This window comes from Pseudomonas aphyarum (assembly GCF_028657055.1).
Lineage (GTDB): Bacteria > Pseudomonadota > Gammaproteobacteria > Pseudomonadales > Pseudomonadaceae > Aquipseudomonas > Aquipseudomonas aphyarum.
Map to the genome: position 1 here is coordinate 169374 of NZ_JAMDGS010000002.1, position 57671 is coordinate 227044.

General features: G+C 58.0%; 45 protein-coding genes (2 of these 45 cut by a window edge). 9 read left to right on the forward strand and 36 right to left on the reverse strand.

Translation table 11 applies throughout. The features are described 5' to 3' along the window. From M5G18_RS02465 to mtnA, 25 genes are all read right to left on the reverse strand, one after another. A protein-coding gene (locus M5G18_RS02465; protein ID WP_273898490.1) for a glycosyltransferase family 4 protein crosses the window boundary here: on the reverse strand, positions 1-1102 show its 5' portion. Its footprint begins 8 nt before the window's first position; the window shows 1102 of its 1110 coding nt (coding positions 1-1102); its start codon is at positions 1100-1102; its stop codon lies off the left edge, out of view. Then, the gene (locus M5G18_RS02470; RefSeq protein ID WP_273898491.1) at positions 1102-2244 is read right to left on the reverse strand and encodes a glycosyltransferase family 4 protein; all 1143 of its coding nucleotides are present in this window, start codon (positions 2242-2244) and stop codon (positions 1102-1104) included. The genes M5G18_RS02465 and M5G18_RS02470 overlap by 1 nt, the downstream gene beginning before the upstream one ends. Then, on the reverse strand, positions 2245-3141 hold the full coding sequence (locus M5G18_RS02475) for a GDP-mannose 4,6-dehydratase (protein ID WP_273898492.1): 897 nt from the start codon (positions 3139-3141) through the stop codon (positions 2245-2247). Beyond that, on the reverse strand, positions 3141-4172 hold the full coding sequence (gene gmd / locus M5G18_RS02480; RefSeq protein ID WP_150704698.1) for a GDP-mannose 4,6-dehydratase: 1032 nt from the start codon (positions 4170-4172) through the stop codon (positions 3141-3143). Before gmd ends, M5G18_RS02475 begins: the two co-directional genes overlap by 1 nt. A 232-nt stretch (positions 4173-4404) precedes the next feature. Then, positions 4405-7395, reverse strand: a complete 2991-nt coding sequence (locus M5G18_RS02485; protein WP_273898494.1) for a glycosyltransferase — start codon at positions 7393-7395, stop codon at positions 4405-4407. Continuing rightward, complete coding sequence (locus tag M5G18_RS02490) at positions 7395-8615, reverse strand: FkbM family methyltransferase (RefSeq protein WP_273898495.1); 1221 nt, start codon at positions 8613-8615, stop codon at positions 7395-7397. Before M5G18_RS02490 ends, M5G18_RS02485 begins: the two co-directional genes overlap by 1 nt. After that, complete coding sequence (locus M5G18_RS02495) at positions 8615-9565, reverse strand: class I SAM-dependent methyltransferase (protein ID WP_273898496.1); 951 nt, start codon at positions 9563-9565, stop codon at positions 8615-8617. The genes M5G18_RS02490 and M5G18_RS02495 overlap by 1 nt, the downstream gene beginning before the upstream one ends. Beyond that, positions 9562-10791, reverse strand: a complete 1230-nt coding sequence (locus M5G18_RS02500) for an ABC transporter ATP-binding protein (protein WP_273898497.1) — start codon at positions 10789-10791, stop codon at positions 9562-9564. The genes M5G18_RS02495 and M5G18_RS02500 overlap by 4 nt, the downstream gene beginning before the upstream one ends. Then, positions 10791-11588: an ABC transporter permease gene (locus M5G18_RS02505; RefSeq protein ID WP_273898498.1), complete on the reverse strand. Its 798-nt coding sequence runs from the start codon at positions 11586-11588 to the stop codon at positions 10791-10793. The genes M5G18_RS02500 and M5G18_RS02505 overlap by 1 nt, the downstream gene beginning before the upstream one ends. Further along, positions 11585-12952 carry a phosphohexomutase domain-containing protein gene (locus M5G18_RS02510; protein ID WP_273898588.1) on the reverse strand — a complete coding sequence of 456 codons (1368 nt, stop codon included), beginning with the start codon at positions 12950-12952 and terminating at the stop codon, positions 11585-11587. Before M5G18_RS02510 ends, M5G18_RS02505 begins: the two co-directional genes overlap by 4 nt. 126 nt (positions 12953-13078) lie before the next feature. Continuing rightward, positions 13079-14521 (reverse strand): mannose-1-phosphate guanylyltransferase/mannose-6-phosphate isomerase, encoded by a 1443-nt coding sequence (locus M5G18_RS02515; RefSeq protein ID WP_273898499.1) that lies wholly within the window; start codon positions 14519-14521, stop codon positions 13079-13081. 438 nt (positions 14522-14959) lie between these two features. Then, positions 14960-15850, reverse strand: coding sequence for a glucose-1-phosphate thymidylyltransferase RfbA (gene rfbA, locus M5G18_RS02520; RefSeq protein WP_273898500.1), 891 nt, complete (start codon positions 15848-15850; stop codon positions 14960-14962). After that, positions 15847-16740 (reverse strand): dTDP-4-dehydrorhamnose reductase, encoded by an 894-nt coding sequence (rfbD, locus tag M5G18_RS02525; protein ID WP_273898501.1) that lies wholly within the window; start codon positions 16738-16740, stop codon positions 15847-15849. The genes rfbA and rfbD overlap by 4 nt, the downstream gene beginning before the upstream one ends. Further along, positions 16737-17813: a dTDP-glucose 4,6-dehydratase gene (rfbB, locus tag M5G18_RS02530; protein ID WP_273898502.1), complete on the reverse strand. Its 1077-nt coding sequence runs from the start codon at positions 17811-17813 to the stop codon at positions 16737-16739. Before rfbB ends, rfbD begins: the two co-directional genes overlap by 4 nt. A 222-nt stretch (positions 17814-18035) precedes the next feature. Beyond that, positions 18036-18275 (reverse strand): lipopolysaccharide assembly protein LapA domain-containing protein, encoded by a 240-nt coding sequence (locus tag M5G18_RS02535; protein ID WP_273898503.1) that lies wholly within the window; start codon positions 18273-18275, stop codon positions 18036-18038. Between the two features lie 33 nt (positions 18276-18308). Further along, on the reverse strand, positions 18309-18602 hold the full coding sequence (ihfB, locus tag M5G18_RS02540) for an integration host factor subunit beta (RefSeq protein ID WP_100939092.1): 294 nt from the start codon (positions 18600-18602) through the stop codon (positions 18309-18311). A gap of 151 nt (positions 18603-18753) precedes the next feature. Then, positions 18754-19032 carry a hypothetical protein gene (locus M5G18_RS02545; protein ID WP_273898504.1) on the reverse strand — a complete coding sequence of 93 codons (279 nt, stop codon included), beginning with the start codon at positions 19030-19032 and terminating at the stop codon, positions 18754-18756. 206 nt (positions 19033-19238) lie between these two features. Next, complete coding sequence (gene rpsA, locus M5G18_RS02550; RefSeq protein ID WP_007950918.1) at positions 19239-20924, reverse strand: 30S ribosomal protein S1; 1686 nt, start codon at positions 20922-20924, stop codon at positions 19239-19241. Between the two features lie 120 nt (positions 20925-21044). Then, positions 21045-21734, reverse strand: coding sequence for a (d)CMP kinase (gene cmk, locus M5G18_RS02555; protein ID WP_007950916.1), 690 nt, complete (start codon positions 21732-21734; stop codon positions 21045-21047). Beyond that, entirely contained in the window at positions 21731-23938 is a 2208-nt protein-coding gene (locus M5G18_RS02560) for a bifunctional prephenate dehydrogenase/3-phosphoshikimate 1-carboxyvinyltransferase (RefSeq protein WP_230737736.1), read from the reverse strand. The genes cmk and M5G18_RS02560 overlap by 4 nt, the downstream gene beginning before the upstream one ends. Before the next feature lie 28 nt (positions 23939-23966). Continuing rightward, positions 23967-25079: a histidinol-phosphate transaminase gene (hisC, locus tag M5G18_RS02565; protein WP_007950914.1), complete on the reverse strand. Its 1113-nt coding sequence runs from the start codon at positions 25077-25079 to the stop codon at positions 23967-23969. 12 nt (positions 25080-25091) lie between these two features. After that, positions 25092-26186, reverse strand: coding sequence for a prephenate dehydratase (pheA, locus tag M5G18_RS02570; RefSeq protein WP_007950913.1), 1095 nt, complete (start codon positions 26184-26186; stop codon positions 25092-25094). Then, positions 26186-27271, reverse strand: a complete 1086-nt coding sequence (serC, locus tag M5G18_RS02575) for a 3-phosphoserine/phosphohydroxythreonine transaminase (protein ID WP_007950912.1) — start codon at positions 27269-27271, stop codon at positions 26186-26188. The genes pheA and serC overlap by 1 nt, the downstream gene beginning before the upstream one ends. 64 nt (positions 27272-27335) lie before the next feature. After that, positions 27336-29999 (reverse strand): DNA gyrase subunit A, encoded by a 2664-nt coding sequence (gyrA, locus tag M5G18_RS02580; protein WP_273898505.1) that lies wholly within the window; start codon positions 29997-29999, stop codon positions 27336-27338. Between the two features lie 439 nt (positions 30000-30438). Continuing rightward, a complete protein-coding gene (gene mtnA, locus M5G18_RS02585; RefSeq protein ID WP_007950910.1) occupies positions 30439-31515 on the reverse strand; it encodes an S-methyl-5-thioribose-1-phosphate isomerase in 1077 nt (358 codons plus the stop codon). A 108-nt stretch (positions 31516-31623) separates the two neighbouring features. Between mtnA and M5G18_RS02590 the strand changes: the two genes are divergently transcribed. The 5 genes from M5G18_RS02590 (at position 31624) to M5G18_RS02610 (ending at position 36500) form a co-directional block, all read left to right on the forward strand. Then, entirely contained in the window at positions 31624-32958 is a 1335-nt protein-coding gene (locus tag M5G18_RS02590; protein ID WP_007950908.1) for a TRZ/ATZ family hydrolase, read from the forward strand. A gap of 57 nt (positions 32959-33015) precedes the next feature. Next, complete coding sequence (gene ubiG, locus M5G18_RS02595) at positions 33016-33714, forward strand: bifunctional 2-polyprenyl-6-hydroxyphenol methylase/3-demethylubiquinol 3-O-methyltransferase UbiG (protein ID WP_007950906.1); 699 nt, start codon at positions 33016-33018, stop codon at positions 33712-33714. 4 nt (positions 33715-33718) lie between these two features. Then, positions 33719-34390: an N-acetylmuramic acid 6-phosphate phosphatase MupP gene (mupP, locus tag M5G18_RS02600; RefSeq protein ID WP_273898506.1), complete on the forward strand. Its 672-nt coding sequence runs from the start codon at positions 33719-33721 to the stop codon at positions 34388-34390. 80 nt (positions 34391-34470) lie between these two features. Beyond that, positions 34471-35211: a YciK family oxidoreductase gene (locus tag M5G18_RS02605; RefSeq protein WP_007950904.1), complete on the forward strand. Its 741-nt coding sequence runs from the start codon at positions 34471-34473 to the stop codon at positions 35209-35211. Positions 35212-35573: 362 nt separating this feature from the next. Then, the gene (locus tag M5G18_RS02610; RefSeq protein ID WP_007950903.1) at positions 35574-36500 is read left to right on the forward strand and encodes a GGDEF domain-containing protein; all 927 of its coding nucleotides are present in this window, start codon (positions 35574-35576) and stop codon (positions 36498-36500) included. Positions 36501-36563: 63 nt separating this feature from the next. On the opposite strand, the gene M5G18_RS02615 is transcribed toward M5G18_RS02610, so the two are convergent. Beyond that, complete coding sequence (locus tag M5G18_RS02615; RefSeq protein ID WP_007950902.1) at positions 36564-37358, reverse strand: iron-containing redox enzyme family protein; 795 nt, start codon at positions 37356-37358, stop codon at positions 36564-36566. Positions 37359-37404: 46 nt separating this feature from the next. Further along, a complete protein-coding gene (locus M5G18_RS02620; protein WP_273898508.1) occupies positions 37405-39867 on the reverse strand; it encodes an EAL domain-containing protein in 2463 nt (820 codons plus the stop codon). A gap of 191 nt (positions 39868-40058) precedes the next feature. On the opposite strand from M5G18_RS02620, the gene M5G18_RS02625 reads away from it, so the two are divergent. Next, positions 40059-44627 (forward strand): hypothetical protein, encoded by a 4569-nt coding sequence (locus tag M5G18_RS02625; RefSeq protein WP_273898511.1) that lies wholly within the window; start codon positions 40059-40061, stop codon positions 44625-44627. A 12-nt stretch (positions 44628-44639) separates the two neighbouring features. Here the strand turns inward: M5G18_RS02625 and M5G18_RS02630 are convergent, their stop codons facing one another. From M5G18_RS02630 to M5G18_RS02650, 5 genes are all read right to left on the reverse strand, one after another. After that, complete coding sequence (locus tag M5G18_RS02630; protein ID WP_273898513.1) at positions 44640-46457, reverse strand: ABC transporter ATP-binding protein; 1818 nt, start codon at positions 46455-46457, stop codon at positions 44640-44642. Then, the gene (locus M5G18_RS02635) at positions 46450-47052 is read right to left on the reverse strand and encodes a DsbA family protein (protein WP_170929396.1); all 603 of its coding nucleotides are present in this window, start codon (positions 47050-47052) and stop codon (positions 46450-46452) included. Before M5G18_RS02635 ends, M5G18_RS02630 begins: the two co-directional genes overlap by 8 nt. A 35-nt stretch (positions 47053-47087) precedes the next feature. Then, positions 47088-48029 carry an oxygen-dependent tRNA uridine(34) hydroxylase TrhO gene (trhO, locus tag M5G18_RS02640; protein WP_096821010.1) on the reverse strand — a complete coding sequence of 314 codons (942 nt, stop codon included), beginning with the start codon at positions 48027-48029 and terminating at the stop codon, positions 47088-47090. Positions 48030-48146: 117 nt separating this feature from the next. Further along, positions 48147-48446 (reverse strand): BolA family protein, encoded by a 300-nt coding sequence (locus M5G18_RS02645; protein WP_007950896.1) that lies wholly within the window; start codon positions 48444-48446, stop codon positions 48147-48149. A gap of 12 nt (positions 48447-48458) precedes the next feature. Then, the gene (locus M5G18_RS02650) at positions 48459-48977 is read right to left on the reverse strand and encodes a DUF2059 domain-containing protein (RefSeq protein WP_007950895.1); all 519 of its coding nucleotides are present in this window, start codon (positions 48975-48977) and stop codon (positions 48459-48461) included. Between the two features lie 193 nt (positions 48978-49170). Here M5G18_RS02650 and M5G18_RS02655 point away from each other — a divergent pair, with 193 nt between their 5' ends. Further along, positions 49171-50565 carry a class II fumarate hydratase gene (locus M5G18_RS02655; protein WP_085607253.1) on the forward strand — a complete coding sequence of 465 codons (1395 nt, stop codon included), beginning with the start codon at positions 49171-49173 and terminating at the stop codon, positions 50563-50565. A 36-nt stretch (positions 50566-50601) separates the two neighbouring features. Here M5G18_RS02655 and M5G18_RS02660 read toward each other — a convergent pair whose 3' ends face one another. After that, positions 50602-51561 (reverse strand): DMT family transporter, encoded by a 960-nt coding sequence (locus tag M5G18_RS02660; protein WP_273898515.1) that lies wholly within the window; start codon positions 51559-51561, stop codon positions 50602-50604. A 215-nt stretch (positions 51562-51776) separates the two neighbouring features. Between M5G18_RS02660 and M5G18_RS02665 the strand changes: the two genes are divergently transcribed. Continuing rightward, positions 51777-51977, forward strand: a complete 201-nt coding sequence (locus M5G18_RS02665; RefSeq protein WP_273898516.1) for a DUF6316 family protein — start codon at positions 51777-51779, stop codon at positions 51975-51977. Here M5G18_RS02665 and M5G18_RS02670 read toward each other — a convergent pair. Both M5G18_RS02670 and pap read right to left on the reverse strand, forming a co-directional pair. Continuing rightward, complete coding sequence (locus M5G18_RS02670; protein ID WP_273898517.1) at positions 51974-53158, reverse strand: thiolase family protein; 1185 nt, start codon at positions 53156-53158, stop codon at positions 51974-51976. The two genes, M5G18_RS02665 and M5G18_RS02670, sit on opposite strands and share 4 nt — an antisense overlap. Positions 53159-53260: 102 nt before the next feature. Further along, on the reverse strand, positions 53261-54775 hold the full coding sequence (pap, locus tag M5G18_RS02675; RefSeq protein ID WP_262159924.1) for a polyphosphate:AMP phosphotransferase: 1515 nt from the start codon (positions 54773-54775) through the stop codon (positions 53261-53263). 173 nt (positions 54776-54948) lie between these two features. On the opposite strand from pap, the gene mnmC reads away from it, so the two are divergent. Then, on the forward strand, positions 54949-56928 hold the full coding sequence (mnmC, locus tag M5G18_RS02680) for a bifunctional tRNA (5-methylaminomethyl-2-thiouridine)(34)-methyltransferase MnmC2/FAD-dependent 5-carboxymethylaminomethyl-2-thiouridine(34) oxidoreductase MnmC1 (RefSeq protein ID WP_273898518.1): 1980 nt from the start codon (positions 54949-54951) through the stop codon (positions 56926-56928). 34 nt (positions 56929-56962) lie between these two features. Here the strand turns inward: mnmC and M5G18_RS02685 are convergent, their stop codons facing one another. After that, positions 56963-57671, reverse strand: partial view of an NEL-type E3 ubiquitin ligase domain-containing protein gene (locus M5G18_RS02685; RefSeq protein ID WP_273898520.1) — the 3' portion only. It continues 4124 nt past the right edge of the window; only the last 709 of its 4833 coding nucleotides appear in the window; its start codon lies off the right edge, out of view; it ends in the stop codon at positions 56963-56965.

The following is a 57671-nucleotide window of genomic DNA, read 5'->3' on the forward strand; positions in this document are numbered from 1 at the left end:
GGCTACGGTAGATCTCGGCGTACGCCTCTACCATCGTGTCCGCCGTGAACACCGTTTCGTAGCGTTGAGCCGCCCGCATTCCCATCCTGGCCGCCATCTCGGGTTGATCCCACAGAGTTTGCATAGCCTGAGCCAGCGCCCCGGCGTCGGCTGGCGGAACGACCAGCCCGGTCTCGTCGGCGATGTTGATATAAGACATGCCAGAGCCAATTTCGCAGGAAATCATCGGTTTTGCGTACATCGCCCCTTCCAGCAGGGAAATGCCAAACGATTCGGAACGCAAGTGCGAAGGGAATACCAGCGCATAACAGAGCATGAGCAACGCGGCTTTATCGCTATCTGGCAACTTGCCCACAAAATGCACGTTATCCAGGCCTGCCGCCTGAGCCTTTGCCTTCAATTCGTCTTCCAGCATGCCGCCACCTACGATGACGATCGGAAGACGAGTCTTCTCCGCAGCCTCCAACAGAAAGTGGATGCCCTTGTAATAACGCAACGCCCCGACAAACAGGAAAAACTTCTCGCCAACCCGCGCTTTCCACTGCGCGAGATTATCAGCGGAAGGTTGCGGATAGGTGTCCCGGTCCAGCCCGTAGGGAACAATGCTGACCTTGTTCTTGAAATCGGTCAGCACCGTGCTGCTTTGCGCATAGTTCGGCGAAGAGGCGACGATACGATCGACACTGGAGAGAAAGCGGTACATCAATGGCTTGTAGAGTTTGAGCAGGGTTTTCTGCTTGACGATATCCGAGTGGTAGCTCACTACGGTTGGCTTGCGCAGGCGCGTGACGAAGTGGACCAGGTCCATATACGGCCAGGGAAAATGGAAATGAACAATGTCAGCCTGTTTGGCCAACTCGGCAAAATCCTTTATCGCCGAGAGAGAGAACCCTGTAGAGGCCAACTGCAAGTCCAGCTTCGACCGGTGGCTTACATGGTTCCCCACTGTTTCGTTGCGAGCAGATCCGCGAGGGCTCAGATAGAGCACCTGCGCCTGAATACCATGCTTGGCCGACCCTTCAGCCAACTGGAAGATAACCTGCTCGATGCCTCCCATTGTTTCCGGGTAATAAGTTTTGAAAAAATGCAGGACCTTGATCATCAGCTGCCCATAACCTTTTGGTAAACCTGCAAGGTTTCATCTGCACAACGCTGCCAGGAGAAGCCCGAAGCATGTACCAGGCCTGCGGTAATCGCTTGCAGGCGCCACGCTTCATCCTCCAGCCCTTGCTGCAAAAGCTCCGTGAGCTTTACAACATCCATTGCTTCGCACATGAGCGCCGCGTTGCCGGCCACCTCAGGCAGCGACGAACTGTTGGAGCAGACCACCGGCACGCCTGAACTCATGGCTTCCAGCACAGGCAAGCCAAATCCTTCGTACAGCGAAGGGAAAGCAAACAAACGAGCGCCCGCAAACAATAGTGGCAGGTCTTCGCTGGGTACAAATCCGAGATAGCGCGCCCAGCCTTCACGTTTCGCCGTGTCGAGGCGCTTGTGAATGTCGTCGTTTTTCCAACCGTGGTATCCCGTCAGGATCAACGGACAACGGGTTCTCAATTGAAGTGGAAGCCGGGAATAGGCATCGAGCAATGTTTCAATGTTTTTGCGAGGCTCGATCGTACCGACAAACAGGCTGTATTCCCCGGGCAACAGGCCATGCCTGGACAGAGGTTCAGTGAGAGTCTCGTAGTCTCGCGGATAAAACTCTTCTGAACTGGCCAATGGAACGGTGTGGATACGCTCCAGTGGCCAGGAAAAGTACGCAGCCAGTTCCTGGCGGGTGTATTCAGAGTCAGTGATCAGTGCATCTGCGCGATCAAGCGTCTTTCTCAGCTCTTTTTGCAGATAGCGAACCAACTGTGGAGCGTGACAATGCGCCCAGGTAAAGGGAGAAAGATCATGAAACGTGGCAACACTCTTCCCCGCAAAAGGAGGGAGATAATAGTTGGGGCTGTGGTAAAGAAAATCCGAGTGATTCTTCAATGCTCTCGCCCGAAGCACAGGCATCAGCAAGCGATAGGCTTCGACTGCGAAAAAGTTCTTCTGAACGGCGCGCTTCAATCCATACCCGCTGCCTGAAGCATCGGATGCAGTTGGCAGACCCGGCAAGAAACGCCGACCAGCGAAAAATTGAAGATCGGTAATTTCCTGACTGTTCTGCAGCCTCAAGGCCAATTCGTAGGTATAACGACCTATGCCGGTCAGTGGAAAACGGACCGGCTCAACGGATAACACTAGCTTCATTTATTGGCCTTTCAGCATCCAGCCCAAAGTCTCTTCAAGCGAAGGTGTCTTCCATCCTGCGACCAGCGACGTCAGACGGCTATTGTCACCGCACAATGTCTTGACCTCGTTTGCTCGCACAAACGCCGGATTGACCTTGACTTCGATTTTGTGTCCGGTCAGCACTTCACACATTGCGATGACTTCACGCAACGAGTGGGCCTTTCCTGAACTGACGTTGACCGTCTGGCCAACCGGTCTGGCTTCCAGCAATCCTCGATAGGCCCGGACCAGTGCGCGAACGTCACTGAAGTCTCTCCACACATCAAGGTTACCCAGCTCGATTTCCTCGGCTTTGCGCTGAAAGTGAGAAACGATCTTGGGTAGAAGAAAATTGTCTGCCTGTCCGACACCGGTGTAATTGAACGGACGAGCGATGACCAAAGGCAACCGCTCGTGCCACAAACTGGCCATGTACTCCATCGCCAGTTTGCTGACCGCGTAATCATTGGCCGGGGCCGGGGCAGTGGATTCGTCCAGCAAGCCGGACGAGGTATTGCCGTACACATTTGCGCTACTGGCAAGCAGTACGCAATCAGGTTTCTTGCCGCAGTTGGCGATCGCTTCGAGGAGGTTGCGGGTTCCTATCAGGTTGACCTGATAGAACGCCGCAGGCTCACCATGCCCGACAAACGCCAATGCAGCGAGATGCACAACAAAATCCGGTTCAAGGGTTGCCAGCAAAGCACGCAGACCCGGCCCATCGGCCAAATCAATCTGGTGGTAGCCAGGTTCATCCGAAGGTTGACTGCCCAACCCGATGACCTCGTAACCGTGAGCTTTGAGCTCAGCTGCCATGTAGCGGCCGGTGAACCCATTGATACCCGTAATCAGCGCACGTTTGCCAGCAATCGCCATTAGAACGAAAATCCTTTTTCATTGCGACGAAGGTCAGCCTCGACCATCATGCGGCAGAGCTCTTCCAGATTGGTCTTGGGTTCCCAACCCAGTACTTCCTTGGCCTTTGCAGGATTGCCGATCAGCAGTTCCACTTCGGTAGGACGGTAGAACTTAGGATTGATGGTCACCAGCACCTTGCCGGTAGCGGCATCAGTGCCTTGCTCTGCCTCAGCCGAACCGCTCCAGTTGATAGCGATACCCGCAGCCTTGAAAGCCATCGACACGAAATCGCGAACGGTTTCGGTACGATTGGTAGCCAGAACGAAGGTGTCCGGCTCTTTGGCCTGCAGCATGCGCCACATGCCTTCGACGTACTCCTTGGCAAAACCCCAGTCACGCTTGGCGTCCAGGTTGCCCAGTTCCATCTTGTCCAGCAGGCCCAGTTTGATCTTGGCTACAGAGTCAGTGATTTTACGGGTCACGAATTCGCGGCCACGCAGTGGCGACTCATGGTTGAACAAGATGCCGCTGGTCGCAAAAATACCGTAGGACTCGCGATAGTTGATCGTCATCCAGTGGGCGTACAACTTGGCGACGCCGTAAGGGCTACGCGGGTAGAAAGGCGTGCTTTCAACCTGTGGAATCGCCTGCACCTGACCGAACATCTCGGAGGTGGAAGCCTGATAGAAACGAACCTTCGGATTAACGATGCGGATCGCTTCCAGCAGATTGACGGCGCCCAGACCGGTGATTTCAGCGGTGGTCAATGGCTGCTCAAAGGAAACGCCGACGAAGCTCTGTGCAGCGAGGTTGTATACCTCGGTGGCTTCAGTTGTCTGAAGCAGACGGATACTGGCAGACAGGTCGGTCAAGTCATACTCGACCAAGTGGAGATTGGGATTGTTTTGAATACCCAACTCCTCGATACGCCAGAAATTGACAGAGCTGGTACGGCGGTAGGTGCCATACACGGTGTAGCCTTTTTCAAGCAACAGCTCTGCCAGGTAGGCGCCGTCCTGACCAGTAATGCCGGTAACGATAGCTTTCATTCGAATCCTTTGAACCCCATACAAATGTTTTCAATACGAGGGACTCATGCCTGAGCCCCCAGATGCATGCCTAAGCATTTCAGCGTAGTGCAGATCATACAGACTGCCGTCAAAGATGACGACATCACGCAAGCCAGCTCCCGATGGGCAGAGGCTTGCGGAATTTGATCAATCCCGTTTTGAATGCCGGGTTTGCCGACATCTGTCGGCATCTCCCGGCAAAGCATTAGGATTAATTAGAGCCACACGGTGCCAGCACCTCGGCAAAAATCCTGTCCAGTTCAAAATTATCGTCAATTGCGCTGACATATAGAGATTTGACACCCTGACGAACCAGCGCCTGCAAACCCTCTTCCATAGACTGAGAATGCTCCGCCCCGTCATTCAGCATGACAAGCGTGTCACCTTTGCGATAGGAAATTTTCTCATCATGCAGTGCGTGAACCGGGCATCCGAGAATAGAAAGCATGAACTCACGAGCATAGCGATAAACCTGCCCTTCACTGTCTGCATAGACCGGCTCGATTCGCACATCGACAGCCGCGCGTTCAAGCCAGGCCATTATCCAGGAGCGGGCAAGGTCTCGAGTTTTCTGACCATCGATGAATGGCGTGACATCGAGCAGGATTTGCGGCCGGCTGAATGATTCGGACAGTGAGCTGTCGATCGCTTCGGCAACAGCCATGTAGTCTTGATCCGTTACAGGAAACCCGGACTTCGTTTCGAGCAATGCAATGGACTGGATCAAGTCTGCAACGCCGCCTCTACTTCTCTCGTGGAAGTGTTCAATGGCATCTTTATATTGAGCAGCGCATATCCCAGGAGCATGGCTCGAATGAACAATATTCCGGGCTCGCGCACCGAGTGCCTGCCGAGCCGGGACGTCCGTCCAGAGTTTGCTCAGAGCATCAATCAGCTCGCCGTCGGCAAACGCGTCAGACAGCTTGATGACGCCCTCATCTTCCAGGTCCGCCATACTGCCATTGGCATTGACGATCGTTGCCAGACCATAGTTCATGCAATCAAGCACGGCTGCGGAAGTTTCGCCCCTGGATTGGGTACGCAACTGAACACCTACATCCGCGGCACTGAGATAATCGCGGAACATCTCGGATGACGCCCAGCCTGTAATCACTACTTTTGAGCGAACACCCGACTGATTAATGCGCTGCTGAAGTTCATCACCATATCTGCCCGGATCATTTTGCCCAACGAATACAAGAACACAGGACGCATCGTCAGCCATCGGACTGTTCAGCCAGGCATCAAGAAGCCTGTCGTTCAACTTGCTCGGCCCCAGCAAACCGAAGCTGCAGACCACAAAGTCTTCGGGTTCAAGACCTAACTTGCGGCGAATACCTGCACGCTCATCGGCTACAGACTCCGCAGGAATTCTCAACAGTGGAATATTGACCCAGTCGCTACCCGCTTTGGGCCCATACCATTGCCGGGCAAGTTTTCGAGAACTTTCAGAGTGGATAATCACACCCTGTGCAGACTTCAGCACTGGAAGATTGGCGGGATATTTCCATATCGTGTCGACCAGCTCTTTCGAGTGGAAACGATAAGACACCGCCGGATAACCATGACTTTCGTACAACGCGTCCGTCAGTTCCGCTTGTGCAGGCGTATTCACTTCCATATGGGCAAGAATGCCGGAAAGGAAAAAGTCATGCAGAACGATAACACCCGGAATGGATTCAACGAGCTTGAACATATGCTCATGGAACGTAGAGTTGCCGAAGTGGTAGAGAACGCGATCATAAGAAGCCGCATTGTCCACGAACCATTCTACTGAGCGAATCGGCAATGTTTCCTTGAGCCAGGAAGGCTCGACATCACTCTGGGCTACGATGAGCTCGATGTTGAAATACTTCATCAACTCGGGAATCAGTTCGGCGCTGTAGTCACTGATACCGCTTCTCTGAGGCGGCAAGGGAGAGACATAAGCCAAACGTGGGAGGCCAGTTTCAGGCTCGGCGGCCGGCGCGCTCTTCGACTGCTGCTCATGGAAAGCTTCCATCGCGGCAATGGCTCGCTGAGCTGTTTTGTCCCAGGAAAACTCTTTGGCCTGTTTCAGGCCATGCTGCTCGAGCCGCGACCTGTATGAATCGTCCATCAGAACCTGACGCAGCTTTTCCGTGATCGATGCATCTTCCCGTGGGTTGAACAGCGCATCGACATTGTTGACCACTTCCGGAAGGCTCGAGGTATTCGCAGCCACAACCGCGCGACCGCAGGACATCGCCTCCAGGGCCGGAAGGCCGAAACCTTCGTGCCAGGATGGAAAAATAAATGCCTGACACAGATTGTAGAGAGCAACAAGATCCTCTTCGGAGACGAATCCGGTCATGACAAACTGGTCACGCTCCAGACCATGCTCTTTGGCCAGAGCCTCCAATCGCGCCCGATCATCAGGTCTGACCGAACACACCACCGCCAATTGATGCTGCTCAAGGATGCTGGCCGGGAGCCGGGCATAAGAACGAATCAGCCCCTCGATGTTCTTTCGGTAGTCAATCCCGCCGGTATACATCACATAGTCACGATTCAACCCGAAACGCGACAACACCTCAGCCTTCTTCGTGTCGCTATACGACCTTACCTTGAAGTGCGGATCCGCGGCTGTTGAGATATTGACGACGCTTTGAGCCTCGGAGCCCAGATACTGGATTGCCTCCTGACGAGAGGACTCGGAAATGGATAAGAGAAGATCCGCCGACTGGAGATAGTCTATTTTACTGTCGTACCACTTCGCGATCAGCGGATTCTGCAGATACGTATCCCGGTTGATGAAAGGGATCAAGTCATACAGCACTACAGCTGTCGGCAACTTTTTGACAAAGCTGCCAACGCTGGTAACGGAGTCATCCTCGAAACCTTCAAAAAGGCTGCTGACGAGAACTACATCGGGATTGAGAGATGCGAGGAAAGACTCGCGAATTCTCTCGGCGGCATCACGACGCCAGGCATTGGCGGGCTCAATATGGCTGACAGCCTCAGGCGCGTGCCAGACAACAATGTTTTCCTGAGGAATCAGATCCTGAAAAGTCTCGCGGATACTGTCAATCGACTCAGGAAAAGCACCGCTCAGGGCCAGCAGTATTTCGTGATCGCCACGGTTTCGCATGATCCCTTGAGCCAACGAAAGCGCATATCGACCGATTCCACGATTACGTGACCCTGTCGATTGAGCACCTTGAAGATCGATCACAATACGCATTACTGGCCCTCTCCATTGCGCGCGGCAGACTGCTTGAGCTGGCGATAGATATCGCGACCTCGCCCGGTAAGGTGCTGTTCACTGAGCGGTGCTTTCGCCCGCTTTACAACAGCGTTTTTGGACAGGCGAAAAACCACATCCCGTACGCCGCCATAGATACCAATGGCTTTGAGGAACCCGACACACTTCGAGCGCAAAGCAGGTCGAGCCGAAAAAAACAACGAAACCCGGCGAAGCAAAAAACCCAGCATGCTTTTTACAAAGCTTTTCAAGCGGATCATCAATCCGTGCTTGCGAACCAAATGGACTTGAGAAACCACCCAGCGCAACGGCTTGGTCAAATACCAGGACTTGCTCGCATAGACGGCAGCCAGTTCAGCCTCGACAGACTTGCGCAGTGTCTCCTCCGAGATTCTGCGCTCCTCCTCCGAAATCCGTCGCGCCTCTTCGGATGCTCTCAGGCTCTCACTGCGCAACGACTCGGCCTGCGCTTGAAGAACCCGGCTTTGAACAAGCTGATGAAATGAGTGAGAGGCCTTGCCCCCCAAAACGAATCGGTCAAATACATTGGGAGGGCAATTAAATGCCTCCAGCAACTCGCTGTGCGCTTCATGGACATAAAAGCGATTCAGTCCGTCGAAATAAGCAAAACGGTAGCCTTTCGCCAGGATCAGATTCTCCCAATCGCCATGGGTTTGCTCCTGACTCATCGGCAACGTGCTTTCAATGACCAGAATCCAAGGGCGGATAGGCGATTCCACCCAACTTTCTATGACATTTTTTTCAAGGCCCTCGACGTCAATTTTCATCCAGTTGATCGTCCGCTCGCGATACTTCTCCAACAAAGTATCCAGCGACATTACCGGGACGACCCTATGGATAGCCTGATATCCAGAATCAAGATGCATTCGGGCGATGGCATCGTCAGAAGTTGAGAGACCCGTGTCTGTAAATTCGTAAAACTCGAGACTTTCTACCCCGGAACCGATCGCGACCTGCTCGATGACTTCATCAGGTCGAGCCGCCCTCAGCTTTGAGGAATACTGCTCAGTCGGCTCGACGTGCACGCCGCGCCAATCGTGTTCATAAAACGCAAGGCTGACGGAATCGTGAATAGGGTCCTGGGCGCCGATATCAATGTAGAACCCCTTGGAGACGCCGCTCAGCGCTCTCCAGAGCATGACATCTTCAAAATTCTGGGCGTAGGATACAAAACTCATCAATGCTTCACCGAGTAAATATAATTAATAAATTCGCCATCTTCCGTATACGAATCAATTAGCAAGTTGGCTTTTTCGGCGAGCACTTCACGGGAGCGCCCAAGATAGAAAAACAAGTGAAAACGGGTGAACTCATACAGATATTCAAAACAGGGAGTGGTATGCGACATCTTGCCGCCAGGTTTCAAGAGCTGCGACATCGAACGCATTTCCTGCAATGGATGACGGAAGTGCTCCAGAACATTATTGGAGAAAATCCCGTCAAACTTAATATGATTCAACTCCTGCTCACTGGATATGACATAAGGCTCATGCGAAGCATCACCCGAGTGGTGAGGCTCATAGGCCATTACATTCCAGCCTTGCTCACGCAGAATCTGAACAGACCTGGACCATCCGCCCGCACCAAAATTGAGGTATATCCCCTCTTTGGTCGGGTTCAGTGCATGAAACGTGCGAATTTCCAGATCCGTCGAATCGCCTTCCTGATAAACGCTGTAATGAACGGCATAGTCTTGCGAAAGCTCGGCCGGGCTGAGTCTCATCATTTTTGACGGACCAAACACAGCATCACAGTCGGGGCACTGATGGCGAATCAATCGCCCGCCACCGAAAACGCAATGAGACTCCAACACCTTGAAGGACGACAGCGGATGCGACGCCCCACAAAGTTCGCAGGTCAGGGATACCGGTGCAGGCAACAGACCTTCCACCTGATCAATAACGTACCACTGACTGGAAATCCGGCCGCGTACCAGGTCCTGCTGAAGTGTTGAAATACGATCAGCGAGAAGATCCTGAACGCTTGCAATCGAGACGACCGCCAGGGGTTCGGCCGGCATTACGGGTGATCGGGCAGCCTCACTCGTCAATCGAGACAGGCTCGATCGACGCACAATGGCAATATCAAAAACCGACAACAGTTTATTGACCAACTTGATAACGATCATTCGGCCTCTTTTCCAATAGTCACGACCGGATTCAGCCAAACACTGCCAGTAAATACATCACAACTTACATTGAGCATCTCAAAAACCAGAGCGAGGTCACGCCACTCATAGTTTTCAGAAAGATGATTTTCAGACCCCGTCAATGCCACTGCGACCGAGTAGCTGCCCGGCCCCAGATTAGCGTTGAATGCAAATTTGAAATCAACACATTCGCCCGCACGCAAATCAGTCAGGGCCTGTTGCATATGGTGTGTATTGGTTCCAAAAACCGGTTGTCCCAGGCGATCCTTGATCATGAAGCCAAGGACAAGCCGCTCAATGGGCGCATTGATTCTTGCTCGAACACGAAGCGTTACCGGTGCACCTACTTCAACGACCTTGAGTGCCTCTTCCCGCGCATTGAGAATGCTGACATCCACAATTGAAGCTTCGCCAGAGCCAGACACCGTCTGAACCCGACCGTCCTCGGCAACCGACTGGCTTACCGTCTGATTTTCCCGCTCGGCGAGGATGGCGTTGTAGTAATCCATCACCTCCTCCGGCTTGCCCTCCATTGCCAGCCTGCCACCCTTCAAAAGTATGGCTCGATCACATACCGACTGAATTGCCGCCTTATCGTGAGAAACAATAAGCAATGTCGTGCCGCCCTTGCGGAATTCACGGATTCGCTCGAAGCTCTTGTGCTGGAAATAGGCATCGCCCACCGACAACGCCTCATCAACTATCAAGACATCGGGACGACGGGCCGTCGCGACGCTGAACGCAAGACGCATCTGCATCCCGCTGGAGTAAAGTCGAACGGGTTGGTCGATATAGTCGCCAATCTCCGCGAATGCCTCGATTTCCGGCATCAATTCATTGACTTCATTGACGCTCAGGCCCAACAACTGCCCAGCCATGATCGCGTTCTGGCGGCCGGTAAAATCGGGGTGAAACCCCATACCGAGCTCGAGCAGTGCAGCAACCCGACCGCTTAACTGAACACTACCGACTGTTGGCTGGGTTGTACCGGTGATCATTTTCAACAGGGTGCTTTTACCTGCCCCGTTTACACCGATGATGCCTACCGCCTCGCCAGGGCGAACCAGAAAGGTCAGGCCTTCCAGGACCCACTTCAGCTTGTGACGTGGTTTGCTGAACGGGATCAGCCACTCTGCCAGCCGGGACACACGACTCGGATATTGTTTATAAGCCTTGCCCAGACCCGTTACGTTAATCGTCCCCATCAGAGTTCATCCACCAATTCACCGGAGTGTTTTTTAAACAAATGAAGCCCCAGTAAACATATGAACAAACTGAGCAACAAAACAGGAAGTAGCGAGAACCAGTCAGGCATTTGCCCATGCACCATGACGCCCTGGTAAGAGCCAATCAAGGTTGCCATCGGGTTCAGCTTCATCAGCGATTGCAGCCAGACGGGCAGAATATTCAGTGGGTAAACAATAGGCGTGAACCAGAACCAGAATTGCAACACGACACCGAATAGTTGGCCGACATCTCGAAAGAACACGTTCAATACACCAAGCGTGATGCCGAGACCGATGGCGAACAATACCTGGATCAACAATATGGGAATGATCGCAAAGAACACCCAGCCTGGAAAATTTCCTGTAACCATCAGAAAAACAAGGAACAACGAGAAAATAATCCCGAAATTCACGGTTGCATTCATCACCAGCGTCACCGGCAGGCACAGCCTTGGAAAGCTCAGCTTTTTGATCAGATTGGCATTTTCAATAAAAATGCCCTGAGCCCGCCCGACTATCTCGGCGAAATAACCCCAGGTAATAACCCCGACACACAGGTAAATACTGTAACCAAAGGTACCCTCGACACCTGGCAACTTCGCACGCATCAACTGGGAGAAAATAACCGTGTACACAAATATCATTGCCAATGGCTGAATAACCGTCCAGCCGACACCCAGCATCGAGTTAGTGTATTTGGATTGAAACTCTCGCTTCACACTTCCCAGAATAAAACCACGGTAGTTCCACAAGGCCTTGATTGCTGGAGTGATCATTGTGCAGCACCTATAAGCGCTTCAATCTCTTTCAAGCGCGCTTGCATCAAATCGCGATCGGATCTGGACTCAACGTTCAACCGCAACAGCGGTTCGGTATTGGAACCACGCAGATTGAATCGCCACTGATCGAACTCCACGCTGATGCCGTCGGTCCTGTCCAGTCGAGGGGACTGAGCCTCGTAGTGCGACAAGACACACTCGATGGTCTTGGCAACATCTGCCACTTTATAGTTGATCTCGCCACTGCACGGAAAGGCAGCAATACGCTCATCCACCAGCTCAGATAGCGATCGTCCGGTGCTGGAAACCAGCGCGGCCACCAAAAGCCATGGAATCATTCCACTGTCGCAATATGCGAAGTCCCTGAAATAGTGGTGGGCACTCATCTCACCGCCATACACCGCATCTTCCTCGCGCATACGCTCTTTGATAAACGCGTGCCCGGTTTTGCTCTGAACGGCAATGCCCCCCGCCTGCTCTACCTGCTCGATAGTGTTCCAGGTCAGTCGCGGATCATGGATGATTTTGCTGTGGGGGTGCTGCTTCAGCAGCATCTCGGCCAGCAAACCAACGAGATAGTAACCTTCGATAAACCGCCCGTTCGCATCAAAGAAGAAGCAACGATCGAAATCACCGTCCCATGCCAGCCCCATATCACACTGGTTGGCCAATAATGCCTGGCGGGTCAGCTCGCGATTCTCGGGCAACAGGGGGTTGGGCACCCCGTTGGGGAAGTTTCCATCCGGCTCTTCGTTGATAAACACCCACTGCAACGACAGGCGTTCGGCCAGCAAGCGCAGGACAGGCCCGGCAGCACCGTTGCCTGGATCCGCAAGGATCTTCAGAGGCTTCAAGGCACCGGGATCAACGTAGGTCAACAAGTGCTCGATGTAAGCGGTTTTTTCGAAGGCCTGACGCATTTCGCCCTTTACCGCCGCCACGCTCCCCAGATTTCCCTGATCGACACGCTGACGGATGGCATCCAGTCCCGTATCACCACTGATCGGACGGGATTCAGCCTTGACCAGCTTCATACCGTTATAGCCTTTGGGGTTATGACTGGCCGTGACCATCACGCCACCATCGACCTTGTAGTGACTGGTAGCGAAGTAAACTTCCTCCGTACCGCAAAGTCCGATATCGATAACATCGGCACCCGCATCAAGGATGCCACGCGACAGCGCTGCTGCCAGGGCCGGGCTTTCAAGCCTCATGTCCTGACCGACCACAAACGTTTTACCTTGCAACTCAACGACAAGCGCACGACCTATGCGGTAGGCGATGTCTTCATTGAGTTGAGCGGGAACCTGACCACGGATGTCATAGGCTTTAAAGCATTGCGTCACGATTTGAGGATGCATTTTGCTCACTAACTGAAAGTCCGATGCCGCCCGGGGGCGGCAACGGCAAAAATGGACTGCCAGGACGAGGTGCCACTGGCGCGCTACCTCCCGCAGGGCGAGAGGCTGGCATCGGGTTCAGTGTCGTTACTTGTCGACGCGACCATAGTTGTCTTCAAAACGCACAATGTCATCTTCGCCCAGATAATCACCGCTCTGCACTTCAATCAGCACCAGGTCGATGACCCCCGGGTTCATCAGGCGGTGCTGGTGGCCGGCACGAATGAACGTGGACTCGTTGGTATTCAACATCAGCTCTTGCTGGTCGTTGACCACCACGGCCATGCCGCTGACCACAATCCAGTGCTCGCTTCTGTGATGGTGCATTTGCAGTGACAGAGAGGCCTTGGGTTTGACCACAATGCGCTTGATCTTGAAGCGCTCGCCATTTTCAAGCGTCGTGTAGGTACCCCAAGGGCGGTGCACGGTACGGTGCAGCAGATGCACCGTGTGACTGCAGGCCTTGAGTTGATTGACGATGTGTTTGACGTCCTGAGCGTGATCCTTGTGAGCAATCATCACCGCATCAGGGGTGTCGATTACCAGCAGGTCCTCGACACCTACAAGGGCAGTCAGGCGACCTTCGCTGTTTACGTAGTTGTTGCGAGAGTCGTGAGACAGCACCTCCCCTTCGAAGCGGTTGCCATTTTCATCGGGCGGGGTCAGTTCGCTGACTGCGTTCCAGGAACCGATATCGCTCCAGCCAATGTCGCACGGCACTGTCGCAACCTTGGAGGAACGCTCCATCAATGCGTAGTCGATGGAAATATCCGGAACCTCCCCGAATGCCTCCGCATCCAGCGCCAGGCAACGGTACTTGTTCGAGGAAGTCAGACGCGATTTTTCAATTGTCAGACTGACAGCCTGCACAACATCCGGAGCGTGCTTGCGAAGCTCTTCCAGTACAGTACCGACCCGGAAGCAGAACATTCCGGAGTTCCAGTAGTAGTTGCCGGCACTGACGTATTTCTCGGCCGTTTCAAGATCGGGCTTTTCGACAAAGCGCGCGACTTTTACGCCACCCTTCAACGGCGCGTCTTTTTGCGCCTCGACGTAGCCGAACCCGGTTTCAGGGTAGGTTGGCCGAATACCGAAGGTGACCAGCCAGCCTTCAGCAGCCAGCGTCTTCGCATTGGCCACGGCCTCGGCAAAGGCTTTTTCGTCTTGAATAAGGTGGTCGGCAGCCAGCACCAGCATCTGTGCGTCAGGACCATGCGTGGCTTCGAGCTGAAGTGCAGCAGCAGCAACAGCAGCAGCCGTGTTGCGCCCGAAAGGCTCCAGGATGAAACCTTGAGCATGCTTGGCCGAATTGACTACGCCGTATTCATCTTCGGTTTTGAACAGGAGTTCACGGTTGGTTACCGTAAGAACCTCCACAACGCCTTCCAGACGCGAGGCGCGCAGAAAGGTTTTCTGGATAAGGTTCTGGCCATCCGGCAGCTCCATGAACGGCTTGGGATGGGCCTCTCGAGAAACGGGCCACAACCGGCTGCCCACTCCACCAGACAAAATTACGGGAATCAGTTCCATTCGCTAAATCCTTAATCCCCTTTCTGGCAGATGAATCCAGAAAGCAGGGCTCAGTTATATTTCCGGTCATTCCGACATCGTGATCGAAGCAGATTTTGCTCGACGCAATTGCAAGGATACCAGTCCAACCTCGATCCAAACCCATCAGCCATATGCATGGCGCCGATCCGGTTGACTGCTCTGCCACTTACCCGATACCAGCCCCCGTATATCGGGCGGTATCGACCTGCGAAGGTCATCCTTGGATAGGAGGGGCGGACCCGATGAATGGAGGCGTGCAACGCGGAACGGGATCAGATATTTCTCGGCACATTCTACAGCTAGTGCCGGGAATTAATCACTGATGCGACGGGCTGAAATCAAAAAATCATTAAAAAACAAATGACTTCTTCAAGTACGAGCCATCAAAATAACATCGCAGACTATGCCAATCAAATATCAGTGCAGAGGCGCTTCCAGCAGCTTCCCCAGATAACGCCCATAACCCGTCTTCCCCAAGCGGTCAGCCTGAACCGAGAGCTGCTGCGCGGATATCCATCCGCTGCTATAGGCGATCTCTTCCAGGCAAGCCACTTTCAACCCCTGACGCTTCTCAATGGTGTGTACGAAATGGCTGGCCTCGAGCAATGAGTCATGGGTACCAGTATCCAGCCACGCAAAACCGCGACCCAGAACCTCGACATTCAGGCTATTGCGCTCAAGATAGGCACGATTGACATCAGTAATTTCCAGCTCGCCACGCGAGGACGGCTTGATGCTTTTTGCAATTTCGACAACATCGTTATCGTAGAAGTACAGCCCCGTGACCACATAGTTGGATTTTGGCTCTTGCGGCTTCTCTTCAATGCTTAGCACCCGACCATTCGGGTCGAACTCTACAACACCAAAGCGCTCGGGATCAGAGACGTGATAACCGAAAACAGTCGCACCACTTTCTCGCTTGGCGGCAGAACGCAGATAATCCGAAAAATGCTGACCATAGAAGATATTGTCACCCAGGATCAGACAGCACGGATCCTTGCCGATAAACTCCTCACCAATGATGAAGGCCTGTGCCAGACCGTCCGGGCTAGGCTGCTCGGCATAACTGAGCTTGATGCCATACTGACTGCCGTCACCGAGCAACTTGCGAAAGGAAGGAAGATCGTCCGGAGTGGAAATAATCAGGATTTCGCGCATCCCCGCCAGCATCAACACAGACAACGGGTAGAAGATCATCGGCTTGTCGTAGATCGGCAACATCTGCTTGGACACACCCAGCGTCAACGGATGCAAACGTGTTCCCGAGCCGCCGGCGAGAATGATGCCTTTACGATTTGTCGCGCTCATTTATTCAGAACTTCCCTAAGCATACGGGTTACGCCACTCCGCCAATCCGGCAAGTGAATAGAAAAATTATCACGCAGCTTTCTGGTATTGAGCCGCGAGTTCAAAGGACGGCGTGCCGGTGTGGGATAGGCAGCCGTTTCAATTGGGTTGATTACTTTCACTGCGAGCGGCTCGCCGCTGGCCCGGGCAAAATCAATCACATGACTGGCGTAACCATGCCACGACACCTCCCCACTGGCGGCCAGGTGATACAGGCCCGACAGCTCCGGATGCTGACGAACCTGCCGAATGGCCAACGAGGTGACGTCAGCAATGAGATCCGCACCCGTCGGGGCCCCGACCTGATCGGCGATGACATTGAGAGCCTCGCGCTCCGCTGCCAGACGCAGCATGGTCCTGGCGAAGTTGTTTCCGCGCGCGCCATAGACCCAGCTCGTACGGAAGATCAAATGCTTGCAGCCGGATGCGGCAATCGCCAGCTCGCCAGCCAGCTTACTGGCCCCGTAATGATTAACGGGAGCCACTGCATCCGACTCTTGCCAAGGCAGAGAACCCGATCCACTGAAAACGTAGTCAGTCGAATAATGAATCAGCCAGGCACCGAGAGCGGCAGCCTCTTCAGCCATGACCTGACTGGCCTGCGCGTTCACACGGTCGGCCAGCCCGGTTTCAGATTCCGCCTTATCGACTGCGGTATAGGCCGCCGCATTGACGATGACATCAGGGCTGACCCTGCGAATCGTCACGCGCAAGGCGTCAAGATCGGACAAATCTGCGCACAACCCATCAACCCCATTGCGATCCAGAGCAATCAACTCGCCAAGCGGCGCGAGAGAACGTTGCAGCTCCCAACCTACCTGACCGTTCTTTCCCAGCAGCAGAATCTTCATGCCTTGCTCAACCGGCCGGCGTAATTCTGGTCGATCCAGTGCTGATAACTACCACTCTTCACATGGGCGACCCATTCAGTATTGTCGAGGTACCACTCGACCGTCTTGCGGATGCCCGTTTCAAATGTTTCTTCCGGCACCCAACCCAACTCATGCTGGATTTTGCTGGCGTCGATGGCATAGCGCTGATCGTGACCCGGGCGATCTTCAACATAGGTGATCAGACTCGCATGGGGACGATAAGCGGAATCAGGACACAACTCATCAAGAAGCGCGCAAAGCGTTTTCACCACTTCGATGTTTTGCTTTTCGTTATGCCCACCGATGTTGTAGGTCTCGCCAACCACACCCTCGGTCACGACCTTGTAAAGCGCCCGCGCATGATCTTCAACGTAGAGCCAGTCACGGATCTGATTGCCTTTGCCGTAGACGGGAAGCGGCTTGCCCTCCAGCGCATTGAGTATGACCAGCGGGATCAATTTCTCAGGAAAATGGCACGGACCGTAATTGTTGGAACAGTTGGTCACCAGCGTCGGGAGACCATATGTGCGCGCCCAGGCCCGGACCAAATGATCAGAGCTGGCCTTGCTGGCCGAATATGGGGAACTGGGCTGATAAGGCGTTGTTTCAGTGAAAAGATCTTCCGGCCCTTCCAGATCACCATAAACCTCATCAGTTGAAATATGGTGGAAGCGAAAAAGGGTCTTACGGGCATCATCTAAAACAGCCCAATATTGCCGCGCCGCCTCAAGCAGATTGTACGTACCGATTATGTTGGTCTGAATGAACTCGGAGGGCCCACTGATCGACCGATCCACATGGGACTCGGCAGCCAGATGCATGATGACATCCGGCTGATGCTCGCGCAGGACACGATCCACTTGCTCACGATCGCAGATATCCACACGCTCGAATGCATAACGGGAACTTCCGCTCACTTCAGCGAGAGATTCCAGATTGCCGGCATAGGTCAGCTTATCGACGTTAACGACACTATCGTCAGTATGGGAAATGACGTGCCGAATGACCGCCGAACCGATGAATCCGGCGCCGCCGGTTACTAAAATTTTCACGCGGAACAAAGCCCTTGGCTGCTGACAGGCCACCAATGAGCGCTGTCTAATCCATGAATGCACAAGCCTGCAAAAACAAGGCCCATGTCAGAGTCAGTCTGCATCGATGCGGGATAGACCACCATCGAACAAGGGTTGTATTTTACAGCTTAATCGACGTTTTACTAATGGATACGGACAGGCAGTGACGCAAACTCGATGGACATTCGACACCTGTCGGTATCAGACAAGACGCTTTCGTTCCACCCGAGAAAAACGCCCCAAAAACCATCCAAGCACTGGCCCGATCAACATACCCACGAGCAACGCAACAACGACGACCAAAGAGACTGGAAGCTGAGGCCCCGACCAGCCAAGAAACAACAACGATACCGATTGCTGGTTTTCAAGAATGAAAGCCAGGACAACCAACATCAACAAAAGAATGGAAACGCCAAGGATCAAGCGCTTGAAATTACGCATCAGGATTACTCCCTTGAGAACCGATAGAGAGGATCAACCTTCTTCCTCTTCCTCGTTTACACGATCGCGCAGCTCTTTGCCCGGCTTGAAATGCGGAACGAATTTACCGTCGAGACTGACAGACTGACCCGTCTTGGGATTTCGTCCGACCCGCGGGGCACGATAGTGCAGGGAGAAGCTGCCAAAGCCACGGATCTCAATGCGATCACCCGTAGCCAGACACTGGGACATTTGTTCGAGCATGGTCTTGATGGCCAGCTCCACATCTTTCGATGAGAGCAGCCCTTGATGGGTGACAATTCGTTCGATCAACTCCGACTTCGTCATATTTTTCCCTTCTTTTTCAAGCAGCTAGATCAGCGCTTGAAAGGTTTTAGCACGCCCGGAAGATTTTGAACAGCCCAGGACTTGACATATCTTTCCGCTCGCCGAAACGCCCATTTTCAGGGCATCGGATCGCAACCCCATGAACGCTCACTCACCGACACATCACCAGCATTGTCCGAGTAACGTAGCCAGCAGGATTGAAGCCAAAGGGAAATTCATCCTCATCCCGGGCATCATCAGAACGCGTGATCACCTTATAACCTGCGCCCTTGCATTCCTTGGCGGCGCGCTTCTGACACTTCTCCCAGCTCGAGCCCAAGCCCGAGCAGTCGACTTCGATGCCGCTGACTCCACGCACTGCATGGGTCTTGGCGCTGGTAGTGCAACCCGCCAAAATCAACACACTCACCAAGACGATAAACTTGTTCATTCACTTCCTTATGCCAGGCGCCTGCCCGACTACTGCGATCTTCAGACTAAGCCTAGTCGCGAATAGACGATTGATCCGATTAAAGAAACAGACCGCCTGGCAAAGGGAATGGTTTCACCCGAACAAACAGAGAGCGATACCCCACCAAATCGCAGGCACAAAAAAGGGCGACCGAAGTCGCCCTTTTTTTAATGATCAGACAGAACTCAGTTCTGTTTGGCCATTGCTTGACGCAGCAGTGCAGCCATAGTGGTGTCAGCTGCTTCGCCTTCCGGAGCGGCTTTCAGGCTCTGGATGGCTTCTTTCTCTTCCGCATCGTCTTTCGATTTGATCGACAGCTGAATTACGCGGCTCTTACGATCAACGCTGATGATCTTGGCTTCTACTTGCTGGCCTTCTTTCAGAACGTTGCGCGCGTCTTCAACGCGGTCACGGCTGATTTCGGAGGCTTTCAGAGTCGCTTCGATGTCGTCGGCCAGAACGATGATGGCGCCTTTGGCGTCAACTTCTTTCACGGTGCCAGTAACGATTGCGCCTTTGTCGTTAACCGAGACGTACTCGGAGAACGGATCGCTTTCCAGTTGCTTGATACCCAGGGAGATACGCTCACGCTCCGGGTCAACCGACAGGATAACGGTGTCCAGCTCGTCGCCCTTCTTGAAACGACGTACGGCTTCTTCGCCCACTTCGTTCCAGGAGATGTCGGACAGGTGAACCAGACCGTCGATGCCGCCGTCCAGACCAATGAAGATACCGAAATCGGTGATCGACTTGATGGTGCCGGAGATCTTGTCGCCCTTGTTGAACTGGCCAGAGAAGTCTTCCCATGGGTTCGACTTGCACTGTTTGATGCCCAGGGAGATACGACGACGCTCTTCGTCGATGTCCAGAACCATGACTTCCACTTCGTCGCCGACTTGTACGACTTTCGAAGGGTGGATGTTCTTGTTGGTCCAGTCCATTTCCGAAACGTGTACCAGACCTTCAACGCCTTCTTCCAGCTCAGCGAAGCAGCCGTAGTCGGTCAGGTTGGTTACACGAGCGGTAACGCGAGTGCTTTCTGGGTAACGGGCTTTGATAGCAACCCATGGATCTTCGCCCAGTTGCTTCAGGCCCAGGGAAACACGATTGCGCTCGCGATCGTATTTCAGAACCTTGACGTCGATCTCGTCACCAACATTGACGATTTCGGAAGGGTGCTTGATACGCTTCCACGCCATGTCGGTGATGTGCAGCAGGCCGTCCACGCCACCCAGATCGACGAATGCGCCGTAATCGGTGAGGTTTTTGACGATACCTTTGACTTGCTGGCCTTCCTGCAGGGATTCCAGCAGAGCTTCACGCTCGGCGGAGTTCTCGGCTTCCAGGACGCTGCGACGGGAAACGACAACGTTGTTGCGCTTCTGGTCCAGCTTGATGACCTTGAATTCCAGCTCTTTGCCTTCCAGGTGCGTGGTGTCGCGCACTGGACGGACGTCAACCAGGGAACCTGGCAGGAACGCACGGATGCCGTTAACGTCGACAGTGAAGCCGCCTTTAACCTTACCGTTGATAACGCCCTTGACCACTTCCTCAGCTGCGAAGGCTGCTTCCAGAACGATCCAGCATTCAGCGCGCTTGGCTTTTTCACGGGACAGCTTGGTTTCACCGAAACCGTCTTCAACCGAGTCCAGAGCAACGTGAACTTCGTCACCGACGTTGATGTTCAGTTCGCCAGCGTCGTTGTAGAACTGCTCCAGAGGGATCAGCGCTTCGGACTTCAGGCCAGCGTGAACGGTTACCCAGCGAGCTTGGTAATCGATATCAACGATAACACCGGTGATGATGGAGCCTGCCTGAAGGTTCAGGGTCTTTAGGCTTTCTTCAAAGAGTTCCGCAAAGCTTTCGCTCATTTTAATTCCTGTTGATTAGGGCGAAAAATACGCCCGTCTCCACATCCCAGACGATGCGGGTCAGTTTCATTTAAAGGAAGCCACCGCAGGACTATGACTGGTCCCCTGCGGCCTTCCTGGTCACCCGGCGATATCGCGAATGGCGATCTCGCTCATGATGCGTTCCAGCACCTGATCGATGGACAACTCCGTGGAATCCAGCTGTATGGCGTCAGCCGCCGGCTTGAGCGGGGCCACCGCTCGCTGGGTATCACGCTCGTCGCGCGCACGGATCTCATCTAGCAGACTCGACAGACTAACACCCTCGACTTTGCCCTTCAACTGCAAATATCGACGGCGCGCCCGCTCCTCGGCACTGGCGGTCAGGAAAATCTTCAGAGGCGCATTCGGAAATACCACTGTGCCCATGTCGCGACCATCGGCCACCAGGCCCGGGGTTTCCTGGAAAGCACGCTGGCGCTGCAGCAGCGCCTCGCGCACGGCCGGCAACGCAGCCACCTGAGAAGCGCCGGAGCCGACGCTTTCAGTACGGATGACATCGCTGACTTCGTCACCTTCCAGAATGATGCGTTGCAGCTGACCGTCGGTCGCCGCGATGAACTGCACATCCAGATGAGCGGCCAGTTTCTTCAGCAGCTCTTCATTGGTCAGGTCGACACCATGGTTGTGCGCAGCAAACGCCAAAAGGCGATACAGCGCACCGGAGTCCAGCAGGTTCCAGCCCAGACGCTTGGCCAGAATCCCGGCTACGGTGCCTTTGCCCGAGCCGCTTGGCCCGTCGATGGTGATGACCGGTGCAATGTTGTTCACGACTGAGCCTCTTGCGCCACACGAATGCCGACCTGCGCGCACAGCGCCAGGAAGTTCGGGAACGATGTCGCGACGTTGGCGCAGTCATGGATGCGGATCGGTGCCGTAGCGCGCAGCGAGGCCACGCTGAAAGCCATCGCGATGCGGTGATCGCCATGACCATGCACTTCGCCGCCGCCGATCTGGCCGCCGTCGATGATGATGCCGTCCGGGGTCGGCTCGCATTTGACGCCCAGCGCCAGCAAACCGTCCGCCATGACCTGGATACGATCCGATTCCTTGACCCGCAGCTCTTCGGCGCCGGTCAGCACGGTGCGCCCTTCGGCACAGGCCGCGGCCACGAACAACACCGGGAATTCGTCGATCGCCAGTGGAACCAGCGCTTCCGGAATCTCGATACCCTTGAGTTTAGCCGCTCGCACGCGCAGGTCGGCAACCGGCTCGCCGCCCACTTCACGCTGGTTTTCCAGCGTGATGTCGGCGCCCATCAGGCGCAGGATGTCGATCACGCCGGTGCGGGTCGGGTTGATGCCGACGTGCTCGAGCACCAGCTCCGAACCTTCTGCGATGGACGCCGCCACCAGGAAGAACGCCGACGACGAGATGTCGCCCGGTACTTCGATGTGGGTCGCAGCCAGCTTGCCGCCGGACTCGACGGACGCAGTGGCACCATCAACGCTCACCGGGTAGCCGAAGCCGCGCAGCATGCGCTCGGTGTGGTCACGGGTCGGGGCTGGCTCGGTAACGGTGGTCTTGCCTTCGGCGTACAGACCCGCCAGCAGCAGGCAGGACTTAACCTGGGCACTGGCCATCGGCATGGTGTAGGTCAGGCCTTTGAGCTTGTGACCGCCACGAATGGTCATCGGCGGACGACCTTCGGCAGCCGTTTCGATCACGGCACCCATTTCCCGCAGCGGGTTGGCGACGCGATTCATCGGACGCTTGGACAGCGACGCATCACCGGTCAGAGTGCTGTCGAAGTCCTGCGCGGCCAGCAGGCCGGACAGCAGGCGCATCGAAGTGCCGGAGTTGCCCAGATAGATCGGGCCCGGCGCAGGCTTCAGGCCGTGCAGGCCGACACCGTGGATGGTCACGCGGCCGTGATGCGGGCCTTCGATGACCACGCCCATGTCACGGAACGCCTGCAAGGTCGCCAGGGCGTCTTCGCCCTCAAGGAAGCCTTCGACTTCGGTGACGCCTTCAGCCAGGGAACCGAGCATGATCGAACGGTGGGAAATCGATTTGTCACCTGGTACGCGAATCCGACCGGACAGGCGGCCACCAGGTTGAGCCAGGAAAATCAGATCGTTGGAATTCATAGCGTCCACATAGGCCCTGCGGGCCAGGATTTTACTGAAATGCTCGCGGGCAACCCGGGCGCGCGTGAAGACGCCCAACAATTGGTGCCCATCCCCTGCATCGACCGCGTCGCGCAAGGCGTCGAGGTCGCTGCGAAATGTATCGAGTGTGCGCAGGACAGCCTCGCGGTTGGCGAGAAAGATGTCATGCCACATGACCGGGTCGCTTCCGGCGATTCTTGTGAAATCACGGAAACCGCCCGCAGCGTAACGGAAGATCTCAAGGTTTTCATTGCGTTTGGCCAGCGAATCGACCAGACCGAAGGCCAGCAGGTGCGGCAGATGACTGGTCGCGGCCAGCACTTCATCGTGACGCTCGACCTGCATGTGCTCGACGTCGGCGCCCAGCTCGCGCCACAAGCGATCAACCACCGCCAGGGCAGCCGGATCGGTCTGCTCCAGCGGGGTCAGAATCACTTTATGACGGCGGAACAGTTCCGAGTTGGAGGCTTCCACCCCGCTCTGCTCGGAGCCGGCAATCGGATGGCCCGGCACGAAGCGCGCCGGCATGCCGCCGAATGCTTCGGTCGCCGCGCGCACCACGTTGCCCTTGGCGCTGCCGACATCTGTGAGGATCGCCTGACCCAGATCCATGCCGGCCAGACGGGCCAGCACTTTTTCCATGGCCAGGATTGGCACCGCCAACTGGATCACGTCCGCGCCCTGGCAAGCTGCCACGAGGTCGTCTTCGCAACGATCCACCACGCCCAATTCGACCGCCAGCTTGCGCGATTGCGGGTCGAGATCAACCCCGACCACCTCGCGGCACACGCCGCTTTCACGCAAGCCTTTGGCAAACGAACCACCGATCAACCCCAGACCGACCACCACCAGGCGCCCGATCATAGGTGCAGCAGATTGCAGCGCAGTGACATCACCCACGAGCCAGAACCTTGCGCAGCGCCTCGAGGAAGCGGCTGTTTTCCGCCGGCAGACCGATGGTCACCCGCAGATGGTTCGGCATGCCGTAGTTGGCCACCGGACGCACGATCACGCCTTCGCGCAGCAGGCCCTGGAACACTGGAGCCGCCACTTGACCGAGGTCGACGCAGATGAAGTTGCCCTTGGACGGAATCCAGCTCAGGCCCAGCTCGCGGAAACCCGCTTCCAGCTGTTGCATGCCGGATTCATTGAGCTGACGGCTCTGCGCCAGATACTCCTCGTCTTTCAGCGCCGCACACGCCGCGGCCAAAGCCAGGCTGTTGACGTTGAACGGCTGGCGTACACGGTTCAGCACGTCCGCCACCACCGGGGTGGACAAGCCGTAACCGACGCGCAGCGCCGCCAGACCATAGGCCTTGGAGAACGTGCGCGAGACCAGCAGGTTCGGATAAGCCGCGAGGAAATCCAGACCGTCCGGCAGATCGCTGCCTTCGGCGTATTCGATGTAAGCCTCGTCCAGAACAACCAGCACATGCTCCGGCACGTCCTGCAGGAACTCGTCCAGCGCTTCGGCGCCGAACCAAGTGCCGGTCGGGTTGTTCGGGTTGGCGATGAACACGACGCGGGTGTTGGCGTCGATGGCCGCCAGCATCGCTGGCAGGTCATGCCCCCAATCCTTGGCCGGAACGACCTTGGCCTGAGCGCCGACCGCCTGGGTCGCGATCGGGTAGACCGCAAACGCGTGCTCGCTGAACACCGCATTCAGGCCCGGCGCCAGATAGGCGCGCGCCACCAGCTCAAGAATGTCGTTGGAGCCGTTGCCCAGGGTCACCTGGTTCAGCTCGACACGGCATTGCTCGGCCAGCAGGGATTTCAGGGCAAAACCGTTGCCGTCCGGATAACGGGTCAGCTCGTCCAGCGCTTCGCGGATCGCGGCCAGCGCTTTCGGGCTCGCGCCCAACGGGTTTTCGTTGCTCGCCAGTTTGACGATGCTTGCCGGATCCAGGTCCAGCTCGCGCGCCAGTTCGTCCACGGGCTTGCCCGGCACGTATGGCGAAAGTTGTTGCACGCCCGGCTGTGCCAGAGCGAGGAAGTTGCCACTCATTGCTACCACCCCTTAAAGAACTGCTTTCGGGTAGGAACCCAGCACCTTGAGTGCTACTGCTTCCTGACTGATCTTTTCCAGTACACCTTTGATCAGCGGATCACGGTGATGACCGACGAAGTCGATGAAGAACACGTAGGTCCATTTGCCGCTGCGCGACGGACGGGTTTCGATCCGGGTCAGGTCGATCCCGTTGTCATGGAACGGCACCAGCAGCTCATGGAGCGCGCCAGGCTTGTTGCTCATGGACACGATGATCGAAGTCTTGTCGTCGCCGGTCGGCGGCACTTCCTGGTTACCGATCATCAGGAAGCGCGTGGAGTTGTCCGGACGATCCTCGATCTTCTCGGCCAGACGGGTCAGGCCGTACAACCCGGCCGCCATGTCACCGGCGATCGCCGCCGAATTCCACTCACCCTTGACCCGCTTGGCCGCTTCGGCGTTGCTGGACACCGCCACGCGCTCGACATTCGGATAATGGGCGTCCAGCCACTTGCGGCACTGGGCCAGCGACTGGGCGTGGGAATAGATGCGGCTGATGCTGTCGGTCTTGGTGTTTTCACCGACCAGCAGGTGGTGGTGAATCCGCAGCTCGACTTCGCCACAGATGACCATGTCATGTTCGAGGAAGCTGTCGAGGGTGTGGTTGACCGCGCCTTCGGTGGAGTTCTCCACCGGCACCACGCCAAAGTTCACCGCACCGGCCGCCACTTCACGGAACACTTCGTCGATCGCCGCCATTGGCTTGCTGATCACCGCATGACCGAAGTGCTTCATGGCCGCCGCTTGGGTGAAGGTGCCTTCCGGACCGAGATAAGCCACTTTCAGCGGGTTCTCGAGAGCCAGGCACGAAGACATGATTTCGCGGAACAAGCGCGCCATTTCTTCGTTGCCCAGCGGCCCCTTGTTGCGCTCCATCACGCGCTTGAGAACCTGGGCCTCACGCTCGGGACGGTAGAACACCGGCTGCTCGCCTTCGGCCAGACTGGCCATCTTGACCCGGGCAACTTCTTCGGCGCAGCGCGCGCGATCGCTGATCAGCTGGAGGATTTTCTCGTCCAGGTTATCGATGCGAACGCGCAGCGCCTTGAGCTCCTGCTCGGACATCAGGAATGCTCCTTCTCGAATTCAGCCATGTAGCCAACCAGCGCTTCGACGGCGTCCAGACCCAGGGCGTTGTAGATCGAGGCACGCATGCCGCCAACCGAGCGATGGCCCTTGAGGTTGAGCAGGCCACGGGCGTCGGCGCCGGCCAGGAACGCCTTGTCCAGACGCTCGTCGGCCAGACGGAACGGCACGTTCATCCACGAGCGGGCGTTGACGCTGATCGGGTTGGTATAGAAGTCGCTGTTGTCGATGAAGCCGTACAGGCGATCTTTCTTCGCCTTGTTGCGCTGCTCCATCGCGGCGACGCCGCCCTGCTCCTTCAGCCACTCGAACACCAGGCCCGAGAGGTACCAGGAATAGGTGGCCGGGGTGTTGTACATCGAGCCGTTATCGGCCGAAATCTTGTAGTCGAGCATGGTCGGGCACGAACTGCGGGCGCGGCCCAGCAGGTCTTCACGGACGATCACTACGACCAGACCGCTCGGGCCGATGTTCTTCTGCGCGCCGGCGTAGATCAGGCCGTACTGCGACACATCGATCGGGCGCGAGAGGATATCGGAGGACATGTCGACCACCAGCGGAACGTCACCAGCCTCGGGAACCCAGTCGAACTGCAGGCCGCCGATGGTTTCGTTGGACGCATAGTGCAGATAGGCCGCACCCGGGGTCAGCTTCCACTCGTTCTGGCCAGGGATGGCCAGGTAGTCATAAGGCTTGGCGCTGGCAGCAACATTGATGTTGCCGAAGCGACGAGCTTCCTCGATGGCTTTTTTCGACCAGATGCCGGTTTCGACATAGTCGGCAGTACCGTTCTCGGGCAGCAGGTTCAGCGGAATCTCGGCGAACTGTTGGCTCGCACCGCCCTGCAGGAACAGCACTTTGTAATTGGAGGGGATGGACAGCAGGTCGCGCAGGTCTTGTTCGGCCTTCTCGGCGATGGCCACGTAGTCATCGCTGCGATGGCTCATTTCCATGACCGACAGACCCTTGCCGTGCCAGTCGAGCATCTCGGACTGGGCACGCAACAGGACAGCTTCAGGCAGCGCAGCGGGACCTGCGCAGAAGTTATAGGCTCGTTTGCTCACATCCACTCTCGCTATGCAATCACGGTAGCGGACAGAGCAAACACTCTGCCCTGCTACGATTTGGTTAGTCTTGCGACTCTTCTTCGTCTGCGGCGTCCGCCTGCAGGTTGTCGACCGCATCGTCCGGTTCGGCGCCGATCACGCCTTCTTCCAGTTCGACACCTTCTTCACCTTCAAACTCTTCACCCTCGACTTCCGACGGCTCCTGAACCCGCTCCAGACCAACCAGGGTTTCATCCTTGGCCAGCTTGATCAGGGTTACGCCCTGGGTGTTACGACCCAGGCTGGAAACTTCGTCGACACGGGTACGCACCAGCGTGCCCTGGTCGGAAATCAGCATGATCTCCTCGCCGTCGAGCACCTGAACCGCACCGACCAGACGGCCGTTACGCTCGTTGCTGACCATGGCGATCACGCCCTGGCCGCCACGCTTGTACTCAGGGAACTCGGTGATCGCGGTGCGCTTGCCATAACCACGCTCGGAAGCGGTGAGGATCTGGCTGCCCTCTTCCGGGATCAGCATCGAAATCAGCTTCTGCCCTTCCGGCAGACGCATCCCGCGCACACCACGGGCGGTACGACCCATGGCACGCACGTCGGATTCCTTGAAGCGGGTGACCTTGCCGCCGTCGGAGAACAGCATCACTTCACGCTCGCCATCGGTGATGGCCGCGGAGATCAGCACGTCGCCTTCATCCAGCTCCAGCGCGATCAGACCGACGCTGCGCTGACGGCTGAAGGATTCCAGCGGGGTCTTCTTCACGGTGCCGTTGGCGGTGGCCATGAAGATGTAGTGACCTTCGGTGTATTCCTCGACCGGCAACATGGTGGTGATGTATTCACCGTCATCCAGCGGCAGCAGGTTGACCAGCGGACGACCACGGGCGGCGCGGGACGCTTCCGGAATTTCGTAGGTCTTCAGCCAGTACACCTTGCCCTTGCTGGAGAACAGCAGCAGCGTGGTGTGGCTGTTGGCAACCAGCAGGTGAGCGATGTAATCCTCATCCTTCACGCCGGTAGCCGATTTGCCTTTACCGCCACGACGCTGGGCCTGGTACGCAGCCAGCGGCTGGGTCTTGGCATAACCGCCGTGGGAGATGGTCACGACGCGCTCTTCTTCCGGGATCATGTCACCCAGGGTCAGGTCGAGGCGTGCATCGAGAATCTCGGTGCGGCGCACGTCGCCGTATTCGGCACGGATCACTTCCAGTTCTTCGCGGATCACTTCCATCAGGCGCACGGCGCTGTTGAGGATGCGGATCAGCTCGCCGATCTGGTTGAGGATCTCTTGATACTCGGCCAGCAGCTTTTCGTGTTCCAGACCGGTCAGACGGTGCAGACGCAGTTCCAGAATGGCTTGCGCCTGTTCCGGCGACAGGAAGTACTTGCCTTCGCGCAGACCGTATTGCGGATCGAGGTTTTCCGGACGGCACGAATCGGCACCGGCACGCTCAACCATCGCGACTACCGCCGAGGATTCCCACGGCGTGCTGACCAGCGCTTCCTTGGCTTCCGACGGGGTCGGCGAAGCCTTGATCAGGGCGATCACCGGGTCGATGTTCGACAGGGCAACGGCCTGACCTTCGAGGATGTGACCACGCTCGCGCGCCTTGCGCAGTTCGAACACGGTACGGCGGGTAACCACTTCGCGACGGTGACGGACGAAGGCTTCCAGCAGGTCCTTGAGGTTCAGGATCCGCGGACGGCCGTCGATCAGCGCAACGATGTTGATGCCGAATACCGATTGCAGCTGGGTCTGGGCGTAGAGGTTGTTGAGGATCACCTCAGGCACTTCGCCGCGACGCAGTTCGATCACGACGCGCATACCGTCCTTGTCGGACTCGTCGCGCAGTTCGGTGATGCCTTCGAGTTTCTTCTCTTTTACCAGTTCGGCGATCTTCTCGATCAGACGCGCCTTGTTCAGCTGGTAAGGGAGTTCGGTGATGACGATCTGCTGACGGCCACCGACCTTGTCGATGTCTTCGATGATCGAGCGGGCGCGCATGTAAATGCGGCCACGGCCGGTGCGGTAGGCTTCGATGATGCCGGCGCGACCGTTGATGATCGCGGCAGTCGGGAAGTCCGGACCGGGAATGTATTGCATCAGCTCATCGACGGTCAGCTCGGGATTGTCGATGAGGGCCAGGCAACCGTCGATGACTTCACCGAGGTTGTGCGGCGGAATGTTGGTCGCCATGCCCACGGCGATACCGCTGGAACCGTTGACCAGCAGGTTCGGTACGCGAGTCGGCATGACCGCCGGGATCAGCTCGGTGCCGTCGTAGTTCGGCACCCAGTCCACGGTTTCCTTGTGCAGGTCGGCCAGCAGTTCGTGCGCCAGCTTGGTCATGCGCACTTCGGTGTATCGCATGGCCGCGGCGTTGTCGCCGTCCACCGAACCGAAGTTGCCCTGGCCGTCGACCAGCAGGTAACGCAGGGAGAAAGGCTGCGCCATGCGGACGATGGTGTCGTACACCGCGGTATCACCGTGCGGGTGATACTTACCGATCACGTCACCGACGACACGGGCAGATTTCTTGTACGGCTTGTTGAAGTCGTTGCCCAGCTCGCTCATCGCGAACAGCACGCGACGGTGCACGGGCTTCAAGCCATCGCGCGCATCCGGCAGTGCACGGCCGACGATCACGCTCATCGCGTAGTCGAGATAGGACTGTTTCAGCTCGTCTTCGATATTGACCGGGAGGATTTCTTTGGCCAGTTCGCCCATGAGAAGCCTGATTCCTTTTTCTGGTGAAACTTCGCCATATCCATAGGGGACGCACGAAGCTCGTCGATGCAGGCCGAGTGCCATGCGCCGACTTACGACAAATCGACAAGTTGACCCTGGATTTGCGCAGTGAAGACAACCCCGTGGGACTGCCTCGGAAAACGCCGGATGTTATCACAAGAGCCGCCACGCACCTATCCCCCAGATGCGCATGGAGCATAGTTAGATGACCGATGACAGGCTTAACGGGGACGAGAGAGGCTCAGAGCTTCCCTGAATGCAAATTTGAGGTCTGGTTTGGGGATGTTTATTGACAATAATGGCCTCATCGCTGGCAAGTCGAGTCGTCGCACCGCAGCTCCCACAAGTTCGGCGGCGTGCACAAAACCTGTGGGAGCCGGCTTGCCAGCGATGGCGTCCGAAAAGACGCCAGAGTCAATCAATGCAAGCGCTTGCGGCACATCAACTGCGCCATCTTCGCGGTGTCCGGGCGCTCGACGATGCCTTTTTCGGTGACGATCGCATCGATCAGGTCTGCCGGGGTCACGTCAAACACCGGGTTGAACGCTTCAACGTCAGCCCCGACACGTTTGCCGCCAACCTCCAGCAACTCGGCGCCGTCGCGCTCTTCGATCGGAATGTCATCACCGCTGGCCAGATTCATGTCGATGGTCGAACTCGGCGCCACCACCATGAAACGCACGCCGTGGTGCATGGCGTTGACCGCCAGTTGATAGGTGCCGATCTTGTTCGCCACGTCGCCGTTGGCGGTGATCCGGTCGGCGCCGACGATCACCCAGGTCACGCCTTTGGTTTTCATGATGTGCGCAGCGGCGGAGTCAGCGTTCAGGGTCACGGGAATGCCTTCATTGGCCAGCTCCCATGCGGTCAGGCGCGAGCCTTGCAGCCACGGCCGGGTTTCGTCGGCGTAGACACGCTCGACCATGCCCTCGATGAACGCCGCGCGAATCACGCCGAGCGCCGTGCCGAAACCGCCGGTGGCCAGGGCGCCGGTGTTGCAGTGCGTCAGAATCGCCTGGGCATTGCCCTGATGTTTGCGGATCAGGTCGACGCCGAGCTGAGCCATGGTCAGGTTGGCTTCGCGATCGCTTTCATGAATGGCGATGGCTTCGGCTTCCAGCGCCGCCAGCGGATCGGCGTTTTCCTTCAAACGATCCAGCCGGTCGTGCATGCGATTCAACGCCCAGAACAGGTTGACCGCCGTTGGACGGGAATCGGCCAGCAGCATGAAATCCTCTTCCAGCGACGCGTACCAGTCGCCGCCTTCGGCAATCCGGGCACGGGCCGCCAGCACGATGCCGTAGGCGGCACTGATGCCGATGGCCGGCGCACCGCGCACCACCATCGAACGAATCGCTTCGGCCACGCCGGCGGCGCTGGTGTAGGCGATCCAGTTTTCCTCGAACGGCAAAACGCGCTGATCCAGCAGGTGGAGCGCGCCATCACGCCAATCGATGGCCTTTACTTTCTCCGCAGCCAACAGTCGATCGCGCATCCCTCACCCCGCACTCATGAACAAAAGCCGCCGATTATAGCGATCCCCCCGCGAAGACGCTCGGGTATACTTCGCCATCCTTTACAAAAGCACTGGAACCGACCCTCGATGCCGAAACCTGCCATTGCGCTCGACTTATTATTGCTGCCGACCTGGCTGGTACCCGTCGAACCCGCAGGCGTTGTGCTCAAGGAGCATGGCCTGGGCATCCGCGACGGTCGCATCGTGTTTATCGGCCCGCGTGCCGAAGCGCTGAAGTGTAACGCCGCCGAAGTCCGCGAACTGCCGGACGTTCTGCTCAGTCCCGGCCTGATCAACGCCCACGGCCACGCCGCGATGACGCTGTTCCGTGGCCTGGCCGACGATCTGCCGCTGATGACCTGGCTGGAAAACCACATCTGGCCGGCCGAGGGCAAATGGGTCGATGAAGATTTTGTGCGTGACGGCACCGATCTGGCCATCGCCGAGCAGATAAAAGGTGGCATCACCTGTTTCTCGGACATGTACTTCTTCCCGAAGGTTGCCAGCGAGCGCGTGCACAACAGCGGAATCCGCGCGCAGATCGCGATTCCGATCCTCGACTTCCCGATTCCGGGTGCCGCCAGCGCCGATGAAGCCATTCGTCAGGGCGTCGAACTGTTCGGCGACCTGAAGCATCACGAGCGCATCAAGATCACCTTCGGCCCTCATGCACCCTACACCGTGGGCGACGAGAACCTGGAAAAAATCCGCGTGATCGCCGAGGAGCTGGACGCGTCGATCCACATGCATGTCCACGAAACCGCGTTCGAAGTACAGCAAGCGGTCGAACAGCGCGGCGAACGCCCGCTGGCACGCCTCGGCCGTCTCGGCCTGCTCGGCCCGCGCTTCCAGGCCGTGCACATGACCCAGATCAGCGATGACGACCTGGCGTTACTGGTAGAAAGCAACACCAGCGTGATCCATTGCCCGGAGTCGAACCTGAAACTGGCCAGCGGCTTCTGCCCGGTGGAGCGCCTGTGGCAGGCCGGGGTCAATGTCGCGGTCGGCACCGATGGCGCGGCGAGCAACAATGACCTGGACCTGTTGGGCGAAACCCGCACCGCTGCGCTGCTGGCCAAGGCAGTCGCCGGTTCGGCCACCGCACTCGACGCCCACCGGGCCCTGCGCATGGCCACACTCAATGGCGCGCGAGCCCTGGGGATCGAAGCCGAGACCGGCTCACTGGAACTTGGCAAGGCCGCGGACATTGTCGCCTTCGACCTGTCCGGCCTGGCGCAACAACCGGTCTATGACCCGGTCTCGCAGCTTATATACGCCACCGGTCGCGACTGCGTGAAACACCTGTGGGTTGCCGGCAAGCAGTTGCTCGACGACCGCCGCCTGACCCGACTGGACGAACAACAGCTCGGCGAAACCGCCCGGGCCTGGGGCCGACGTATCAGCGGCCACACCGAATCGTAAACACCCCGGAGCAAACTCCGGGGCTACAGCCTTTTTCAAGTTTTAGAGGATTGAATCATGAGCAACGTCGACCACGCCGAAATCGCCAAATTCGAAGCCCTGGCCCATCGCTGGTGGGACCGCGAAAGCGAGTTCAAACCGCTGCACGACATCAACCCGCTGCGGGTCAACTGGATTGACGAGCGCGTCAATCTGGCTGGCAAAAAGGTCCTCGACGTCGGTTGCGGCGGCGGCATCCTCAGCGAAGCCATGGCCCAGCGCGGTGCGACCGTGACCGGCATCGACATGGGCGAAGCGCCACTGGCCGTCGCGCAACTGCATCAGCTGGAATCCGGCGTGAACGTCGAATACCGCCAGATCACCGCCGAAGCCCTGGCCGAAGAAATGCCCGAGCAGTTCGACGTCGTCACCTGCCTGGAAATGCTCGAGCACGTGCCGGACCCGTCCTCGGTGATCCGCGCCTGCTTCCGCATGGTCAAGCCCGGCGGCCAGGTGTTCTTCTCCACCATCAACCGCAACCCGAAGGCGTACCTGTTCGCCATCGTCGGCGCCGAATACATCATGAAGCTGCTGCCGCGCGGCACCCACGACTTCAAGAAATTCATCCGCCCGTCCGAGCTGGGTGCCTGGAGCCGCATGGCCGGCCTGACCGTCAAGGACATCATCGGCCTGACCTACAACCCGCTGACCAAGCACTACAAGCTGGCGGCGGACGTCGACGTCAACTACATGATCCAGACCCTGCGCGAGGAGTAAGCCGATGGCCATCAGAGCAGTCCTTTTCGACATGGACGGCACTCTGCTCGACACCGCGCCGGACTTCATCGCCATCTGCCAGGCGATGCGCGCGGATCGCGGCTTGCCGCCAATGAACGACAAACACATCCGCGACGAAATCTCCGGCGGCGCCAAGGCCATGGTCGCGGTGACGTTCTCGATGGACCCGGAGTCGCCGGGCTTCGAGGAATTGCGCCTGGAGTTCCTCGAGCGCTACCTCGTCGGTTGCGCCGTGCACAGCAAGCTTTTCGACGGCATGGGCGAATTGCTGGCCGACATCGAGAAAGCCCATCTGGTCTGGGGCGTGGTCACCAACAAGCCGCTGCGCTTTGCCGAACCGATCATGCAGCAACTGGGGCTGGCCGAGCGCTCGGCCCTGCTGATCTGCCCGGATCACGTGAAGAACAGCAAGCCGGATCCCGAGATGCTGACCCTTGCCTGCAAGATGCTTGATCTGGATCCGTCGAGCGTTCTGTTTATCGGCGATGATCTGCGCGATATCGAATCCGGTCGTGACGCCGGCACCAAGACCGCCGCCGTGACCTATGGCTACATTCACCCCGACGACAACCCTCGGCACTGGGGCGCGGACGTGGTGGTGGATCATCCGCTGGAGTTGCGCAAGGTACTCGACAACGCGCTGTGCAGTTGCTGAGCGATGCTGCAAAGCGACCATCGCTGCATTCCCGCGCAGGACGCGGGAACGATCAGAAGTTAATGGATTAGAGGTTTTTTATGTTTGATTACTCCGCTCGCCCCGAATTGCTCAAGGATCGGGTCATTCTGGTCACCGGTGCCGGTCGCGGCATCGGCGCGGCTGCCGCCAAGACCTACGCCGCTCACGGCGCGACCGTGCTGCTGCTGGGCAAGACCGAAGCCAACCTGACCCAGGTCTACGACGAGATCGAAGCAGCCGGGCATCCACAGCCGGCGGTGATCCCGTTCAACCTCGAAACCGCCCTGCCCCACCAATACGATGAGCTGGCGGCAATGATCGAGACCGAGTTCGGCCACCTCGACGGCCTGCTGCACAACGCCTCGATCATCGGCCCGCGCACGCCGATCGAGCAGTTGTCCGGTGAAAACTTCATGCGCGTCATGCAAGTGAACGTCAACGCGATGTTCATGCTGACCAGCACCCTGCTGCCGCTGCTCAAACTGTCGCAGGACGCCTCGGTGGTCTTCACCTCGAGCAGCGTCGGGCGCAAGGGCCGTGCTTACTGGGGCGCCTATGGTGTGTCCAAGTTCGCCACCGAAGGCCTGATGCAAACCCTGGCCGACGAAGTCGAAAACGTCGCCCCGGTGCGCTCCAACAGCATCAACCCGGGCGCCACTCGCACCAGCATGCGCGCCCAGGCTTACCCGGGTGAAAACCCGCTGAACAACCCGACTCCGGAAGAGATCATGCCGGTCTATCTGTACCTGATGGGCCCGGACAGCACCGGTATCAATGGCCAGGCTTTCAACGCTCAGTAATGCCATACGTCGCATTTGTTGCCGTGGCGGAATACCGTCGCGGCATGCAATTGCCGCTCTGAAAGCGGCAAATTCAGTCAAATAACCACCACCCCTTCTGCCGCTAAAATCTCAAGCCATTGATCCACAACGGTTTTAATAAAATATGAACCGTATGGCACGACTTTCGCTCTACATTTCCTCAAAGCACGCCGAGTGAAGGCAGTCGGGCAAGGCCTGATTCGATAGCTGACTAATCGTCATCGGGCAGACTAAACTTACGCCAAATGTCCTACGGGACTGATGGATCAGTATGACGCGCAGCCCATAGCCGCTCTCACCCAGCCTGTAAGACAGACTTACTGCTTAGGGGCTCACGCCATATGAAATCACCCTCCCAGACCACTGCAATTGACTTCGACAGTGCCAAATTGCAACGCCTGGGCTTTGGTCAGCAGCCGCCTCTCCTGGCGCGACCTGTCAGCCTGGCGCAATTGCGCCAGCAAATGAGCCTGCAACTGCAAACCAGCCTTGAGCCTCAACGCATCCTCGGTCTGTTTTTCCGCGAAGTTCAGCGCCTGGTGCCGCTGGATGCCTTGACCTACGTGCACAACGGCAGCGACCTGCGCCTGGAGTTCGGTGCCCGCGGCCACCACTCGGCCAGCTACAGCCTGAGCCACGAAGGCGAGCACATGGGTGAGTTGGTGTTCCGCCGCAACCAGCGCTTCAGCGAACAGGAACTGGGCAATCTCGAATCGCTGCTGTCGGCCCTGCTGTATCCGATGCGCAATGCGCTGCTGTACCGCGCAGCCACACAAAGCGCCCTGCGTGATCCACTGACCGGCGCCGGCAACCGCATTGCCATGGAGCAGACGCTGCTGCGGGAAATCGAGATGTCACGCCGGCACCTGCAACCACTGTCGTTGCTGATGCTGGACATCGACCACTTCAAACAGGTCAACGACCTCCATGGCCACAGCGCTGGAGATGACGTACTCAAAGCCGTGGCCGCGTCGATCAAGGGCCAGTTGCGCAATGTCGACATGGTGTTCCGTTATGGCGGGGAAGAGTTTCTGATCCTGCTGTCCAACACCGGTCGCGATGCGGCCGCCATGGTTGGCGAACGCCTGCGTCAGGCGGCGCAGGCCCAGGATTACTACGCCAATAATCAATTGATCGAACTGACCGTGAGCCTTGGTTGCTCGACCCTGTTGCCGGGCGAATCCGCCGACAGCCTGCTGCGCCGTGCCGACAGCGCGCTGTATGTGGCCAAGCGCGAAGGCCGAAATCGCCTGACCATGGCGGGCTGATTATTCGCCGCCAACAAAAAACGGGAGCCGAGGCTCCCGTTTTTTTTATGGATATCGCCGAGATCAGCTCTCGACCAGCGCCCGACGTTCACGCCCGACTAACACCCGCTCCGACAGTTCGAGCTGCATGCAGCGCTCGAGGAACAGGTACATGTAGTCGTAGCTCTTGCAGATCGCCTGTCGCAGCTCCGCCTGCAGGGCTTTGCTCGGGTTCAACCCGGCCAGGGTGCAGATGATCTCCAGCGCCTCCCACGGGTGGGCATCATCGTACTGAGCGTGCATCTTCAGCCACTTCATGGCCCGCTTGCGATCCTCCTCAGGGAAAGCCGCAGCGTAGACACCCGTCGAACACACCAGCGCCGACCACTCCCCGGTCGCGCCTTCGATCGCGTAGTTGGTGGCCGCGATGGCCACGATCAGTGAATCCGCCGAACTGGTGTGCCAGCACCAGTGGCTCAGGGCGTGCAATTCCGGTGGCACTTGCTGCGCCTGCAGGTCTTCCAGGCTCACCCCATGGGCCCGGCTCCAGTGCAGCCAGTAATCGGCGTGGTTGAGTTCGACGCGGATATTGCGCATCAACCAGCGCCGCGCCATGTCTTCACCCGGATGACGGGCGAATTTGGTCTTGGTGAGATTCTGCGCCATGTACAACGCGAATTGCTCAACGACGGGCCAGCCCCCGATCAGGTACTGGCGCATGGTTTTGGCGCTGAGCTTGTTATCACGCATGCGCAGATAAAGTTCATGTTCGACAACCCGGCGTTTGCTCTCGCTGCAATCCTGGATCAACTGTTGCGCCCAGGCGGGATAACTTGCAGCTTCCATGAGTGGTCCGGTTCGGTTGAATGTGTCGATCACTGTTCGGCTCCTTTTGATTTGTGATTGTACGGATCGGCAAGAGACTTCAACGGAACGTGCCAGGCGCCTTGAATAACAACGGCTGCGGTCTGGCGGGCCGACTTTGCAAACTGTCACAGGTAAACAACTGCGGGCGTTCGATGACATAACCCTGAGCGTAATCCACGCCGATTTCAAGCAATGCCTGCTCGATCTGCGCTGTTTCGACAAACTCGGCAATTGTCTGCTTACCCATGACATGCCCGATGTGATTGATCACTTCGACCATTGCACGGTTAATCGGGTCGTCCAGCATATCCTTTACGAAACTCCCGTCGATCTTCAGGAAGTCTACAGGCAAATGTTTCAGATAAGCGAATGAAGACATTCCGGCACAAAAGTCGTCCAGCGAGAAATAACAACCCAAGCCCTTGAGTTCATTAATAAAACGGATGGCACTCCCGAGATTTGCAATGGCGCTGGTTTCTGTAATTTCAAAACAAATCATTTCAGGCGGTACGGAATAGATATCAAACTGTTCCCGGAGAAAGTGCAAGAACGCGTCATCTCCGATAGTAATGCCTGAAAGATTAATCGCACACATTGCCAGAGGCCGTTCGCACTCTTCTTTAATACATTGGGCAATAACCTTAAATACATTCTGAACAACCCAGCGATCGAGCGACGTCATCAAACCGTAACGCTCGGCCGCCGGAATGAAACTGTCCGGCAGAATCATCCGGCCTGCTTCGTCATGCAGACGCAGCAGAACTTCGATGTGCCCGCGGGTGCCAGCGGCAACCGACCCCAACGGGGCGATTTCCTGTGCGTAGAGGCAGAAGCGGTTCTCCTCCAGGGCCATGTGCAGGCGTTGTACCCAGGCCATCTCGCCGAAGCGCAGGGACAGTTCCGAGTCGTCGGCGTGGTAGACCTGCACCCGGTTGCGACCCTTTTCCTTGGCCATGTAGCAGGCCATGTCGGCAGCCCGCAACGAGGCTTCGAGAGTGGTCGGGGTTTGCGCGACGTGCACCAGACCGATACTGACAGTGGTCAGGAACGGCCGGCCCTTCCAGACGAAATGCAGATTTTGCACGGTCTGACGCAGGCTCTCGGCGATTTTCTCGGCCGCCTCCGGTGCACAGTTCTCCAGCAGGATCCCGAACTCGTCGCCGCCCAGCCGCGCCAGCGTGTCACCCTCGCGCAAGCCTGATTGCAGCAGCGCGCAGATATGCCGCAGCAACTCATCGCCGGCCGCATGCCCGCAGGTGTCGTTGACCAGCTTGAACTGATCGAGATCGAGGAACATCAGCGCATGCCGGCCGGCCTGCCGGGTCAGGTTGTGCAGGGCCTGTTCGAGGCGATACTCGAACTCGCGACGGTTGGCCAGGCCGGTCAGCGCATCGTGGGTGGCCTGCCACGACAGATTGGCGATGTATTGCCGCTCCTGGGTCATGTCATGCAGCACCAGCACCGTACCGCTGACCTTGCCGGCGTTGCGGATCGGCGCACCGACCAGGGTCACCGACACGGTGCTGCCGTCCAGGCGCTGGATCAGCTTCGAATGCTCGCTGCCGCCGGTGAGCTGGCCACTGAGTATGTGCTCGATCAGGGTCAAGCCCTCGCTCTGGGCATTGTCATCCAGCAGGTTGAACAGCGCCGCCAATGGCAGACCGGCAGCCTGCTCGGCCTTCCAGTGGGTCAATGCCTCGGCAGCCGGGTTCATGTAATCGATCGCCCCGCTCACGTCTGTGGTGATCACCCCGTCGCCAATCGAATGCAGGGTGACATGGGCCCGGTCCTTTTCCAGTTGCAGCGCTTCAGCGAAGGCGTGCCGCTGTTTGAGCAGTTTGCGGGTGCGCAGCAGGGCGAGCACGATCAGGCCCAGCGCGGTGGCAAGGTTGGTGAACAGCAGCAGGCGCAGAATCATCCGCGAGCCTTCACCCAAGGCATCGCTGAACGCCTTGGCGGCCGGGGTCACACCGTCATTGATCGCAAAGATCCGGTCTTTCCAGCGGCGGATATCCGCCTCAGTCGCGGCATTGGCGGTAATGCGCTGATGCATCTCCTGCGCCACGCCATCGAGCTCCACCAGATAGGCATCACCCAGCGTCCAGCGGTCGATGGCGGTTTCCAGATAACTGAAGTGACGGAAATTCAGGTACAGCCAGATCAGGCTGGAGACATCGTCCGGGTGGTTACCGCCCTTGAGAATGCCCTCACGCGCCGATTGCAGGTCCGGCGGTTGCTTGTCCAGTGCCAGGCGCAATTGATGGCCGCCCTGAGGTACGGCAATGGCGTTCTGGTACTTGAGGTAGATCGCCTCGTCGCGGGTTTCCGCGTACAGGTTGAGGTAATAGATCGCGTCTTTCTGGCCCTTGGACCAAAGGCTTTCACCGGCGACATAGCCACGAACGGCCGACAGGACGTAAAGACTCACGCCACCCAGCAAGGCTTGAAACAACACGACGGCGATGAATGGCCAGACGATGCCCAACAACCGTGGCGTTCCGAGAGTCCGCTTTTGCTTCATGAGGTCCCTTGATTTAGCACCGCCAGATCAGCATCCAACGTGATCGCTACAGCTAGACTAGGGTGCGTTTTCGATCCCGGCAAGCGAGTAAAAGGCCAAATATCGAGACAGCCAATACATATCTACTGCACTCATGGCGTCGCGGAATCTGAAACTGAGAATCCGACTACAGGCACAAGAGCTGATTATTTATGTTGACGACCCCTTTCAAGCCCCCCCGTTCCAATCTGCAATACCTGGCTCAGCTGGACGAGTTTGACGCGCTGCTTTCATCACTGCGCAACGCCAGGGCGGCCTCTACACCTTTGACGGGTGTGTTTCTTTCGCCGAAGCCTCACTCCTCCCTGGCGCAGGAACATGACATTGCTCAGGCCCGCCTGAAACAACTTCTCGATCACCCGGATTACCTCGCTCTGTTGCGCACAAAAACCGGGGACTCCATCACCCTGCACCTGGCAGTCACACTCGATAAAGGACAAGTCCGGTATGAGGCGGTGGTCGACAATAATCGGATGGTCCCTTTACCCGTGGCCGACCAGCGATCATTGGAAAAGCTCGCCGTCGCCATCAAAAAGAGCCTGGCAAACACAGGAGGACAACTTCGCTCCGACCGCCTGCTTCGTCTGCCTCAGATCCTGTGGTACTACGGCCTGCAGCCAGGGGCACCACAAACCGCTGCGACGCTTGAAACCTTGATCAGAGAACTGACCGAGATGCGGGCGTGTTTCAGTCTAGGCCTGGATTCAGCCATGAACATCGGCGACTTCATCGAAGAGCCAGGTCGCCGATCAATACTCGATACCCTCAGCTTCATACTTGCGGACAATGAAACATCAGTCATTGAAAGCCTGGGCAAGGAGGCGCTGCTCAACGTTTCGACCGATCAACTGCGCGCCACCCCTGCCACTTTCCTGGATCGGATACTCAACGGAAACAATGCGCATTGGCTGGCTCACAAGCTCCTTGAACAATTGCAATGGTACGGCGCCAAACCCCACGAAGAGGTCGATGGCGGGATTAAAAAACGGCTGGTACTGGCGGCGATCCGCTGCTGGTACAGCCTTACCGATGACAAGCCGGACGACACCGTCATCCGCTTTCGACTTGATCAACCTTCCAACTGGGGAAAAAGCTATCGAACCTTGCGCAGTGACTTTGAAAACTACCTGATCGATTCCGGCCACGTGTCGACTACCCGCGAAGCGATCTTGCTTGCACGCTTGCTACAAGTACAATTGCCTGCCGAGTTTCAGGTCAGGGATATTCCGGAAGAATTGCCCTACAGGAGCTCGATCGTATGGGTAAATTTTGTTCATGGCGTAAATCTCGCCAAAGCCATCGACCGCTCTCTGCTCTCACGAATGACCTTTCAGCAGTTGGTCGACCTTCCAATAAAAAAATCCGCAGACGCATCCCCCGACTTACTGGACCTGATTGCTTTAACCCGGATACCCCCCACGCTTGATTGGGCTTTAACAAACGGCTTCCTGAGCCAGCCAACCGAGAACGCCTATACAGAGGAAGCGATTCTCCTGGCTACCACTGAGTTGATCGCTCAAAAAAACCGTCTCAACGAATCCGTCACCTGCCTGGCAGCCCCGACTCCCAACCGCCTGGCAATCGCCAAAAGCAAACTGACCAGGATTTTCGGCGCCGGCACTTTCGATGCCGAACGGACAAAACTGGTAGAGGAAGCTAACGAATACCTGGTGAACCCGATACGGTACAGCGGGCCAACACACAGAACACAAATCAACGCCTACACCTTTTATGAAGTCTACGCCTCGGGAAATATTTACAACGGCAAGAAATGGTTTTTTACCGACGGCATCACTGTTTCTGAAAAATGGATAAGTCTCAACGATGAGAAAATCGTCAGCAGTAACGCATTCAAGTCTGAATCTAAAAATAAGTCGATCAAACTGCCTGACGTAAAAAGACTGTTCAAGGCGTCTTTCAATATCCACCTGTTTCTCCAGCGCATTGCCTACCAGAGACTGATCCTGTCGCTACTTGCCACATTGCCACTGGCTGATCGCCTGGCCCTGGAGTATGGCGAATCAAGAATACTGACTTTGCGCACAGGTACAGGCCGGGCCGCCGCTACCGAAACACCCGCCATGACCTTGCCGCTCAGGTCGCGTAAAGGGTTTATCCTGGCGGTCAAGCATGAAAGCAGACAGTCTTATTACGAACTACTTCCGTCGGCAGGCATCATTCGCCCGTTACCCGACTTCAGCTCGAAGTTTATAGGAGGTGTCATTAACGAAGGGTTCTGGGGGAACGCTCGCGTGATGTACCTCGACCCGATATCGGTGCCATTTGACTGGGATGCTCATACCCTTGGCACTCAGCCGAGAAACAATCAAACCTGTATGGCTATCATCGACCAGATAGGTGAAGTGTTTAAGGCGCCAATAAGCGGCGAGGGTTACAAACCTGTCCCTTGCACTCTGAACTCCCCTCATCTGGAAAAGCTCACTCACTTTATCTCGCACAATCTTTTTTTCGTTGACGAAGAGCACTATTGCAGCGCGGCCTATGGCGAAACACAATTCGACAAGGAGCAAAAGATCCGGGACAAAGTCCTGAACATAACAAAAATCATCATTCCCTTCTGGGGGACCATCGAGGACCTGGCCTCCGGCGATGCAAAGAAAATCATGGATGGATTCCTTGGCATTTTCATCGATCTTGCCTCGTTCCTCTTTCCAATCGGAAAATTCGCATCAGGCTCCATGCGACTCGTATCGATTTCAGGCAAATTGGGGATACGAGCAGCGCTACCGTCGTTCCTGACACTGACCAAAAAGTTGTTTACCGCCACGCTGAGCAACATGAACCCCATCGATGGAATACCGACGCTGCTTGGGGCATTGGGCGCAGGTGTTTTGCGACTTGGTAGATTCGGTTTCTTCAAACTCAAAGGGTTGGCGGGGGGCACCAGCCAATACGATTTCGTACAGGGTCTTCCCCAAGCAACAGATCCCGGTCGCTGGAGCCCCCTCGCAGCCGGTGACCAGCTCGGATCTGTAAACGGTATCGAAGATGTCGTCCTTCGGCGCACCAACACCGGCCCTATTGCTTCGTACCATGCCGTCGATCCCCACTCCGGCAAACCCTACGGGCCAAGATTGACCGAAGATGCAGGAGAGGTTTCCATCGGCCGATCGGAGTTTGCCCCTGCCGGCGAAATCGACAATCGAGTCGTTTTCGATATTCCGCAAAACGCTCGAGTCACCCAGACCTCAGAGCTGAATGGTCGCACTGCTCTGGTTATTGATGGCGTGCCGTACCGCCTGGATCGCGGTTCTTTAAAACGCGTGGATACCCTGGATGCCAGCCAGTCGCTGCATCTCCAGCCCTGCCGTATCCGTCGTGCCGGGGATCAGGTTTGTCTCAACAGTTACGTGTCCGGCACGTCACAACCAACGCCAGCGCCCGGGAGTAATGATCCGGAAGAATATTATTGTCCCTGGTTTGGAGACCGTATCTACACACCTGCTCCAGCCACTTCCACACGCAAGGAACCGATTCTGGCACTGGACGGCCAGATCTACACAGGAACGGGTGATACGTTAAGTCTGTCCTTGCACAAAAGAACCGAATTCGGATTGCCCAAAAAAAGAACGCCAAAGGCCAGGGTTGACGCAACCATCGAATTCAAAAAAGGCATGTACGGGCGAATCACCGTGAAAGGCGCCGATGAGGGCGTGGATGACATCCGGCAAGTCGGAACGCTGATCATCGAATCGAAAATCGATCCCTCCAAGGAATACCTGTTCACACAGCTCAATGTGAACGACTACTACTTTGCTGAAATCAACAAAGGAACCAGCCTGGAAGGAACACACCGGCTACAGCTCGCGACCCAGACTCTAAAGAATGCCCAGCCGGTATTATTCAAGGAACTTTCAACCGTATTTGAAGGTTCGTTGTATGCCAACAACATGGCCGCCTTTTACGGGATCGAGAGAATTGAAGAGGCAACAAGAACCATGAGTAAAATCGCCGTGCCGATTGGCGGCATGTCGAATCCCGCCAACAACATGACCACTATCAAGGTCGCCACCACGCCGGGCGAAGCCATCATGTTTGACCGCGAGACTCGTATGATTGTCTGCAAATACCCGGAGAAGACAAAAGTCTGGACTCGAACCAATGAGGCGCCCTTGCAATTGCGTCAAAGGACTGCAGAAATTTTCAACCAGCTGTTCAATCGAGCGGCTCCAAAACCGAACACAGCAAGCATCGTACAGATTTCAAGCAACATGGCAGATCTTCAAAGAATCGTCAGAAAACACAAAGCCATGGACAACCCTCGAAACATTGCCTACGCAGAAGTTACACACCCCGACAAAACCATCGAGGTTTTTGTCAGTGTTTCCGGTGGCGGAGGAGACACCCGATTTCTGCCAATCTTCAAAAAGAACAATACATTCGTCAAAGAGGTGACCATTGATAAAACAACCTATATCAATGTCGATCACAACGTTCGCTTTGAGAGGGAATCACTTTCCAACGCCAACGGGCAGTTTCAGGCCATCCCTCGCATCTCGAAGGAGCTTCCTCCGCGCCCCACTTCACTGGACAGTGAAAGCAAACTGATCAAAGTCATACGAGAAAAATACCCGGACGACGCGACTCGCAGCCCGGTGACGATCGCGACCACTATGCCGCCGTGTGAGTCGTGCTCGGTGGTGTTGCAGCAGTTTGCTCACACCGGTGGCCCGGATGCATTGAAAGTTGTCTGGGACTGAACGGCATCCCTCTTACAACCGCTGCAAATGCCCGTAAAGCTTGGCATACAACCCGCCATCGGCAATCAGTTGCTGGTGGTCGCCGTCTTCAGCCACTTGCCCGCCGTCGAACACCAGCACCCGGTCCGCCTGCTTCACCGCCGACAAGCGGTGGGCGATGATCAGCGTGGTGCGGCCATTGAGGAAGCGCGCCATGGCCTGGTGCAGGTTGTATTCGGTGGCGGCGTCTAGGGCTGACGTCGCCTCGTCGAGGATCACCACTTTCGGTTCGGCGAGGATCATCCGGGCGATGGCCAGACGTTGCCGCTGACCGCCGGACAGCCGCACGCCGGAGCGGCCGACGATGCTGTCCAGGCCGTCCGGCAAGGCGCGGATGGTGGGTTCGAGCTGGGCGATTTCCAGTGCCTGCCAGCAGGCCTCATCGCTGCGGGTGCGGCCCATGGTCAGGTTGGCCCGCACGGTATCGTTGAACAGCGCAGGATGCTGAAGCACCACCGCGACATTTTCCCGAACCGTTTCCAGGCCGATTTCCTGCTGGGTCGATCCACCGAAACGGATCGTCCCGGCCAGCGGTGTGTACAGGCCCAGCAGCAATTGCACGAGGGTACTTTTACCACCGCCGCTGGCACCGACAATCGCCACTTTCTCACCGGGGGCGATGGACAGGTTCAACTGATCCAGCACCAGTTCGTCGCCGTAACCGAAGCTCAGGCCCTGCACCTGAATCCCGACCGTATCGCGGCCCTTGAACGGGTCGACGCCGCCGGGGTATTGCGGCTCGTCGGCGCGGGCCAGCAGTTCGTTGATCCGCGACAGAGCACCGCCTGCCGCGTAATAGGCGTATTGCAGGTTCAGCAGTTGTTCGACCGGACCGATCATGAACCACAGGTAGCTGAACACCGCGAGCATCTGGCCGATCGACAGGTCGGAGAACAACACCGTCAACATGGCCGCCGCGCGGAAGATGTCGATGCCGAACTGGAACAGCAGACCACTGGCGCGGTTCGAGGCATCAGTTTTCCACTGCGAATTGACCGCGTAGTTGCGCACTTCCTGAGCCCGCAAACCGAGTCTTCCGAGGAAGAAGCCCTGCCGGTTGCCCGCGCGCACTTCCTGGATTGCATCGAGGGTTTCGCTCAGCGCCTGGGTGAAGCGCGAGGTGCTGTCGTTCTCCAGTTTTTTCAGATGCTTGACCCGCTTGCCCAACTGCACCGTGGCGTAGATCACCAGCGGGTTGAACAGCAGGATCAGCAACGCCAGTTTCCAGTGCATCCACATCAGGATGCTGGCGGTGCCGACCAGCGTCAGCATCGCCACCAGGAAACGGCTGAGGGTTTCGCCGACAAACTTGTCGAGGGTGTCGAGGTCGGTGACCAGGTGCGTGGTGACCGTGCCGCTGCCCAGGCTTTCGTATTCGCCGAGGGAGATCCGTTTGAGTCGTTCAATCAAACGCACGCGAATGCGATAAACGATGTCCTTGGCCAGCCGCGCAAACAACCGCGCCTGCAACACGCCAAAACACAGGGCACTGCAACGCAGTGTCAGCGTCACCACCAGCATCAGGCCGATATAGCCCGCCGCTTGCTGCCACATCGAAGGCAGCACATGGTTCATGACTTTCAGCGCAGCATCGCCGTGGCCGAGCAGGACTTCGTCCACCAGCAACGGCAACAGGAGCGGAATCGGCACGCTGCACAGCGTCGCCAGTACGGCCACGCCGTTGGCGATCCACAGGGATTTTTTGTGATGAAGTGCCAGTCGCCGGACTTCAGCCCAGCTCAGCCGGTCGACACGCTTGACGGCTGGCGTGTCATCGGCCGGGTCAGACACAGGCCGCGCGCTCCAGCCATCGACCGAGCAACGGCGACAGTTCACTGAGCGGCTGGTAGCCGTTGGTCAGCAACGCCAGTTGGCCGTTGCGTTCGGCGAGCAGGGTCGGGAATCCGGCGATGCCCAGATCCTGCACCCAACTGAAATCGGCCTGGGTCGCCTTGTGCTGATCGGCATGATCAAACAGGGCAGCAAATTCGATGCGCGGGACGCCGGCCTGCTCTGCCAGCTCCACCAGAACGCTGGCCTGAGTGACATCGCGACCTTCGGCGTAAAACGCGTGCTGGATCAACCCGACCAGTTTCCACGCGCAATCCGGCGCCAGGCTGCGCGCGGTGACGATGGCCCGGCAGGCAGGCTCGGTGTCGTAGACAAAACCATCCGGCAACGCGCCTTCCAGCTTGAACGGCTGGCCGGTGGCCTCGGTGACCGCCTGCCAGTGTTCGAGAATGTAGCGCCGGGTGGTTGGCTCCAGCGCCGCACCACTGCCGGTGCGCAACCCGCCGACCACCAGGTGCAGTTCCACCCCGGCTGCCTGCGCCTGCTCCACCAATGCCTTGGCCACCGGGGCAAATCCCCAGCACCACGAACACATCGGATCCATCACATAGAGCAGGCGTGCAGACATGATTAAGCCTCGGTGGATGCTTGCTTATAGTTGTAGCCGATCGGATGCGGCATGTTGCGCGCTTTTGCCAGTTCGATCTGTTTCTGGCGGTCGATGGCGCTGCGGCGGGTCTTCTCGCTCAGGGTGTCCCAGCAGTGCGGGCAGCTGATGCCGGCCACGTAATGCTCGGAAGCGCGATCTTCAACGCTGACCGGGGTGCGGCAGGCATGGCACTGATCGTAGTCGCCTTCGCTCAGGTCATGACGCACGGTCACACGGTTGTCGAAGACGAAGCAGTCGCCCTGCCATTTGGTTTCTTCCTGCGGCACCTCTTCGAGGTACTTCAGGATGCCGCCCTTGAGGTGGTAAACCTCTTCGAAACCTTCGCCGAGCATGTAGCTCGAGGCTTTTTCGCAGCGAATGCCGCCGGTGCAGAACATCGCGACCTTCTTGTGCACGGCCGGATCGAAGTGTTCTTTGATGTAGTCGGGGAATTCGCGAAAACTGGTGGTTTTCGGATCGATGGCGCCTTCGAAGGTGCCGATCGAGACTTCGTAATCGTTGCGGGTATCGATCAGCAGCACTTCCGGGTCGCTGATCAGCGCGTTCCAGTCCTGCGGTTCGACGTAGGTGCCGACCTTCTTGTTCGGGTCGACGCCTTCGACGCCCAGGGTCACGATCTCTTTCTTGAGCTTGACCTTGGTGCGGTAGAACGGCTGCTCGTCGCAGTACGATTCCTTGTGATCGATATCGATCATGCGCGGATCGTTGCGCAGCCAGGCCAGCAGGCCGTCGATGCCTTCACGGCTGCCGGAAACCGTGCCGTTGATGCCTTCTTCGGCGATCAGCAAGGTGCCTTTGATGCCGTTGTCGACCATCGCTTGCAGCAGGGGCTCGCGCAGGTTGACGTAATCTTCGAGGGTGACGAACTTGTATAGTGCCGCCACGACAATCGGTTGTGTCATGGGTATTTCTCCAGGTGGCTACCCTCGTAAAGGGTGAACCGGATGCGAAAAAAAACGCGCCGGGTGAGCGGCGCGTTGCGGATTCTAGCAAAAAACCTCAGTTCATTGCTGCAAGGCTCAATGCTTGCTGCCGCCGGCACAGGTCGGCGACGCCGGAGCGACGCCTGTCTCTGCCCATTCCTGCGGGGTGTAGGTGTGCAGCGCCAACGCATGGAACTCGCCCATCAGCTCGCCGAGCGTGCCGTAGACTTTCTGGTGGCGCTTGACCCGGTTCAGGCCTTCGAACTGCGCGCTGACCACCACTGCCTTGAAGTGGGTCTGCAACCCGCGACTGTGCATGTGGCTTTCGTCCAGCACCTGCAGATGCTCAGGCTGAAGCAGCGCCAGCGTCGATTCGATGCGTTGTTGCATGGTCATCACGAACTCCGCTTACTTCTTCTTGGCCGGAGCTGCGCCTTTCGGAGCCAGCTCGTTGGTCATGTCGTCCAGCAGCTTGTTGACCACCGGTACGGCGCTTTCCAGTTTGGCCTGGGTCATCTGGGCCGATTGCTGGGTCAGCTGCGGCATTTTTTCCAGGACTTTCTTGCCCAGTGGCGACTGGTAGAACGCGACCAGGTCCTTGAGCTCGGATTCGCTGAAGTTGCTGGTGTAGAGCTTGACCATGTCCGGTTTCAGCTTGTTCCAGCCAATGGCCTGATCCAGAGCGGCGTTGGCCTTGGCCTGGTAGGTATCCAGAACGGCTTTCTTGGATTCCGGCGCCTTGGTCTGTTCAAAACGCTGGGCGAACATCTGCTGAACCTGCATGTACACCGGAGTGCCCAGCTTGTCAGCGTGTGCCAGGGTCAGGAAAGCTTCGGCACTGGCGTTGTGGCTGGCGGTATCGGCAAGCACCTGGCCGCTGGCGCAAACCAGGGCAACCGCGGTGCAGATGGCACGAAGACGAGTCATCGAGTTTCCTTTTCAGCTAGGCGAGGTAAAACCCCAAGGGCGACCATTCTGCGCCTGAATAACGCTGCGGCTCAACCCCCGGGCCTTGCCGCGCTTGATTGGCGGGGATTTGCCGGTCAACAATCGGCCGGAGGGAACCACCCGGGCCGACACCGGCCTAAACTGCGCAAACAGACCAACAGGAGTGTGCACGATGAGCCGTATCGAAACCGACAGCCTGGGCCAGATCGAGGTCCCGGACGACGCTTACTGGGGCGCTCAGACGCAACGCTCGCTGATCAACTTCGCCATCGGCCAGGAACGCATGCCCTTGCCGGTACTGCACGCCCTGGCCCTGATCAAGAAAGCCGCGGCCCGGGTCAATGACCGCAACGGCGACCTGCCCGCCGACATCGCCCGCCTGATCGAACAGGCCGCCGACGAAGTGCTGGACGGCCAGCATGACGACCAGTTCCCGCTGGTGGTCTGGCAAACCGGCAGCGGCACCCAAAGCAACATGAACGCCAACGAAGTGATTGCCGGCCGCGCCAACGAACTGGCCGGCAACCCGCGCGGCGGCAAGACGCCGGTGCACCCCAACGATCACGTCAACCGCTCGCAGAGCTCCAACGACTGCTTCCCTACCGCCATGAGCATCGCCACCGCACAAGCGGTGCAGGGCCAACTGCTGCCGGCCATCGCCGAGCTGTCGGGCGGTCTGGCCGAACTGTCGGCGCGGCACATGAAGCTGGTGAAGACCGGCCGCACCCACATGATGGACGCCACGCCGATCACTTTCGGCCAGGAACTCTCCGGCTTCATAGCGCAGCTGGATTACGCCGAACGGGCGATTCGTGCGGCGTTGCCGGCAGTCTGCGAACTGGCGCAGGGCGGCACCGCTGTCGGCACCGGGCTCAACTCGCCCCACGGTTTCGGTGAAGCGATTGCCGCCGAGCTGGCGGCGTTGTCCGGTCTGCCATTCGTCACCGCGCCCAACAAGTTCGCCGCCCTCGCCGGCCATGAGCCGCTGACCACGCTGTCCGGTGCCCTGAAAACCCTCGCCGTGGCGCTGATGAAAATCGCCAACGACCTGCGTCTGCTGGGTTCCGGCCCCCGCGCTGGGTTTGCCGAAGTGCGCCTGCCCGCCAACGAACCGGGCAGTTCGATCATGCCCGGCAAGGTCAACCCGACCCAGTGCGAGGCGTTGTCGATGCTCGCCTGTCAGGTGCTGGGCAACGACGTGGCGATCGGTTTCGCCGCCAGTCAGGGTCACCTGCAACTGAACGTGTTCAAACCGGTGATCATCCACAACCTGTTGCAATCGATCCGCCTGTTGGCCGATGGCTGCAGCAACTTCCAGCAGCACTGCATCGCCGGGCTGGAACCGGATGCCGAAGTCATGGCGAAACATCTGGAACGCGGCCTGATGCTGGTGACCGCGCTCAACCCGCACATCGGCTACGACAAGTCGGCGGAAATCGCCAAGAAGGCTTACAGCGAAGGCAAGACCCTGCGCGAAGCGGCGCTGGAGCTGGGCTATCTGACCGATGAAGAGTTCGATGCCTGGGTGCGGCCGGAGAACATGATCGAGGCCGGCGCCAAGGGCTGAGTCTCCCGACCCTTCCCGTGCCCGGCAGGGGAAGGGTCATCCGACCAACAGTTTCGCCCGCCGTGCCTTGAGCCCGGCAATCAGCGAAGGCCCCAACGCTACCAGCGCCGACCCCAGCACCACCAGCACCGCCCCGCCATACCCCAGCAGATTGATTTGCTCGGCATGCACATATTCAGGCCACACCCCCGCCGCCACGGCCACCGCACCGAACGTCACCAACGGCGTGATCGCCAGCGTCGCACTGACCCGCGAAGCTTCCCAATGCGCCAGCGCCTCGGCAAATGCGCCGTAGGCGATCAGGGTGTTCATGCAGCACGCCAGCAGCAGCCAGCCCTGCAACGGATTCAGTGACAGCGCTTCGAGCGGATGCACCCAAGGCGTCAGCAACAGGGCGCAGAACAGGTAGATCACCATCATCACCTGCAGCGAATTCCACACCGTCAGCAACTGCTTCTGACCCAGCGCATAGAAGGTCCAGACCGTCGAGGCCAGCAGCACCAGCAACACGCCGGCGGTGTAGTCAGACAAAGAGGTGAGCAATTCAGCCAGACGCTGATTGAAGAACAACGCGAACCCAATCAGCAGCACCGCCAGACCAATGCCCTGACCGATACTGAAGCGTTCCTTGAACACAAACAGACTGGCGATCAGCAACATGATCGGCCCCATCTGCACCACCAGTTGCGCAGTGCCGGGGCTGAGCAGGTTCAGGCCCATCAGGTACAGCACGTAGTTGCCCACCAGCCCGAGCACCGCCATCAGCACCAGCCAGCCGCCCTTCGGCCCGAGCACCTTGCGACTCGGCAACCGTCTGGTCGCCGCCAGATAAATGAACAGACAGCCGCCGGACACCAGCAGGCGAAACCAGGTCACCGTGACCGGGTCCATCACCACCAGCACCTGCTTGAGCTTGATCGGCAGGATTCCCCACAGAAACGCCGTCAACAACGCCAGGAACATGCCGTACACCCAACGACCCGATGAAACGTGCATGTGAACCCCAAGCGCCAGAGACAGGAGCGCTCATTCTAGGCGCACAGACCCTGCCCGACACAGGGACAGTTGCGCTCCAGCCGCAAATGAAACTGTGCAGGTCGCAGCAAAAAATTGACGATGGGCCGTTGATCGGCTGCCCGGGCAAGGTAAGTGGTTCAGGCATAAGCTGATTGGATCCAGCCCGGGACATCACTCACCAAGGAGCCCCCGTCATGTTAGGCATGCGCGCCCACGACACCGCCCCCGCCACGCACTTTCGCAGCGACCGCGTGTGCCGGGTCAACGGCGAACTGTATTTCAGCACCCGGGAAAACACCCTCGAAGGGCCGTTCGACAGCCCCGAGAAAGCCGAGCAGGAAATCCGCGCGTACATCGCGCGGATGCGATTGATGGATTCCGGAAGGCCAGTCTAACGCACCGCTTCGAACAACCCGGTCGCGCCCATCCCGCCGCCCACACACATGGTCACGATCCCGTAACGCAGATTGCGCCGCTGCAACTCGCGCACCAGATGCCCGACCTGCCGTGACCCGGTCATGCCGAACGGGTGACCGATGGAAATCGAGCCGCCGTTGACGTTGTACTTCTCGTTGTCGATTTCCAGACGATCACGGGCGTACAGGCACTGCGAGGCGAACGCTTCGTTCAACTCCCACAGATCGATATCCGCCACCTGCAGGCCTTTGGCCTTGAGCAGTTTCGGCACCGAGAACACAGGGCCGATACCCATTTCATCAGGCTCGCAACCGGCCACGGTAAACCCACGGAAAAACGCCTTCGGCTTGAGCCCCAGTTGCAGGGCTTTTTCCAGGCTCATCACCAGCGTCATCGAGGCGCCATCGGACAACTGCGACGAGTTGCCGGCGGTCACCGAACCGTCCTCGGCGAACACCGGTTTCAATCCCGCGAGGCTTTCATAAGTGGTGTCCGGGCGGTTGCAGTCGTCGTGATCGACGATGCCGTCGAGGACCTGCACTTCACCGCTGTTCTTGTCTTCAACGCGGTACTTCACCGCCATCGGTACGATTTCATCGCTGAACAGGCCCGCTGCCTGCGCCTGAGCGGTACGGATCTGGCTTTGCAGCGAGTAGCGATCCTGCGCCTCGCGGCTGACGCCATACCGGCGCGCCACCACTTCGGCGGTCTGGCCCATGGTGTAGTAGATGCCGGGGGTCTGCTGCTTGAGCAACGGGTTGATCAGGTGATCGGTGTTGACGCTTTTCAGGGTCAGGCTGATCGACTCGACGCCGCCGGCGACGATGACGTCGCTGCAACCCGACGCGATCTGGTTGGCGGCAATCGCAATCGCCTGCAAACCCGACGAACAGAAACGGTTGAGGGTCATGCCTGCCGTGCCGGTGCCCAATTGCGAGAGCACCGCCACGTTGCGGCCGATGTTGTAGCCCTGGGCGCCTTCGTTGGAGCCGGCGCCGACGATGCAATCCTCGACGCTGGCCGGGTCGATGTCGTTGCGCGAGAGCAACGCATTGACGCAATGGGCCGCCATGTCATCGGGACGGGTCTGGTTGAACTTGCCGCGAAAGGACTTGGCCAGGCCGGTCCGTACGCTGTCGACGATCACCACTTCACGCATGGCATACCTCATTGTTGCAGTCGGTTGAGAGTGGACCGAGCATAAGTCCACCCAATCGCCGACCGCGACAATCATTCACCTCGCGTATGCGGGCCCATCGGTTCAGTCCTTGTGCTTCTTGGCTCGCTTGTCGGACTTTTCGAAAGCTTCTTCCAGCGCCCGGTTGATCGTGCGCAGCACCTTGACTCGGGCCCAGCGCTTGTCATTGGCCTCGACCAGGGTCCACGGCGCGATTTCGGTGCTGGTGCGGTCGACCATGTCACCCACGGCGGCGCGATAGGCGTCCCACTTGTCGCGGTTGCGCCAGTCGTCTTCGGTGATCTTGAAGCGCTTGAACGGAATTTCTTCGCGCTCCTGGAAGCGCTCCATCTGCGTGTCCTTGTCGATCGCCAGCCAGAACTTGACCACGATCACCCCGGCGTCGGCCAGTTGCTCCTCGAAGTCATTGATCTCGCCATAAGCGCGCATCCAGTCGGCCGTACTGCAAAAGCCTTCGACCCGCTCCACCAGCACCCGGCCGTACCACGAGCGGTCGAACACGGTGAATTTGCCCCGGGCCGGGATGTGCCGCCAGAAACGCCACAGATACGGCTGCGCACGCTCCTCTTCGGTCGGCGCGGCAATCGGCACGATGCTGTATTGGCGCGGATCGAGCGCCGCCGCGACCCGGCGAATCGAGCCGCCCTTGCCCGCCGCATCGTTACCTTCGAACACGGCCACCAGCGCGTGACGACGCATGCGTTTGTCACGCATCAGGCCGGACAGTCGCGCCTGCTCGGTGATCAATTGTTCTTCGTAGTCTTTCTTCTCCAGACGCTGAGTCAGGTTGAGGCTGTCGAGCAGGTTCAACTGATCCACCGACGAGCCCAGCGGCTGGGCGCTGACATCGTGCGGGTGCACATCGGGACGCTTCAGCGCGTTTTGCAGACCTTCGAGCAGGATCTTGCCGACCGTCAGGCTGCGGTAGTACGGATCGACACCCTCGATGACATGCCACGGCGCGTAATCGCGACTGGTGCGGCGCAACACGCGCTCGCCGTATTTGACGAACTTGTCGTAGGTTTGCGATTGCTGCCAGTCCAGCGGGCTGATGCGCCAGCTGTGCAGCGGGTCATCGGCCAGGGCCTTGAGCCGCGCCTTCATCTGCTTCTTGGACAGGTGGAACCAGAACTTGAAGATCAGCGCGCCTTCATCGCAGAACATCTTTTCCATGCGCTCGGCGCCGGCAATCGCCTGATCCAGTCGCGGATCCTTGAACAAGCCGTGCACCCGGCCCTGCAGCATCTGGCTGTACCAGTTACCAAAGAAAATCCCCATCCGCCCCTTGGCCGGCAGCATCCGCCAGTAGCGCCAGGCCGGTGGTCGGGCCAGCTCTTCATCGGTCTGCTGATCGAAGGTGCGCACTTCGATCAGGCGCGGGTCCATCCACTCGTTGAGCAATTTCACCGTCTCGCCCTTGCCGGCGCCTTCAATGCCGTTGATCAAAATGATCACCGGGAAACGCTTCTGCTGCTGCAACTCGAACTGGGCTTCAAGCAACGCTTCACGCAGGGCGGGCACGGCGGCTTCGTAGGTGTCTTTGTCGATGGCGTGACCGATTTCAGCGGATTCGAACATAGGGACGGCTCCTTCCAGGATTCAGCAAGACTAGCGGATTGGGCTCTGACGCGGCACAGAAATTCCCGCCGGCGGCGGATTGTCCTTGAGTGATCGTCAGCAAGGCTTGCCATGGATCAAGCGCCGTCTGCGTGATCGGCTAGAATGGCCGCCTTGTCGTTGCCGAGCCTGCCATGAAACCTGTAATGCCCCACGCCCAACTCGACTGGGATGACCAGGGACGCCCGCGTTCGCGAGTGTTCGACGATGTGTATTTTTCCGACCAGTCGGGGCTGGATGAAACCCGCTACGTGTTCCTCGAACAGAACCGTCTGGCCGAGCGTTTTGCCGCGCTGCCGGCGGGTGGGCGACTGGTGATCGGTGAAACCGGCTTCGGCACCGGGCTGAATTTTCTTTGCGCCTGGCAGTTGTTCGAACAGCACGCGGTGGCCGGAGCGCGGCTGCATTTTGTCAGCGTCGAAAAATTTCCGTTGAGCCCCGCCGACCTGCAACGGGCGCTGGCGCTGTGGCCGGAACTGAAGCCGTTCTCGGATCAGTTGCTCAAGCATTACGTGGTAATCCATCAGGGTTTTCAGCGCATTGTTCTGGATAACGGTCGCGTGACCCTGACGCTGCTGATCGGCGATGCGCTGGAGCAGTTGCCGCAACTGGACGGCCAGATCGACGCCTGGTTTCTTGACGGTTTTGCCCCGGCGAAAAATCCGGAGATGTGGACTGCCGAACTGTTCGCCGAACTGGCGCGGCTGGCGGCGCCCGGCTCGACCATCAGCACCTTCACCAGCACCGGTTGGGTACGACGCCTGCTCAACGCCGCCGGCTTCAAGATGAAGCGCACGCCGGGCATCGGCCACAAGTGGGAGATCCTGCGCGGCCAATTTCTCGGCTGGCCCGAGGACGTTGCGCCCCCCGCCGCCGACAAACCGTGGTTCGCCCGTCCGGCTCCATTGAGCAGTGAGCGACGGGCATTGGTGATCGGCGCCGGTCTGGCCGGTTGCGCCACCGCTGCCAGCCTCGCGGCGCGGGGTTGGCAGGTCAGTCTGCTGGAACGGCATGACGCGGTGGCGCAGGAGGCCTCGGGTAACCCGCAAGGCGTGCTGTATCTGAAACTGTCCGCCCACGGCACCGCTCTGTCGCAGTTGATCGTCAGCGGTTTCGGCTACACCCGACGTCTGCTGGAAACCCTGCAGCGCGGCACCGACTGGGACGACTGCGGCGTGCTGCAACTGGCATTCAATGAAAAGGAACGCGAGCGTCAGGCGCAACTGGCGGCCGCGTTTCCCGAAGACCTTCTGCAATGGCTCGAGCAACCCGAAGCACAGGCCCGCGCCGGGATCGGTCTGGCCCATGGCGGTTTGTATTATCCCGAAGGCGGCTGGGTGCATCCGCCGACGTTGTGTCAGGCGCAATCCGCACAACCGGGCGTCACGCTGCTTACTAATCAGGAAGCCGTTGAGCTGCGCAAGCTCGACGGTCAGTGGCAAGCCTTCGACGGGGAACGGTTGATCGCAACAGCACCCGTCGTGGTGTTGGCCGGTGCTGCCGAAATCAAGCGTTTTGCCCAGAGCGCCGACCTGCCCCTCAAGCGCATTCGCGGGCAGATCACCCGACTGGCGCAGACCACACAAAGTCAGGCTCTGAGCACGGTGGTGTGCGCCGAAGGTTACGTCGCACCGGCACGGCTGGGCGAGCACACCCTCGGTGCCAGTTTCGATTTCAACAGCGACGACCTGACCCCAACCACCGCCGAACACCTGGGCAATCTGGCGATGCTCGAAGAGATCTCCACGGATCTGGTGGCGCGCCTGCACATCGGCGAACTCGACGCCGCCAGCCTTGAGGGCCGCGCCGCGTTCCGCTGCACCAGCCCCGACTACCTGCCGATTGTCGGCCCGCTCGCCGATCGCGAGGCGTTCACCGAGGCTTATCGCGCCTTGAGCAAGGATGCCCGGCAAGTGCCGGACATTCCCTGCCCGTGGCTGGACGGTCTGTACGTCAACAGTGGCCACGGTTCACGCGGTTTGATCACCGCGCCACTGTCTGGCGAGTTACTGGCCGCGTGGCTGGACAACGAACCGCTGCCGCTGCCCAGAGCCGTGGCCGAGGCCTGTCATCCCAACCGTTTTGCCTTGCGCCAGTTGATTCGGGGCAAGTGAACCGGGCGCACCGTTCGGTCACCGTCAGTCACCGTCAGTCACCGGGCACGATGCAGGTGCCCCGCTCGATCTGCTCCGCGATACGCTGGGTCAAGCGTTGCAACAGGGCATTTTCGGTCTGTTCTTTCCGGAAGGTGCAGAGAGCCATTTCACTCAGGTAGTCGGCAGAAGTGAGCTCGTCAGCCTTTTCAAACAGTGTCTGTACTTGCTCCAGGTGAGGTGCAAGAGCGTCTTCGAACTGCTGCGCAAAATGGCTTTTCAGGTAGTCACTCCAGAACGGCTGGCGAACCAGAAAATCCAGCCATTTGGAGGACAGTTCTGCCGTCTGGATTCGATGGATGGCGGTTACCAGTTCATCCCCCGTCACAGCAGCGAGTTCGCCATAACGCATGTGCGAGGGCTGTCCAGGCAGGTCGAACGCCCGCGCGAGCCCCGTGCGATAGGCGAGTGTCACTTCCAGAGGGTCGGATGATCCCTGATTCCGGGCGTGCTCTGCCGCAATCAGATCGATTTGCTCAAGCCGGAACAAGCTTCGGGCAAACTTCATCAGGGCCGGTGCCGATGCCTGTCTCCCTCCGGAAACCCGCAACACATTACGCACATGTACCGCGACTTCCAGATGGCTGAAGTTCAGCGCTGCGTTATCTGTGCAGTTGATCGGGTTGGCCGCCAGATCGAAAATCTGCTCGCGCAGTTCGGCATCGGCCTGCGTGGCTTCCAGAACTGTCCAGACCCGCCGGGAC

Bases quoted from the DNA above. Each gene is read 5' to 3' on its own strand.
- M5G18_RS02495 (WP_273898496.1), bottom strand. From the start codon at position 9,565: ATGATCGTTATCAAGTTGGTCAATAAACTGTTGTCGGTTTTTGATATT.
- M5G18_RS02515 (WP_273898499.1), bottom strand. From the start codon at position 14,521: ATGGAACTGATTCCCGTAATTTTGTCTGGTGGAGTGGGCAGCCGGTTG.
- hisC (WP_007950914.1), bottom strand. From the start codon at position 25,079: ATGAGTGGCAACTTCCTCGCTCTGGCACAGCCGGGCGTGCAACAACTT.
- mupP (WP_273898506.1), top strand. From the start codon at position 33,719: ATGGCCATCAGAGCAGTCCTTTTCGACATGGACGGCACTCTGCTCGAC.
- rpsA (WP_007950918.1), bottom strand. From the start codon at position 20,924: ATGAGCGAAAGCTTTGCGGAACTCTTTGAAGAAAGCCTAAAGACCCTG.
- pap (WP_262159924.1), bottom strand. From the start codon at position 54,775: ATGTTCGAATCCGCTGAAATCGGTCACGCCATCGACAAAGACACCTAC.
- M5G18_RS02610 (WP_007950903.1), top strand. From the start codon at position 35,574: ATGAAATCACCCTCCCAGACCACTGCAATTGACTTCGACAGTGCCAAA.
- M5G18_RS02470 (WP_273898491.1), bottom strand. From the start codon at position 2,244: ATGAAGCTAGTGTTATCCGTTGAGCCGGTCCGTTTTCCACTGACCGGC.
- M5G18_RS02490 (WP_273898495.1), bottom strand. From the start codon at position 8,615: ATGAGTTTTGTATCCTACGCCCAGAATTTTGAAGATGTCATGCTCTGG.
- gyrA (WP_273898505.1), bottom strand. From the start codon at position 29,999: ATGGGCGAACTGGCCAAAGAAATCCTCCCGGTCAATATCGAAGACGAG.
- trhO (WP_096821010.1), bottom strand. From the start codon at position 48,029: ATGACACAACCGATTGTCGTGGCGGCACTATACAAGTTCGTCACCCTC.
- M5G18_RS02620 (WP_273898508.1), bottom strand. From the start codon at position 39,867: ATGAAGCAAAAGCGGACTCTCGGAACGCCACGGTTGTTGGGCATCGTC.
- M5G18_RS02660 (WP_273898515.1), bottom strand. From the start codon at position 51,561: ATGCACGTTTCATCGGGTCGTTGGGTGTACGGCATGTTCCTGGCGTTG.
- M5G18_RS02545 (WP_273898504.1), bottom strand. From the start codon at position 19,032: ATGAACAAGTTTATCGTCTTGGTGAGTGTGTTGATTTTGGCGGGTTGC.
- M5G18_RS02560 (WP_230737736.1), bottom strand. From the start codon at position 23,938: ATGATCGGGCGCCTGGTGGTGGTCGGTCTGGGGTTGATCGGTGGTTCG.
- rfbA (WP_273898500.1), bottom strand. From the start codon at position 15,850: ATGAGCGCGACAAATCGTAAAGGCATCATTCTCGCCGGCGGCTCGGGA.
- ihfB (WP_100939092.1), bottom strand. From the start codon at position 18,602: ATGACGAAGTCGGAGTTGATCGAACGAATTGTCACCCATCAAGGGCTG.
- M5G18_RS02605 (WP_007950904.1), top strand. From the start codon at position 34,471: ATGTTTGATTACTCCGCTCGCCCCGAATTGCTCAAGGATCGGGTCATT.
- mtnA (WP_007950910.1), bottom strand. From the start codon at position 31,515: ATGCGCGATCGACTGTTGGCTGCGGAGAAAGTAAAGGCCATCGATTGG.
- M5G18_RS02655 (WP_085607253.1), top strand. From the start codon at position 49,171: ATGAGCCGTATCGAAACCGACAGCCTGGGCCAGATCGAGGTCCCGGAC.
- M5G18_RS02590 (WP_007950908.1), top strand. From the start codon at position 31,624: ATGCCGAAACCTGCCATTGCGCTCGACTTATTATTGCTGCCGACCTGG.
- M5G18_RS02650 (WP_007950895.1), bottom strand. From the start codon at position 48,977: ATGACTCGTCTTCGTGCCATCTGCACCGCGGTTGCCCTGGTTTGCGCC.
- gmd (WP_150704698.1), bottom strand. From the start codon at position 4,172: ATGAAAGCTATCGTTACCGGCATTACTGGTCAGGACGGCGCCTACCTG.
- mnmC (WP_273898518.1), top strand. From the start codon at position 54,949: ATGAAACCTGTAATGCCCCACGCCCAACTCGACTGGGATGACCAGGGA.
- M5G18_RS02665 (WP_273898516.1), top strand. From the start codon at position 51,777: ATGTTAGGCATGCGCGCCCACGACACCGCCCCCGCCACGCACTTTCGC.
- pheA (WP_007950913.1), bottom strand. From the start codon at position 26,186: ATGTCCGAGCAGGAGCTCAAGGCGCTGCGCGTTCGCATCGATAACCTG.
- M5G18_RS02535 (WP_273898503.1), bottom strand. From the start codon at position 18,275: ATGCGTAATTTCAAGCGCTTGATCCTTGGCGTTTCCATTCTTTTGTTG.
- M5G18_RS02510 (WP_273898588.1), bottom strand. From the start codon at position 12,952: ATGCATCCTCAAATCGTGACGCAATGCTTTAAAGCCTATGACATCCGT.
- ubiG (WP_007950906.1), top strand. From the start codon at position 33,016: ATGAGCAACGTCGACCACGCCGAAATCGCCAAATTCGAAGCCCTGGCC.
- M5G18_RS02645 (WP_007950896.1), bottom strand. From the start codon at position 48,446: ATGACCATGCAACAACGCATCGAATCGACGCTGGCGCTGCTTCAGCCT.
- M5G18_RS02505 (WP_273898498.1), bottom strand. From the start codon at position 11,588: ATGATCACTCCAGCAATCAAGGCCTTGTGGAACTACCGTGGTTTTATT.
- rfbD (WP_273898501.1), bottom strand. From the start codon at position 16,740: ATGAAGATTCTGCTGCTGGGAAAGAACGGTCAGGTAGGTTGGGAGCTG.
- M5G18_RS02485 (WP_273898494.1), bottom strand. From the start codon at position 7,395: ATGCGTATTGTGATCGATCTTCAAGGTGCTCAATCGACAGGGTCACGT.
- M5G18_RS02670 (WP_273898517.1), bottom strand. From the start codon at position 53,158: ATGCGTGAAGTGGTGATCGTCGACAGCGTACGGACCGGCCTGGCCAAG.
- M5G18_RS02500 (WP_273898497.1), bottom strand. From the start codon at position 10,791: ATGGGGACGATTAACGTAACGGGTCTGGGCAAGGCTTATAAACAATAT.
- M5G18_RS02625 (WP_273898511.1), top strand. From the start codon at position 40,059: ATGTTGACGACCCCTTTCAAGCCCCCCCGTTCCAATCTGCAATACCTG.
- M5G18_RS02475 (WP_273898492.1), bottom strand. From the start codon at position 3,141: ATGGCGATTGCTGGCAAACGTGCGCTGATTACGGGTATCAATGGGTTC.
- M5G18_RS02635 (WP_170929396.1), bottom strand. From the start codon at position 47,052: ATGTGTTCGTGGTGCTGGGGATTTGCCCCGGTGGCCAAGGCATTGGTG.